General features: G+C 31.6%; 48 protein-coding genes, 7 tRNA genes and 2 riboswitches (1 of these 57 running past the window's edge). Of the genes, 53 read left to right on the top strand and 2 right to left on the bottom strand.

Annotation, left to right across the window (positions count from 1 at the left end; genetic code table 11):
* The first annotated feature begins 64 nt into the window (after positions 1–64).
* The 20 genes from UF10_RS00005 (at position 65) to metK (ending at position 18,093) form a co-directional block, all read left to right on the top strand.
* Positions 65–140, top strand: a tRNA-Met gene (locus tag UF10_RS00005).
* A gap of 21 nt (positions 141–161) precedes the next feature.
* A tRNA-Glu gene (locus tag UF10_RS00010) sits at positions 162–233 on the top strand.
* A 14-nt stretch (positions 234–247) separates the two neighbouring features.
* Positions 248–321, top strand: a tRNA-Gly gene (locus UF10_RS00015).
* 12 nt (positions 322–333) lie between these two features.
* Positions 334–409 (top strand) — tRNA-Val (locus UF10_RS00020).
* A 7-nt stretch (positions 410–416) separates the two neighbouring features.
* Positions 417–493 (top strand) — tRNA-Asp (locus UF10_RS00025).
* Between the two features lie 18 nt (positions 494–511).
* Positions 512–586: transfer RNA gene (locus UF10_RS00030), tRNA-Gly, on the top strand.
* 18 nt (positions 587–604) lie between these two features.
* A tRNA-Arg gene (locus tag UF10_RS00035) sits at positions 605–678 on the top strand.
* 730 nt (positions 679–1,408) lie between these two features.
* The gene (gene cdaA / locus UF10_RS00040; protein WP_106775829.1) at positions 1,409–2,266 is read left to right on the top strand and encodes a diadenylate cyclase CdaA; all 858 of its coding nucleotides are present in this window, start codon (positions 1,409–1,411) and stop codon (positions 2,264–2,266) included.
* Positions 2,267–2,278: 12 nt separating this feature from the next.
* A complete protein-coding gene (locus UF10_RS00045) occupies positions 2,279–3,193 on the top strand; it encodes a CdaR family protein (protein ID WP_106775830.1) in 915 nt (304 codons plus the stop codon).
* A gap of 1,274 nt (positions 3,194–4,467) precedes the next feature.
* Positions 4,468–5,550, top strand: coding sequence for a butyrate kinase (gene buk, locus UF10_RS00050; protein ID WP_106775831.1), 1,083 nt, complete (start codon positions 4,468–4,470; stop codon positions 5,548–5,550).
* A 63-nt stretch (positions 5,551–5,613) separates the two neighbouring features.
* Positions 5,614–6,291: an ATP-binding protein gene (locus tag UF10_RS00055; RefSeq protein ID WP_106775976.1), complete on the top strand. Its 678-nt coding sequence runs from the start codon at positions 5,614–5,616 to the stop codon at positions 6,289–6,291.
* Between the two features lie 50 nt (positions 6,292–6,341).
* Positions 6,342–6,557 (top strand): 4Fe-4S dicluster domain-containing protein, encoded by a 216-nt coding sequence (locus UF10_RS00060; protein ID WP_106775832.1) that lies wholly within the window; start codon positions 6,342–6,344, stop codon positions 6,555–6,557.
* A gap of 19 nt (positions 6,558–6,576) precedes the next feature.
* Positions 6,577–7,638 (top strand): 3-methyl-2-oxobutanoate dehydrogenase subunit VorB, encoded by a 1,062-nt coding sequence (locus tag UF10_RS00065; RefSeq protein ID WP_106775833.1) that lies wholly within the window; start codon positions 6,577–6,579, stop codon positions 7,636–7,638.
* Positions 7,638–8,402 carry a thiamine pyrophosphate-dependent enzyme gene (locus tag UF10_RS00070; RefSeq protein ID WP_106775834.1) on the top strand — a complete coding sequence of 255 codons (765 nt, stop codon included), beginning with the start codon at positions 7,638–7,640 and terminating at the stop codon, positions 8,400–8,402. Before UF10_RS00065 ends, UF10_RS00070 begins: the two co-directional genes overlap by 1 nt.
* A complete protein-coding gene (locus UF10_RS00075) occupies positions 8,403–8,957 on the top strand; it encodes a 2-oxoacid:acceptor oxidoreductase family protein (RefSeq protein WP_106775835.1) in 555 nt (184 codons plus the stop codon).
* Positions 8,958–9,635: 678 nt separating this feature from the next.
* Positions 9,636–10,988: a phosphoglucosamine mutase gene (gene glmM, locus UF10_RS00080; RefSeq protein WP_106775836.1), complete on the top strand. Its 1,353-nt coding sequence runs from the start codon at positions 9,636–9,638 to the stop codon at positions 10,986–10,988.
* A gap of 806 nt (positions 10,989–11,794) precedes the next feature.
* A complete protein-coding gene (glmS, locus tag UF10_RS00085) occupies positions 11,795–13,621 on the top strand; it encodes a glutamine--fructose-6-phosphate transaminase (isomerizing) (RefSeq protein ID WP_106775837.1) in 1,827 nt (608 codons plus the stop codon).
* 563 nt (positions 13,622–14,184) lie between these two features.
* A complete protein-coding gene (murA, locus tag UF10_RS00090) occupies positions 14,185–15,444 on the top strand; it encodes a UDP-N-acetylglucosamine 1-carboxyvinyltransferase (RefSeq protein ID WP_106775838.1) in 1,260 nt (419 codons plus the stop codon).
* Positions 15,445–15,588: 144 nt separating this feature from the next.
* Positions 15,589–16,599 carry a rod shape-determining protein gene (gene mreB, locus UF10_RS00095; RefSeq protein ID WP_106775839.1) on the top strand — a complete coding sequence of 337 codons (1,011 nt, stop codon included), beginning with the start codon at positions 15,589–15,591 and terminating at the stop codon, positions 16,597–16,599.
* A gap of 114 nt (positions 16,600–16,713) precedes the next feature.
* Positions 16,714–16,811, top strand: a riboswitch (SAM riboswitch).
* A gap of 97 nt (positions 16,812–16,908) precedes the next feature.
* Positions 16,909–18,093: a methionine adenosyltransferase gene (gene metK / locus UF10_RS00100; protein ID WP_106775840.1), complete on the top strand. Its 1,185-nt coding sequence runs from the start codon at positions 16,909–16,911 to the stop codon at positions 18,091–18,093.
* Between the two features lie 34 nt (positions 18,094–18,127).
* On the opposite strand, the gene UF10_RS00105 is transcribed toward metK, so the two are convergent.
* Positions 18,128–19,315 (bottom strand): YkvI family membrane protein, encoded by a 1,188-nt coding sequence (locus tag UF10_RS00105; RefSeq protein WP_106775841.1) that lies wholly within the window; start codon positions 19,313–19,315, stop codon positions 18,128–18,130.
* Between the two features lie 478 nt (positions 19,316–19,793).
* Here UF10_RS00105 and UF10_RS00110 point away from each other — a divergent pair, with 478 nt between their 5' ends.
* The 4 genes from UF10_RS00110 (at position 19,794) to UF10_RS00125 (ending at position 25,193) form a co-directional block, all read left to right on the top strand.
* Positions 19,794–20,855 (top strand): NAD(P)-dependent alcohol dehydrogenase, encoded by a 1,062-nt coding sequence (locus UF10_RS00110; RefSeq protein WP_106775842.1) that lies wholly within the window; start codon positions 19,794–19,796, stop codon positions 20,853–20,855.
* A gap of 199 nt (positions 20,856–21,054) precedes the next feature.
* Complete coding sequence (locus UF10_RS00115) at positions 21,055–21,948, top strand: CobW family GTP-binding protein (RefSeq protein ID WP_106775843.1); 894 nt, start codon at positions 21,055–21,057, stop codon at positions 21,946–21,948.
* Between the two features lie 184 nt (positions 21,949–22,132).
* Entirely contained in the window at positions 22,133–24,355 is a 2,223-nt protein-coding gene (gene recD2 / locus UF10_RS00120; RefSeq protein WP_106775844.1) for an SF1B family DNA helicase RecD2, read from the top strand.
* A gap of 37 nt (positions 24,356–24,392) precedes the next feature.
* Positions 24,393–25,193 (top strand): ComF family protein, encoded by an 801-nt coding sequence (locus UF10_RS00125; RefSeq protein ID WP_106775845.1) that lies wholly within the window; start codon positions 24,393–24,395, stop codon positions 25,191–25,193.
* 554 nt (positions 25,194–25,747) lie between these two features.
* Here the strand turns inward: UF10_RS00125 and UF10_RS00130 are convergent.
* Positions 25,748–26,272, bottom strand: coding sequence for a folate family ECF transporter S component (locus UF10_RS00130; RefSeq protein WP_106775846.1), 525 nt, complete (start codon positions 26,270–26,272; stop codon positions 25,748–25,750).
* Between the two features lie 523 nt (positions 26,273–26,795).
* On the opposite strand from UF10_RS00130, the gene UF10_RS00135 reads away from it, so the two are divergent.
* From UF10_RS00135 to cls, 29 genes are all read left to right on the top strand, one after another.
* Positions 26,796–27,311 (top strand): hypothetical protein, encoded by a 516-nt coding sequence (locus UF10_RS00135; RefSeq protein ID WP_106775847.1) that lies wholly within the window; start codon positions 26,796–26,798, stop codon positions 27,309–27,311.
* Positions 27,312–28,060: 749 nt separating this feature from the next.
* Positions 28,061–30,754 (top strand): preprotein translocase subunit SecA, encoded by a 2,694-nt coding sequence (gene secA / locus UF10_RS00140; protein ID WP_106775848.1) that lies wholly within the window; start codon positions 28,061–28,063, stop codon positions 30,752–30,754.
* Positions 30,755–31,111: 357 nt separating this feature from the next.
* Positions 31,112–32,231, top strand: a protein-coding gene (gene prfB / locus UF10_RS00145) for a peptide chain release factor 2 (RefSeq protein ID WP_106775849.1) whose coding sequence is annotated in 2 segments (ribosomal slippage) — positions 31,112–31,177 and positions 31,179–32,231 — 1,119 coding nt in all. Because the reading frame shifts where the segments join, the coding sequence is not laid out codon by codon here.
* A gap of 23 nt (positions 32,232–32,254) precedes the next feature.
* Positions 32,255–34,411: a Tex family protein gene (locus UF10_RS00150; RefSeq protein WP_106775850.1), complete on the top strand. Its 2,157-nt coding sequence runs from the start codon at positions 32,255–32,257 to the stop codon at positions 34,409–34,411.
* Positions 34,412–34,470: 59 nt separating this feature from the next.
* Positions 34,471–34,590: riboswitch (FMN riboswitch) on the top strand.
* Positions 34,591–34,676: 86 nt separating this feature from the next.
* A complete protein-coding gene (locus UF10_RS00155; protein ID WP_106775851.1) occupies positions 34,677–35,294 on the top strand; it encodes an ECF transporter S component in 618 nt (205 codons plus the stop codon).
* Positions 35,295–35,505: 211 nt separating this feature from the next.
* A complete protein-coding gene (locus UF10_RS00160) occupies positions 35,506–36,414 on the top strand; it encodes a bifunctional enoyl-CoA hydratase/phosphate acetyltransferase (protein WP_106775852.1) in 909 nt (302 codons plus the stop codon).
* Between the two features lie 250 nt (positions 36,415–36,664).
* A complete protein-coding gene (gene tsaE / locus UF10_RS00165) occupies positions 36,665–37,120 on the top strand; it encodes a tRNA (adenosine(37)-N6)-threonylcarbamoyltransferase complex ATPase subunit type 1 TsaE (RefSeq protein ID WP_106775853.1) in 456 nt (151 codons plus the stop codon).
* Complete coding sequence (gene tsaB, locus UF10_RS00170; RefSeq protein WP_106775854.1) at positions 37,120–37,842, top strand: tRNA (adenosine(37)-N6)-threonylcarbamoyltransferase complex dimerization subunit type 1 TsaB; 723 nt, start codon at positions 37,120–37,122, stop codon at positions 37,840–37,842. The genes tsaE and tsaB overlap by 1 nt, the downstream gene beginning before the upstream one ends.
* A 162-nt stretch (positions 37,843–38,004) precedes the next feature.
* Entirely contained in the window at positions 38,005–38,451 is a 447-nt protein-coding gene (gene rimI, locus UF10_RS00175; RefSeq protein ID WP_106775855.1) for a ribosomal protein S18-alanine N-acetyltransferase, read from the top strand.
* Between the two features lie 5 nt (positions 38,452–38,456).
* Positions 38,457–39,503 carry a tRNA (adenosine(37)-N6)-threonylcarbamoyltransferase complex transferase subunit TsaD gene (gene tsaD / locus UF10_RS00180; protein ID WP_106775856.1) on the top strand — a complete coding sequence of 349 codons (1,047 nt, stop codon included), beginning with the start codon at positions 38,457–38,459 and terminating at the stop codon, positions 39,501–39,503.
* 16 nt (positions 39,504–39,519) lie between these two features.
* Positions 39,520–41,451: a ribosomal protection-like ABC-F family protein gene (abc-f, locus tag UF10_RS00185; protein WP_106775857.1), complete on the top strand. Its 1,932-nt coding sequence runs from the start codon at positions 39,520–39,522 to the stop codon at positions 41,449–41,451.
* Between the two features lie 145 nt (positions 41,452–41,596).
* The gene (locus UF10_RS00190; protein ID WP_106775858.1) at positions 41,597–42,238 is read left to right on the top strand and encodes a redox-sensing transcriptional repressor Rex; all 642 of its coding nucleotides are present in this window, start codon (positions 41,597–41,599) and stop codon (positions 42,236–42,238) included.
* 329 nt (positions 42,239–42,567) lie between these two features.
* Positions 42,568–42,738: a DUF362 domain-containing protein gene (locus UF10_RS00195; RefSeq protein ID WP_106775859.1), complete on the top strand. Its 171-nt coding sequence runs from the start codon at positions 42,568–42,570 to the stop codon at positions 42,736–42,738.
* A 938-nt stretch (positions 42,739–43,676) separates the two neighbouring features.
* Entirely contained in the window at positions 43,677–44,930 is a 1,254-nt protein-coding gene (gene gluD / locus UF10_RS00200) for an NAD-specific glutamate dehydrogenase (protein ID WP_106775860.1), read from the top strand.
* Between the two features lie 357 nt (positions 44,931–45,287).
* Positions 45,288–45,947 carry a hypothetical protein gene (locus UF10_RS00205; protein ID WP_106775861.1) on the top strand — a complete coding sequence of 220 codons (660 nt, stop codon included), beginning with the start codon at positions 45,288–45,290 and terminating at the stop codon, positions 45,945–45,947.
* 619 nt (positions 45,948–46,566) lie between these two features.
* Positions 46,567–46,788, top strand: coding sequence for a FeoA family protein (locus UF10_RS00210; RefSeq protein WP_106775862.1), 222 nt, complete (start codon positions 46,567–46,569; stop codon positions 46,786–46,788).
* 109 nt (positions 46,789–46,897) lie between these two features.
* Positions 46,898–47,131 (top strand): FeoA family protein, encoded by a 234-nt coding sequence (locus UF10_RS00215; RefSeq protein ID WP_106775863.1) that lies wholly within the window; start codon positions 46,898–46,900, stop codon positions 47,129–47,131.
* Between the two features lie 149 nt (positions 47,132–47,280).
* Complete coding sequence (gene feoB / locus UF10_RS00220; protein ID WP_106775864.1) at positions 47,281–49,428, top strand: ferrous iron transport protein B; 2,148 nt, start codon at positions 47,281–47,283, stop codon at positions 49,426–49,428.
* A 130-nt stretch (positions 49,429–49,558) separates the two neighbouring features.
* Entirely contained in the window at positions 49,559–49,738 is a 180-nt protein-coding gene (locus UF10_RS00225) for a FeoB-associated Cys-rich membrane protein (protein WP_106775865.1), read from the top strand.
* Positions 49,739–49,892: 154 nt separating this feature from the next.
* Positions 49,893–50,804 carry an aspartate carbamoyltransferase gene (gene pyrB, locus UF10_RS00230; RefSeq protein ID WP_106775866.1) on the top strand — a complete coding sequence of 304 codons (912 nt, stop codon included), beginning with the start codon at positions 49,893–49,895 and terminating at the stop codon, positions 50,802–50,804.
* A gap of 11 nt (positions 50,805–50,815) precedes the next feature.
* Complete coding sequence (locus UF10_RS00235; protein ID WP_106775867.1) at positions 50,816–51,505, top strand: dihydroorotate dehydrogenase electron transfer subunit; 690 nt, start codon at positions 50,816–50,818, stop codon at positions 51,503–51,505.
* On the top strand, positions 51,505–52,407 hold the full coding sequence (locus UF10_RS00240) for a dihydroorotate dehydrogenase (protein ID WP_106775868.1): 903 nt from the start codon (positions 51,505–51,507) through the stop codon (positions 52,405–52,407). Before UF10_RS00235 ends, UF10_RS00240 begins: the two co-directional genes overlap by 1 nt.
* Positions 52,408–52,698: 291 nt before the next feature.
* Entirely contained in the window at positions 52,699–53,271 is a 573-nt protein-coding gene (gene pyrE / locus UF10_RS00245; protein WP_106775869.1) for an orotate phosphoribosyltransferase, read from the top strand.
* Between the two features lie 334 nt (positions 53,272–53,605).
* Positions 53,606–54,619, top strand: coding sequence for an alkaline shock response membrane anchor protein AmaP (gene amaP / locus UF10_RS00250; protein WP_106775870.1), 1,014 nt, complete (start codon positions 53,606–53,608; stop codon positions 54,617–54,619).
* 14 nt (positions 54,620–54,633) lie between these two features.
* The gene (locus UF10_RS00255) at positions 54,634–55,224 is read left to right on the top strand and encodes a DUF2273 domain-containing protein (protein ID WP_106775871.1); all 591 of its coding nucleotides are present in this window, start codon (positions 54,634–54,636) and stop codon (positions 55,222–55,224) included.
* A gap of 28 nt (positions 55,225–55,252) precedes the next feature.
* Positions 55,253–55,648, top strand: a complete 396-nt coding sequence (locus tag UF10_RS09265) for an Asp23/Gls24 family envelope stress response protein (protein ID WP_207654536.1) — start codon at positions 55,253–55,255, stop codon at positions 55,646–55,648.
* 41 nt (positions 55,649–55,689) lie between these two features.
* Positions 55,690–56,070, top strand: a complete 381-nt coding sequence (locus UF10_RS09270; protein WP_242968994.1) for a cation:proton antiporter — start codon at positions 55,690–55,692, stop codon at positions 56,068–56,070.
* Between the two features lie 337 nt (positions 56,071–56,407).
* A complete protein-coding gene (locus UF10_RS00265; protein ID WP_106775872.1) occupies positions 56,408–57,283 on the top strand; it encodes a DNA-3-methyladenine glycosylase family protein in 876 nt (291 codons plus the stop codon).
* A gap of 116 nt (positions 57,284–57,399) precedes the next feature.
* Positions 57,400–57,671: the start of a cardiolipin synthase gene (gene cls, locus UF10_RS00270; RefSeq protein WP_106775873.1), read on the top strand. 1,222 nt of this gene lie beyond the right edge of the window; only the first 272 of its 1,494 coding nucleotides appear in the window; it begins with the start codon at positions 57,400–57,402; the stop codon falls past the right edge of the window.

Raw genomic sequence — 57,671 nt, forward strand, 5'->3', positions numbered from 1 at the left:
AGTTTTGAAGGTACAAAAATTATAATTGAAAAAGCTTTCAATAGGTATAGTAACAATATAATATCGCGGAGTGGAGCAGTTGGTAGCTCGTCGGGCTCATAACCCGAAGGTCAGAGGTTCGAGTCCTTTCTCCGCAACCAATTAAAATTTTTATTTTTTTTGGCTCCTTGGTCAAGCGGTTAAGACACCGCCCTTTCACGGCGGTAACAGGGGTTCAATTCCCCTAGGAGTCATTTTTTTTATTTTCGCGGGTGTAGCTCAATGGTAGAGTTCTGGCCTTCCAAGCCAGCTGTGAGGGTTCGATCCCCTTCACCCGCTCCAATATAGATTCGTGGGAGTATAGCTCAGCTGGGAGAGCATCTGCCTTACAAGCAGGGGGTCACAGGTTCGAGCCCTGTTACTCCCACCAATTTCGCGGCCTGGTAGTTCAGTTGGTTAGAATGCCAGCCTGTCACGCTGGAGGTCGAGGGTTCGAACCCCTTCCAGGTCGCCATTTTTCAAACTATTCAATGCGGGAATAGTTCAGTGGTAGAGCGCGACCTTGCCAAGGTCGATGTCGCGAGTTCGAATCTCGTTTCCCGCTCCAAATAGATTTTAATAACTTGGGTGCATAGCTCAGTTGGATAGAGCAACGCCCTTCTAAGGCGTGTGTCCGGGGTTCGAATCCCTGTGCGCTCATTACAACTCTACTAAAGATAGTAGGGTTTTTTTATATGTTCAAATATTTAAATTTAAATACTTAAGTAAGGCACATATTAATATGTAGATTTTATATCATATTTCAAAAGAAAAAATATAGAAAATTAGGTATCTGATAAAGTTAACTCTAAGGGAAAAGTATTTATATTATAGATATAAGTAAATTATAAAATAAAATTAGAATTAGATATATATAAAATATATTAATTATATAAAAAATGATTTATATAATTAGATAAGATATTACTTTAAAATATATACTCTATATAAAAATCTATAAATAAAAGAGATAATTAAAATAAACAGATAATGTAAAGATTTATTTTTAATTTGATTAGCAGGGGGTCATCAATTATTTGATAGATTATAAAGCACTTTTTAAAAAAGATGATAAAAAATGAAAAGGCTTTTTAGTGAAAATTATGTAAAAATTATGTTTTATCATATATAATTATCTTGTATATGTGTTAATATTAATAATAGAGAGACGATTATAGATTATCTATAAAAGGTAAGTATCTATAAAAGATAAGTATCTATAAAAGATAAGTATCTATAAAAGGTAAGTGTCTATAAAAGATAAGTATCTATAAATAATAAGCATATAAAAAGCTATATATACTTTGAAAAAGTTAGATAGATTTTAATAATTATTAGAGGAATTCTGGTAATTTATATATAAGAAAATATACAGCCAGGGGGAAAATAAATGTGGTCAGTTAGTTTAGTTTTGAATAAGTTCTTCCAAATTATTTCTAGAATAAGTATTAACGACGTCATAGATATCTTAATTGTTGCTTATATCTTTTACAAAATTTTGATTTTTATAAAAGATACCAGAGCAGAACAGTTATTTAAAGGTGTGATCATACTTTTAGTTGCAACTCAATTAAGTGGTGTTTTTAAATTACATACTTTATATTGGATTTTGGTAAAAATTCTAGAAATTGGATTTATTTTACCGTTTATAATTTTCCAACCAGAGCTTAGAGCAGGGCTTGAACATATCGGAAGAAATACTAGTATCAAGAAACTGGGTTCTCAATCTAAAGTTGGAGAAGAAGATAATACAGTCAAAATAATAAATGAAATGTTGGATGCCATATATGACCTATCCAGTAGGAAGGTTGGTGCATTGGTGATATTAGAAGGCGAAACGAAATTAAATGAAATCTTGGAGACAGGGACTAGAATAGACGGTGATATTACAATGCAGTTGCTTTGTAATATATTTGTTCCAAATACACCTCTTCATGATGGTGCGGTGATTATAAGGGATAGTAAGATTAAATCGGCAGCTTGTTTTCTTCCATTAACTCAAAGGAAGGATTTGAGCAAGGATTTGGGTACTAGACATAGAGCGGGTATTGGTGTAAGTGAAATATCAGACTGTCTTACTCTTATAGTATCTGAAGAAACAGGTGCAGTCTCTATTGCAAGATTAGGTAAAATATATAGAAATGTTTCGAGGGAAAGGTTATTTAATATTTTGAAAAACTTTTATAAGAAAAAATCAGAAAATGAATATGGTTTTTTCAGTGATTTTTTCAAAAAAAATGAAGATTAGGAGCGTTGAAAAGTGGCAATGAAGAATAGTACTAGAAAGAACAATATTAGAATAAAAATCATTTCTCTAGTTACTGCTTTAGCGCTATGGTTATACGTTATAGCTATAGTAGATCCTGATGAAAAAAAGGTTATAGAAAATATACCTATCACTATTACAAATGCTAGCGAAGTAAGAAATGATGATTTTGTAATTTATCCGAAAGAAGAATTTAAGACAGATATCACGGTTCAAGGAAAGTTGTCTGAAATACAAAAGTTAAATAAAAACAATGTCCATATATATGGTGAATTAATAAATCCAGTAGAAGGACAGAATATAGTAAATTTGAAAACAAATATTTCTAACAGAGTATCTAGGGAGTTAAAAGATAATACTTATGTTGTTAATTTGGAGAAAAAAGTAAGTAAGAAAGTAAAGGTAAAAATTGAGATTCCAGACTCTATTAAACCAAGCGTAGAAGAGGCAGTCCCTGAGCTTTCTGAGCTAGAAGTTAGTGGTCCAAGAACTTTGGTATCAAAGGTGGACTATGTTGGAGCACTACTTAAATTTGATGAAAAAACTGATAAGCCATATGAAAAAATTAACTTGAGTTTGGAAGCATATGACAAAGATGATAATCCGGTTGATGTTGAAATCAGTGAGAAAATGATCAATGTTGACCTTGCATTTACTGTAGAAAAATCAGTTCCTGTAAAAATAAATTATGAGGGCGAAGAGCATGATAGAGAAAGCCTTCAGCTATCTCCGGATAAGCTAACAATAGAAGGTAAAGAGGACTTTATTAAATCTATAGAATCTTTAGAAACAGTAAAACTAGGAGATAAAGACCTAGAAAACTTAGAAAATAAAAAGGTTAAGATATCTATTCCTGAGAGTGTAAGAATCAAGGGGGATATATCAGAACTTTCTATATCCAAGAAATAAAAAAGAGGAGTTGTTCGCTTGAACAGCTCCTTTTTTATAAAAAAAGATATAGTAATAATAAATATAGATATCAGATATCTGATATATAAGTAAAAAGTTAGTAAATAAATATGATAATAAAAAAGAGTTAATAAATAGATAAGAAATAAAGAATCGGTACATAATATAGTAAACAATTAGCTATTAAATAAATAAGTAAAGGATTAATAAGCAACTAGCAAACAATTAACCCTCAAATAAAAAGTCTAGTAAAAACTCATTAAGTAAAGATGTAAGAAATAAAAAATTAATAGACAACTAGAAAATAAAGTAGTAAAAAGAAGCCATAAATAAAAAAATATATAGCTAAAAAGGAAAAAGAATAAAGTTTAATAATTTAAAAAGAAAAAATAATCTTGAAATTTATGAAAATATAGAATGATAAAAAATAAAAAAATTTAAATATAAAAATAAGAAGTAAAAATAAAAGTAGAAAAAACATATTTTTGAAAAAAATTTTTTATCTAAAGATCAAAAAAACATGAATTTTATTGTCTGTTTTTACAGGGTAATGATTATATAAATATTTTAGACACTATAAAAATACACTAATTGACAAAAAAAAATAAAGTTTAAAAAAATTGTTGAAATTGATGTGCTAATTAAAAAAAAGGTAATTATATCTAGTAAAAATTGAGATATAAAGCGAATAAATTAAATGAAAACTGAATTTAATTGTAGAAAGTTAAATAGCGTTTCTTTGTTAATTTAATATTTTTATTGCAAGTTCTATATTTTAGATATAAAATAGAAGTATAAAGAGAGAATATAACACAATAAACAGCTCAAAAAACTTATAAATTCAAGAGAATATATAGAAAATTTAGTAATATCATTAAGAGTTTTTATTATGTGATTATTTTTAACAATCTTGAAAACGTTTTTAACAATCATTTAAATAGGAATTAAGAAAAATAACTTTTATTTAATAGGTATTTTAAAAAATATTTTCATTATACGTTTTTTATTCAATTAAGTTGTTTTGCACTGCAAATAGCTATTGAGCATTTTATGAAAACGTTATATCTCAAGGCAAAGTAGGCTTGGTTTTATTGTTGGCTATGGACTTTTACTAGAATCGTTTTTGTGTTTCTAAGGTTCATTGACTTAACATGTGATTTTAAATTACTCTAAATACATAATATTAGATTACATTGTTTATGTTGGCAAAGCAAATAATACTAGCCTGAAAGTTCCAAGCATAAAAAGAGGGTTTTATTACTTAGGAGGTAAAAATGAAGGATATCTACAAAATTCTTACAATTAATCCTGGATCTACATCTACTAAAATAGCGGTATTTGATAACGATCAGGAAGTATTTGAAAAGACTTTAAGACATTCATCTGATGAGATTGGACAGTTTAAAAATATTTCTGATCAATTTAATTTTAGAAAAGATGTAATAGAAAGTGAACTTACTCTAGCTAATATAGATTTAAAGAGTCTAGATTGTATAGTTGGTAGAGGAGGTTTGCTAAAACCAATAAAGGGCGGTACATATAGTGTTACTGAATCTATGTTGGAAGATCTAAGAGTAGGAGTGTCAGGACAGCATGCTTCAAATTTAGGTGGGATAATTGCTAATGAATTTTCAAAAGAATTAAATATTCCTGCTTTCATAGTTGACCCAGTAGTGGTTGATGAAATGATGCCTGTAGCAAGAGTGTCTGGACTTGCAGATATAGAAAGAAGAAGTATATTCCATGCGTTAAATCAAAAGGCAATAGCTAGAAGATACGCTGATGAAATAGGAAAGAAGTATAGTGATTTAAATCTTATAGTAGCTCATATGGGTGGTGGAGTTTCTATAGGTGCTCATGAAAAGGGTTGTGTAGTAGATGTTGCAAATGCTTTGGATGGTGAAGGACCATTCTCTCCAGAGAGAAGTGGTAGTATACCAATTGGAAGCTTAGTTGATATGTGCTACAGTGGTAAGTACACTATATATGATATGAAAAAGAAGATTACTGGAAAGGGTGGATTAGTTTCATACCTTGACACAAATGATGTAAGAGATGTTGAAGCTATGGTAGAAAATGGTGATGAAAAAGCAATCACTGTTTACAAGGCTATGGCGTATCAGATTGCCAAGGATATTGGTGCAGGAGCAACAGTATTGGCAGGAAAAGTAGATGCAATACTTCTTACAGGAGGAATAGCATATTCTAAGAAGTTTACAGATTTGATAACTGAAAGAGTAAACTTTATAGCAAATGTAAAAGTTTATCCTGGTGAAGATGAAATGATTGCACTTGCACTTGGTGGCTTAAGAGTCATGAGAGGGGAAGAAGTTGCTCAAAATTATGATGAGCAATAATCATTACGATTTATAATTTGCCAAAATTAGGAGATTGAGATTTTGGATAAGGAGAAAGTATTGATGGATAATACAAAGAGAATAAGAATAATTACGGGACATTACGGTAGCGGTAAGAGTGAGTTTTCAGTTAACTATGCCTTGAAATTAAGAGGTCAAATTGAAGGAAAACTAGCACTTTCTGACTTGGATGTTGTAAATGTTTACTTCAGAACAAGAGAGAGGACTAAGTTTCTAGAAGATAAGGGTATCCATGTGATATCAAGCTCTGTAGATGCTCCAACGTTAGATGTACCAGCACTTTCTGCTGAAATTCATACTCCTTTACTCAACAAAGACTACAATAATATAGTAGATTTAGGTGGAGACAAGGCAGGCGCTAAGGTAATAGCTAGATACAGAAATATGATAGATGATGACGACTATGATTTTTTATTTGTCGTGAATGCAAACAGGGAAAAAACACAAAATGCCAAAGAGATAATAGAGTATATAGATGAGATAGAAAAAGCATCTAAGCTAAAGGTCACAGGCCTTATAAATAATACTCACATGCTCAAGGCAACTACAATAGAGGATGTCAAAAAGGGTCAAGAAGTATGTAGAGAAGTTTCAAAGATTAGAAATATTCCAATCAAGTTTATTTCTTGCCTTGAAGAGATAGCCAAAGATATTCCATCTGATTTTGAGGGAGAGGTTATTCCAATTCACCTTTACCTAAGAGATGACTGGATGATGTAGTGTGTTTTTATATATTAATAAGATAAATTTTAATTAAGGAGGCAATACAAATGGCTAAAGGTAGAGTGTCTTTTGATCAGAAGTACTGTAAAGGTTGCGGTCTTTGCATATCAGTATGTCCTAAAAAGATAATAGAACTAGATATGTCTAAGGTCAATTCTAAGGGTTACAACCCTGCTCATGTAGTTAAAATGGAAGAATGCATAGGATGTGCAAGTTGTTCAATGATGTGTCCAGATGCAGTAATTACAGTAGAAAGAGATTAATAATTAGGAGGGATTTTTAATGGCTAAGATACTAATGAAAGGTAACGAAGCATTTGGTAAGGCTGCAATAGTTGCAGGCTGTAGACATTTCTTCGGATACCCAATAACTCCACAGAGTGAGTTGCCTGAATACTTATCAAGAGAGTTACCAGCAATAGGCGGAACTTTTGTTCAAGCAGAATCTGAAGTTGCTGCTATAAATATGGTTTACGGTGCAGGAGGAAGTGGTGCTAGAGTACTTACTTCATCATCTTCACCAGGTATAGCACTAAAGCAAGAAGGAATAACTTATTGCGCAGGTGCAGAAGTACCATGTGTTATATTAGACGTTGTAAGAGGTGGTCCAGGACTAGGTTCAATACAGCCTTCACAGTCTGACTACTTCATGGTTACAAGAGGTGGCGGTAATGGTGACTATAGAACTCCAGTATACGCTCCAGCAAGCGTTCAGGAAGCTTGTGACATGATAATAGACGCATTTGATGTTGCTGATATATATAGAACACCAGTAATGGTTCTACTAGACGGTATGATCGGTCAGATGATGGAACCAGTTGACTTTGAAAAGGAAAGACCAAAGAGAGAGCTACCTGAAAAGGATTGGGCTACAACAGGAACTAAGGGTAAGAGAAAACCAAACATTATAAACTCTCTATACCTTTCACCAGAAATACTAGAAGAACATAACTATCACTTACAGAGAAAGTATGATCTTATAGAAGAAAAGGAACTTCAGTATGAAATGGATAGAACAGAAGATGCTGAATTAGTATTTGTTGCATACGGAACAATGTCTAGAGTAGTTAAAAACTGTATCAATGACTTACGTGAAGAAGGTTACAAGGTAGGTATGATAAGACCTAAGACTGTATGGCCTTTCCCATTTGAAGCATTTGATAAGATTCCTAACTGTAAGAACCTACTAGTTGTAGAAATGAGTATGGGACAGATGACAGACGATGTTAAGATTGGTACTGCAGGAAGATGCCCAGTTCACTTCTACGGTAGACCAGGTGGTATGGTTCCAGAACCAAAGGTAATTAAAGAAAAAGCAAGAGAAATTATGGGAGGTGTTAAGTAATGGCTGTAATTTTCGAAAAGACAAAAGGTTTAACAGATGCGCAGACACATTACTGTCCAGGATGTACTCATGGTATAATTCATAGACTAGTAGCTGAAACATTAGATGAATTAGATGTGCTAGGGGATGCAGTAGGTGTAGCTCCAGTTGGATGTTCAGTTTTAGCATACAACTACTACAATTGTGATATGCATGAAGCAGCTCATGGTAGAGCTCCAGCAGTTGCAACAGGTATTAAGAGATCATTACCAAATCACACAGTATTTACTTACCAGGGTGATGGTGACCTTGCATCAATTGGTACTGCTGAAATAGTTCATGCAGCTAATAGAGGTGAAAATATAACAGTAATATTTGTAAATAATACTACTTACGGTATGACTGGTGGACAGATGGCACCTACAACTTTGATAGGTGAAAAGGCTACTACATGTCAAGATGGTAGAGATCCATCAATTCATGGTTACCCAATTAGAATTTCTGAAATGTTATCAACTTTAACTGGTGCTACTTACATCGAAAGAGTAAGAGTAGACACTCCAGGTGAAGTAAGAAAGGCTAAAAAGGCAATAAAGAAAGCATTTGAAGTACAGCAGGCTGGTTTAGGATTCTCACTAGTAGAAGTACTATCTACTTGCCCAACTAACTGGGGATTAACTCCTGTAGATGCATTACAGTGGTTAAGAGATAATATGGTACCATATTATCCAGTTCAGAACTTCAAGGATATAGATTTAGAAGCTGCGAAAAAGGAGGAGAAGTAAATGAGTACATCTAGAGTTATTTGTGCAGGATTCGGTGGACAGGGAGTAATGTCTATGGGTCAGTTAATGACTTATGCCGGAATGCTAGAAAACAAGGAAGTTTCTTGGTTACCTTCTTACGGACCTGAAATGCGTGGTGGTACAGCTAACTGTGCTGTTACAATTTCAGATGAGCCAGTAGGATCTCCAATCATCACTGATGATGCTACAGCTGCTGTTATTATGAATTCACCTTCACTACAGAAGTTTGAAGATGACGTAGTAAAAGATGGTGTAATACTAATTAACAGCTCATTGATTCATGAAAAGGTAGAAAGAGACGATGTTAAGTCTTATTATATAGACGCTGTAGGTATGTCAAATGAATTAGGTGGACCTAAGTTTGCCAATATGGTAATGCTTGGTGCTTTCCTAGCAGTAGATGACAGTGTTACTATAGATTCAGTTCTTGAAGCATTCAAGAAAGTATTTGGTGCTAGAAAAGAAAAGTTTATACCTGTTAATAGACAAGCTCTTGAAATGGGATACAATGCTGTTAAGGCTCAGCAAAACTAATTTAAGTTAATATCAAAAGAGTGTGGAAATTTCCACACTCTTTTTTTATGTTATAGACAAAACTTATATAAATAATAAAACTATAAATTCGACTTACCAAAAGTTGTCCAACTTAGAAAGTAGAAATAAGTACCTTACTATTAATTTTTATATTGAAGGATAAAAGTAAATAGTAAAGCATTTATTAGAAAATATAAAATAAGAACGATTATAGGGAAAATTTTATCCATTTAGTAATAAAATATCAAGTTAATTATAAATAGGAAAAAGACCTGCTTTTATGATTAAAGAAAAATGCTATATAATAAAAAAATAATAGCTTAAAAAAGAGTAAGATAGATAATAAAAATCATACTACTTACATTTGAAAACTATTAAATATAGTAAAATCAAGATTTAAAAAAATAATAAAAAAATAGTATAACACTTATAAAGAAAAAAATAATATTATTTAAAAAAAGAATTGCATAATTAAAGATGATATATATAAAAAATTAGGTTAAAGTAAAGGTTTTGTGATAAAATGTAAATAGTTATGCAAATTATAGGTGATACTTTTTTAATTGAAAATAAATTTAAAATATTGCATAATAGATATCTTTTTACTTAGTTTATTGAGTGAAAAGATATACCTTAGAATTGAATATTATAAAGATGGAAATTAAGGAGAATATATAAATGAGAAAATATTTTGGTACTGATGGAGTTAGAGGGCTAGCAAATACTGAATTAAATTGTGAATTAGCATATAAGCTAGGACGTGCAGGTGGCTACGTACTTACTAAGGGCAAGGAAAAGCATATAAAGGTAGTAGTAGGTAGAGATACAAGGGTCTCTGGTGATATGCTAGAGTCAGCATTGATATCTGGGCTAATGTCTGTAGGTTGTGATGTTATAACTGTAGGAATAATACCTACACCTGCAGTAGCATACTTGACTAGAAAATATGAAGCGGATTGTGGAGTAGTTATTTCAGCTTCTCATAATCCAGTAGAATATAATGGTATAAAGTTCTTCAACTGCGAAGGTTTTAAGTTGGCTGATTGTATAGAACAGGAAATAGAAAAATATATAGATGATATTAATTTAATAGATAAAAATCCAACTGGAGCAGATGTTGGTAAAAAAATATTTAATCATAATGCATCAAGAGACTATGTAGATTATTTAAAGTCTCATATAAATACTAACTTTGAAGGACTAAAGGTAGTGCTAGACTGTGCAAATGGTGCAGCCTATAGAGTTGCCCCTGCAGTTTTTGAGGAATTGGGAGCAGATGTTGTAAAGATAAATTGTGAGCCAGATGGAAATAATATAAATGATAATTGTGGTTCAACTCATCCAGAAGGACTTCAAAAGAAAGTAGTAGAGGTCTCTGCAGACCTTGGCCTTGCATATGACGGTGATGCGGATAGACTGATAGCTGTTGATGAAAAGGGTAATATAGTAGATGGCGACAAGATAATGATTCTAAGTGCTATAAATATGAAGAATAAAGGACTTTTAAAGAAAGAAACTTTGGTAGTTACAGTTATGAGTAACCTAGGATTGATTATAGCAGCCAAGGAAAATGGAATAAATTTATCAACAACTAAGGTAGGAGATAGATATGTTCTTGAAGAAATGTTAAAAGAAGGATACTGTCTAGGTGGAGAGCAGTCAGGCCACTTGGTATTTTTGGACTTTAATACTACAGGTGATGGTACTATGTCTTCTTTAGTGCTAGCCAATATATTAAAGGAAAGTGGAAAAACTTTATCACAGGAGGCAAGTGTGATGGATCAGTACCCACAGGTTCTTGTCAATGTAAAGGTTAAAAATGAGATGAAAAATTCTTATATGGAAATAGAAGAAATAGCATCTGAAATAAAGGCTATAGAAGAGGAAATGGACGGAATGGGAAGAGTTTTAATAAGACCATCTGGAACAGAGTCTCTAGTAAGAGTAATGCTTGAGGGTAAGGATGAAGATCATATATTATCTTTGGCTAATGGTCTTGCAGATATTATCAAAGAAAAAATAGGTTGTTAGGGAATTTTTGTTTATAAAAGCCCCTGATAGATTTTATCTGGGGCTTTTAATATATAGATTAATTATTTAATAAAGATTTTTGATATACTTTAATAGAGAATATGGATATGGATTATCATTTAAAAGTAGTTTTTTATATTATAGATTGCTTATTTAAAAATGTAGCCTTTGATGTATAGATTAATTATTTTAGAATATAAGTTTATAATTGTTGGATTTTAATAAATTAAAAGATAGTATCAATAACTCAATGGCTTAAAAATCAATTGTATAAAATAGTTATAGAAATTAAATAAGTTAGTTTTTTTTAGTGAAAACTATATAAATAGTATTAATTATATAGAAATCCATATAAAAAAATACATATAAAAATCCATTTTAAATATAAAAATAAAATAATATTTGCGTTTTTGTAGTATTATTTGGTATAATAAGTTATTGGACAGAAATATTTTTTGATACACATTTATAGATGTATCACATGTGAGTCTATTGCCACAAAACATTGCCTTGAGTATGACTGGCATTTGTCTGTGTCGAGATCTAAGTTGTGTGTCTAAGTCCAAGTAATAGAATTGGTCAGATAGTAAGTAAAAGGGGAAATACCTCTAGCGCCAGAACTTTTTATGAGTAAAGAAAGTATATATAAAAAGTTGACGAGGACGAAGTTTATCGAGTATTCGGCGGGTGCTTCGCGGGATGCCTGTTTCCGTAAAGTCTCTACAAAACTTGGGAGAGATCCCATCGACAAAAGAGACCTAACAGGTGACCATTTCTTAAAATTAAATATTTTAGGAGGTAACTATATGTGTGGTATAGTTGGTTATTTAGGAAAAAGAGAGGCTAGCGATGTAATAATCGATGGTCTAAGTAAGTTGGAATACAGAGGGTATGACTCTGCTGGTATAGCGATTAATACTGGAGATAGTCTTGAAATAAGAAAGTTTAAGGGAAGACTAGCAGTATTAGCCGATGATTTAGAAAAAAATCCAGTAGAAGGACATTTGGGAATTGGTCACACTAGGTGGGCAACACATGGTGAGCCATCAGATGAAAATTCACATCCTCATTTTAATTCAGATAAATCTATTGCTGTTGTTCATAACGGTATAATAGAAAATTATTCTGATATTAGAGAAGAGTTTATTAGTGAAGGAATTGAATTTCTTTCAAAGACTGATACAGAAGTTATAGCTCATTTAATATCAAGATATTATAAGGGAAATCTTTTGGATTCAGTTTTTGAAGCGACAAATAAGCTAAGAGGTGCTTATGCTATAGGTGTTGTGTCTCAAGAACATTCAGATGAATTAGTAGCTGTAAGAAAGGATTCTCCGCTAGTTGTTGGAGTGGGAGATGATGAATTTTTTATAGCATCAGATATACCAGCTCTTTTGAAGTATACTAGAGACGTTTACTTTTTAGAAAATGGCGAAACAGTACATATAAAAGGAAATAAAATAACAATATATAATGAAAATAGAGAAGTAGTAAAAAAAGAATTATTCCATGTTACTTGGGATATAGAAGCCGCATCAAAAGGTGGATATGACTGCTTTATGAATAAGGAAATACATGAACAACCACAGGGAATCAGAGATACTGTAGAAAGAAGACTTGATGAAGATGGAAAGATTGTATTAGACAGTATAAAAATAACTAAGGAAGAACTAAATAAAATAAATAGAATATATATAGTAGCTTGTGGTACTGCTTATCATGCTGGAATGCTTGGTAAGGTAGCAATTGAAAAGTTTATGAAAGTACCAGTAGTAGCTGATATAGCTTCAGAGTTTAGATATAATGAAAACTTTGTGGATGAAAATTCATTGGTAATTTTAGTCAGTCAGTCTGGCGAGACTGCAGATACTCTTGCAGTTCTTAGAGATTCAAAGAAAAAGGGAGCTAGAATACTTGCAGTAACAAATGTGGTAGGTTCTTCAATAGCTAGAGAAGCAGATGATGTATTCTATACTTGGGCAGGACCTGAGATAGCAGTAGCATCAACAAAGGCTTACACAACTCAAGTAGTGTCACTTTATATGATAGCACTTAACTTTGCTTTAGAAATGAACACTATAGATATAGAAGAGTATAAAAAAGTAATTAAAGAAATGCTAGATCTTCCAGAAGAAATAGAGAAAGTTTTACAGAGCAATGATTTAGTAAAAGAAATTGCTGAAGAAATAAAGGAAAAACAACATATATTCTATTTAGGTAGAGCGATAGATTATTGTTTAGCTTTAGAGGGTTCTTTAAAATTAAAAGAAATTTCATATATTCATGCAGAAGCCTTTGCAGCTGGTGAACTAAAACACGGAACAATAGCTTTGATAGAGGAAGGGACACCAGTAATTGCCATTGCAACACAAGATAGACTATTTGAAAAAATGGTATCTAATATGGAAGAAGTAAAGGCAAGAGGGGCAAATGTAATTGCAATTGCCAAAGAACATAATAAGGCAGTAGAAAATGTTACAGATAGAGTTATATATATACCTAATGCATCTGATTTGTTGGTATCAATACTGGCTGTAGTTCCAATGCAGCTTTTGGCCTATCATGTATCCTCACTTAAGGGATTAGATGTAGATAAGCCAAGAAACCTAGCAAAGTCAGTTACTGTTGAGTAGTATTTGTAGTCTGTAGCAAGCTATAAATAAGTATCAGGGAAGATTAAGTATAAAATCTATAAGAATTAATTAAAAATTCCCCTAGATGATGAATTATTTAGTAAAATTAGGTGGGGGTGTAATCATCCCCACCTTTAATTTAGTGTATAGAAGCAGCTTTAAAAATCTTTTCTTGTTTTTTTGAGATTTATGTTGACATATTGCTCAAATAAGTATATAAAAGTATAGTAGGAGTTTGTACTTTTTTATAGCTTTAGCATAAGAAATGGGATTATAGGCTATTTATAGAAATTATCCTACTTTTAAAATATTTAATATAAAGGTGTATCGTAAATAAATAATATTTATTTATGATAATAGATAAATCCTCCAAATATAATTTTTAAATATATTAAAAATTGCTGGATATTTATACTCATTTATGATTTTTACATAAGAAATAATTTATTTGTATGTATGAATTATAAATGCGGATAAATTTTGGATAGCTCTAGAGAGTTATCATGTGAGTAGTTTTATATGGGTGAAATGTAATTTGTTTTGAATGAAAAGGGAGAATAATTATGCCAAGAATAAGAGTAAGAAAAAGTGGACCTTTGAGAGGTACGATAAATATAGATGGAGCAAAAAATGCAGTACTACCAATAATAGCAGCGACTTTATTGGCAAATGATATATGTGTGTTAAAGAGTGTTCCTAATTTAAGAGATGTACATGTAATTTCAGATCTTTTAAGACACTTAGGTGCAAAGGTAGAATATAAGGATAATATATTGACAGTAGATTCAACAGGAATCAGTACATATGAAGCACCATATGATTTGGTTAAGAAAATGAGAGCCTCTTTTTTAGTAATGGGTCCTCTTCTAGCTAGATTTAATCATACAAAGATTTCAATGCCAGGTGGATGTGCTATAGGTACAAGACCAATAGACCTGCATTTAAAAGGCTTTAAAGCACTTGGTGCAAAGGTAAATATAGATCATGGATTTGTAGAAGCAAAGACTGAAAAATTGTTGGGCGATAAGTTATATCTAGACTTCCCATCTGTTGGAGCGACGCAAAATATTATGATGGCCGCAGTGCTTGCTGATGGTGTAACAACTATAGAAAATGCAGCTGAAGAGCCTGAAATAGTGGATTTAGCGAACTTCTTAAATGAAATGGGTGGATCTGTCAGAGGGGCAGGAACTAATACTATCAAAATTAAGGGTGTAAAAAAGCTTCATGGAGCGACTCACACTATTATTCCAGATAGAATAGAAGCCTCTACTTATATGGTAGCAGCAGCTATGACAAAGGGAGACGTGACTCTTAATAATGTTATATTGGATCATTTAAAGCCAGTAATAGCAAAGCTTACAGAAGCAGGCGCAACTATATATGAAAGTGATGAAGAAAATTCAATCAGGGTTGTAGGTCCAGAAAAAATAAGACCTATAGATGTAAAAACTTTACCACATCCAGGATTCCCTACAGATGTACAGGCACAGTTTATGGCTATGCTAACTGTAGCTGATGGTACTGGAGTAGTGATAGAGACAGTATTTGAAAATAGATTTATGCACGTAACTGAGTTTAATAGAATGGGTGCAAATATAAAGATAGATGGAAGAAGCGCCGTAGTAAATGGTGTGGATTCTCTTGTAGGAGCGGATGTTACTGCTACTGACTTAAGAGCTGGTGCTGCATTAATTTTATGTGGTCTAATTGCTGAAGGAACTACTAATATCAATGAAATATACCATATACAGAGAGGTTATGTTGATATAGACAAGAAGCTTAGAGCATTGGGTGGAGAAGTGGAGATAGTAGAAGACTAATCGCTTATTTGTAAGATTTGGATATTAATATTAGGCTATGTATCTATGTCTGTGTATTTTTGAGATACATGGACATAGATTTGTTTGATTAAGGGTAGAATATAGCTTAAGTAATTATACGGATTATTTTATGGGGGTTTTATAATGGCTGGAATGGATATTGGAATAGATTTGGGCACTGCTAATGTCTTGATAGTAGTAGATGATAAGGGAGTAGTACTTAGCGAACCTTCAGTGGTAGCTGTTGATAATAGAATTAATGAAGTTATAGCAGTTGGTAATGAAGCATATAAAATGATAGGTAGAACACCTAAAGAAATAGAAACTATAAAACCTATGATGAACGGTGTGATATCTGATTATGATAATGCCGAAAAAATGCTTCGTGGATTTATAGATATGTTGGGTGAGAAGAAGGGTATGGGCAAGATTGTAATGCCTAGAATTATGGTATCAGTACCATCAAATATCACAGATATAGAAAAAAAAGCAGTAGAAGATGCAACTAAGCAGGCTGGTGCTAGAGAGGTATTACTTATAGAAGAACCTGTAGCAGCTGCAATAGGGGCTGGAATTGATATTACAAGACCAGGTGGACATTTGGTAGTAGATATAGGTGATGGGACTACAGACGTTGCTGTTATATCACTAGGTGGTACTGTGGTTAGTGATTCGATCAAAGTTGGAGGAAGTAGATTCAATAATGATATTATAAGATATATAAAGAGAAACTATAATGTTATTATAGGTGAAAGAACGTCAGAGACAATTAAAAAAGATATTGGATCAGCATATAGAAGACAAGAAGAAAGATTTATAAAAATAACTGGTAGAGATTTGACTACGGGACTTCCAAAGTCTATCACTGTAAGTTCTTTTGAAATAATGGATGCTATGAGTGAAAGTGTTATTCAGATTATAAATCTTGTAATAAAGGTTCTTCAAGACACTCCACCAGAACTAGCATCGGATATAGCTGCGTCAGGTATTATTTTAACTGGTGGTGGATCTCTTTTATATGGTATGGATAAAAAGATTGCTGAAATGACTGGTTTGAGGGTTATTATGGCAGAAGATCCAATAAGTTGTGTTGCTATAGGCACAGGAATAGCTTTAGGTTCAGTAGATATCCTTCAAGTATCAGGAACAATATAAAGTATTTTTCAGCTGAAATGTAGATTATAGCTGAATTAGTTAGAAAAAATACTATTGACAATTATATTTAATAGTGTTAATATAGCTTTATGAAAAATTAATAAATCTTGATTTACCTTATCAAGAGTGGCAGAGGGACAGGCCCTGTGAAGCCCGGCAACCGTGTAGATGCGGTGCTAATTCCTACAAGAAAATTTCTTGAGAGATGAGGTTAGCTTACATTTTTATGTGAATTAATTAGCCTCTTCAATTTGAAGGGGCTAATATTTTTTTGAGATAAGATAATAATATTTTGAAAGGGAGATTAAAATGGCTAGACATTTATTTACATCAGAGTCAGTAACAGAAGGGCATCCAGATAAGCTTTGTGATCAGGTATCAGATGCGATACTAGATGCATTGCTTGAAAAGGATCCAAATTCTAGAGTGGCTTGTGAGACAACAGCTACCACTGGAATAATATTGGTAGCAGGGGAAATATCAACAAATGCTTATGTTGATATTCCTAAAATAGTAAGGGAAACAGTAGAAGAAATTGGATATATAAGAGGTAAATTTGGTTTTGATGCAGCAAATTGTGGTGTTATGACTGCCATAGATGAGCAGTCAAATGATATAGCAATAGGTGTTGATGAGGGATTAGAATCAAAATCAGGTGAAAGTGTAGAAGATGAAATAGAAAAAGTAGGTGCTGGTGATCAGGGAATTATGTTTGGTTTTGCTTGCAATGAAACTCCAGAACTAATGCCACTTCCAATATCTTTGGCACATAAGCTTTCTAGAAAGCTTACAGAGATTAGAAAATCAGGTGAGTTAAATTACCTGAGACCAGATGGTAAAACTCAGGTAACAGTAGAATATGAAGACGATAAGCCAGTAAGAGTTCATACAGTACTAATTTCAGCTCAGCATGACTCTGAAACAGAAAGTGAACAAATCAGAGAAGATATCATAGAAAAGGTAATAAAAGCTACAATACCAGCAGAATTAATAGATGATGATACCTTATACTATGTAAACCCAACAGGTAGATTTGTTGTTGGTGGACCACATGGTGATACAGGACTTACTGGAAGAAAAATAATAATAGATACATACGGCGGATACTCAAGACATGGTGGAGGGGCTTTCTCAGGAAAGGATCCAACAAAGGTTGATAGATCAGCTTGTTATGCTGCAAGACATGTAGCAAAGAATATTGTAGCAGCTGGCCTTGCAGATAAGTGTGAAATAGAACTTTCATATGCGATAGGTGTTGCTAGACCTTTATCTATATTTGTTGATACTTTTGGAACAGGAAAGTTATCAAATGAAAGATTAGTTGAGATAGTAAGAGAAAACTTTGACTTAAGACCAGGAGCCATTATAAGAAACCTTGATTTAAGAAGACCTATATATAAGCAGACTGCTGCATATGGTCACTTTGGTAGAACTGATATAGATTTACCTTGGGAAGAATTAAATATGGTAGACAAGCTAAAAAGCTATTTATAATAAAATAAAAAAGGAGACATATGTCTCCTTTTTTTTATTGAGCAAGTTTTTCCTTGTCTCTTCTCTTAATATTTTTAAATCCTATAAACCAAAGTGGGAATATAATAAAAAACCAGTTAAATATTCCAAGGTATTTGTAAGCTACATTTACGACCCACATAAGTCCTAGAGTAGATACAGCATAACAAGCAAGTAGTGTAATTATACTAATAATAGCCTTCTTTAGAATTATATTATCCATTTTCTTAAGTACGTGTGGTTGAACTCTTTCAACTAGACCAAATACAAATCCAACAGCTGTTGTAATAAGAGCTAAGAATAATAATATAGGGTAAAGTACTTCAAGAATTGGGATATTAAGTTGATTTACTATAAATATTGTAGGAAGTTTTCTAGATGCTTCGTTTAGGTATATATCTGGCATACCTGAGAATATTAATAAGCAAATTCCAACTAGCATCAGTAAGTTGATTATACAACCAATGATCATAGCACCCTTAGCTTCTTCTTTATATTGACCACCCTTGAATGAAGATGTGATACCACCAATTGCACTAATCTGGAAACCTGCATAAGTAAGTGCCCATAAAAGAGCATTTCCTATATTTCCAGGAACAGTTTCAGTACTTCCTGAAACACTCCACTTAGACGAATTTGGATTTACATATCCTTCAGACATAAGCTTTACTATTTGTGGTGAAAATTTAATTAGACCTGCAACTAATACTATAGATACTATAATTAAGATTGCTGCTGTCATTATCATTGCATTCTTTCTAACTATTTTTTCTCCAAAAATACATATTAAAGTGACGATTGCTACCATAGCGATAGAACCCACAAGTACTGGTAGACCTAAATACTGATTGGCAAGTAGACCACCTGTTGCAATTGTAGCGGCTGTAGCTGCAATTGTAGTAATAATAATACTGATGTCCATAGCTGGTGTAAAAAATTTAGATAATTTACCAAAAGCTTCTTTGGACCAAGCGTCATAGCTCCACTTATCAGTCTGCCTAGCAGTTTCAAGACCTACATAGTAAGTAAGTGCTATAATGATGAATGTTAATATTGGCATAAATACACCAAACCATCCGTGATTAGCGAAGTATTGAAGTTCCTGAGTACCAGAAGCAAATCCAGCTCCGCAGTGTGTTGAGAACCAAACTGTCGCAACACCGATACTTATGGAAGTTAAATACTTGTTCTTTTTCTTTTCCATTATAAATCCCCCTTATTAAATTGTGAAAAAATGTGAACATATGCTAGAAAACTATTTCCTAATATAGAGATTATTATAACACATATTATATAATTTTTTAACAAAAAAATAAAAAATGTTTATCTTATTTTTTATTGGGTACAATTCTATTAAAATAATATTTTAACGATGAATAGCTTTTTTATGATGAATAGCTTTTTTATTAGGATATTTCTTGAATTATATAAAAGATACGTTAAAAGTATAGTAAGTGAATGGGTAAAAAAGATATATTAAAGTAAGAATATATATAAAAAAAAATTTATACTATATTAAAATTAAGTTTATGCTTACTTAAAGTAATATTTTTTAAATCGTGCTTGTATGATAAAATTGTCTACTGAGAAAACGTTTTAATTAGAATTCGAAATAGTTAGATAACATACTTTTTCACTATTTTATTAAATATTATGAATATTTTTAAATGGAGGTTTTCAATATGAAGGGTTTTGCAATGCTAGAAATAGGTAAAGTTGGCTGGATTGAAAAAGAAGAACCAAAATGTGGTCCAATGGACGCTATAGTTAAACCGATTGCTTTGGCTCCTTGTACATCTGACGTACATACTGTATGGGAAGGTGCTGTAGGAGAAAGAAGTGATATGATTCTAGGCCATGAATGTTGTGGTGAAATTGTAGAGGTTGGAGAACTAGTTAAGGATTTTAAGGCTGGTGATAGAGTACTTGTTCCAGCTATTACACCTGATTGGAACTCTCTAGAAGCTCAGGGTGGCTATAGTATGCACTCTGGTGGTATGTTGGCTGGCTGGAAATTTTCAAACTTTAAGGATGGTGTTTTTGGAGAACTTTTCCATGTAAATGATGCTGATGGAAACCTAGCTCTTCTTCCAGATAATATAGAGCCAGAAGAAGCTTGTATGTTATCAGATATGGTTCCTACTGGTTTTCATGGTGTTGAGCTTGCAGATGTTCAGTTCGGTGATGAAGTATTAGTTATTGGTATTGGACCAGTTGGTCTAATGGCAGTTGCTGGAGCTAATTTAAGAGGAGCTTCTAGAATTTTAGCAGTTGGTACTAGACAAGTATGTATAGATGCAGCAAAGTTCTATGGTGCGACAGACTTTATTAGCTATAAGGATGGTCCTATAGCTAAGCAGGTACTAGATATGACAGATGGCAAGGGTGTAGATAGAGTAATTATAGCTGGTGGTACTGTGGATACATTTGCTGAAGCTGTAGAATGCTTAAAGCCAGGTGGTAAGATTGGTAATGTAAACTACTTAGGTTCAGGTGATTATGTAAAGATTCCTAGAGTTGAATGGGGAGTAGGTATGGGTCACAAGGAAATCAAGGGTGGCTTGATGCCAGGTGGAAGACTTAGAATGGAAAAGTTAGCAAAGTTGGTGTCTGTAGGAAAGCTTGATTTGTCTAAGTTGATTACACACAGATTTGAAGGTTTTGATCATGTAGAAGAAGCCTTGATACTTATGAAAGACAAGCCAAGGGATCTTATAAAACCAGTTGTAAGAGTAGAAAAATAGACATAAAATTGAATTTATTATATAATGTACCTGTTAGAAGAGTTGAGATATACAGGTCCTTATAGAGATTATAAATGGCCCGTTTTTACGGGTCATTTTTATTAATATTATTTAAAATAGCAATATGAATAATAAAAATTAGTAAGTTATTTTCGACTTGAAGGGAGGAGAAGGGTAGATTTACCTTTCGAATAAATATATGAAGATTTTACTTGTATCAGGATTTTTGGGAGCGGGAAAGACTACTTTTATTGAGGAGATGACAAGGAAAGTAAAAAAAGATTTTGTTGTTTTAGAAAATGAATATGGAGAAGTAGGCATAGATGGAGATTTATTGAAGAAAGATTATGATAAGGTCTGGGAAATGACAGAAGGTTGTATATGTTGTTCTATGAAGTCGAACTTTGCAAACTCTGTTATGACAATCGCAAATTCTATGGATCCAGAAATACTAATTGTGGAGCCAACTGGAGTGGGTATGTTAAGTTCAGTTATGAATAATATTAAGAAAGTTGAATATGACAGAATACAGATACTAGAGCCTGTTACTATAGTGGATCCTATGTGTATAGATCTTTACAAGGAAGAGTTTCAAGATATATTTATAGACCAGATAAAAAGTTCAAGAATGATAATAATATCTAAAACAGAGGGGCTAGAACTTGACTTGATTGAAAATGCGAAAAAGTTTATAAAAGATATTAATCCAGAAGCAGATATTTTTGATGGGGGCTACTCTAGGTATGATACTTCTTGGTGGGAAGGAATTTTAGAAAAACCATGGATATCAAGAGATGACTCTAAAAAGGGAGTGGCTTTGGAGAGTGAGATTGACAATATAGGCTTTACAGGTGTATCATTTGACAGTCTGCTAACTTTTCAAAGTTATATGTCGGCAATAATGAGAGCTAGGTTTGGAAATATTATAAGGGCAAAGGGATTTTTAAAAATCAATGATGTTTGGACAAAGCTTGATATAGTTGGAGAAAACTATACATTGAAAGAAATAGAGCCGATGGACACTTCAAAAATAATATTGATAGGAACTGATCTACATAAAGAAGAATTAACGATATTATTTAAACAAGATTAAGTTAAAATAAAAGAAATAATATAAAAGTTTGACGAGAATTATCTTAAGTAAAGAAAGTTTGTGATGTTATTTGAACAAAGAAACGTTATCATGTAAAAAATAACTTTTTATATACTTAAATAAAATATTAGCAAATAGCTATGATAAAAATAATAAATTGACTAAATTACATCAGGAGGCATTTATGGAAAAGTTTGAAGGTACAGTTTCAGATATTGTTTTTTACAATGAAGACAATGGCTACACTGTAGCAAAAATAAAAACTGAAGATTTTACAGAAGTAATCACGGGGATTATGCCTGGAATTGCCACTGGTGAAAATATAGAAATAGAAGGAACTTGGAATATTCACGATACATATGGAAGACAGTTTAATGTATCTTCTTATCAGGTTGTCGTTCCATCGACAATTAGTGGTATACTTTCTTTTCTCTCATCAGGGGTAATTAAGGGTGTTGGAGAAAAAATGGCAAAAAAAATAGTTGATATGTTTGGAATACAAACTTTAGAAGTTATACAAAAACACCCAGAAGAATTATTGAAAATTGAAGGTATAGGACAAAAAAAGTTAGCTCCGATAATAGAAAGTTATAATGAAAATATGGGAGTTAAAAATGTTATAGTTGCACTTTCACCATATGGAATAAGTCCCAAGTTGAGTATGAAGATATTTAAAAAATATGGATCTGCCTCCTTAGATGTTGTGAGAAGCAATCCATACCAATTAATAGATGATATAGTCGGTATAGGATTTAAGGTTGCGGATGATATAGCAAAAAGCTCTGGGATAGAGGCAGATTCAAGATATAGGATTGAGCAGGGGATTATACATGTTTTAAAGTCATCGATAAACAATGGTCACACTTTTTTACCAGAAGAAATAGTGACAAAAGAAGCCTTGGAACTTTTGACTGTTGATAAGGAAAAAGTAGAAGAATCTATATTTGAACTTGCACTGGCTCGTAAGATCGTGCTTGAAAGTTATGGTGGATACAACATAATATATCTTTCAAGATATTATAGGGCAGAATTGGATGTTTGTGTGAATCTTGTTAAACTATCAAATGCTAGTCACAAAGACCTTAAAATTGATATAGAGTCTGAACTAGAGGAATTTCAAGAAAATGAAGGAATTTATCTTGCTGCGGCACAGAAACAAGCAGTAAGAGCAGCATTTGAAAATGGGGTAATGGTTTTGACAGGTGGTCCTGGTACAGGTAAGACTACAACAATCAATACTATTATCAATCTATTTAAAATAAATAACAATAAGGTAGTTCTTGCAGCTCCAACGGGAAGAGCGGCTAAGAGGATGACTGAAACAACTGGTGTAGAAGCTAAAACAATACATAGACTACTTGAAATGGCATTTGATTCTGATGATAGAGTAATATTTACAAAAAACCAAGAAGAACCAATAGAGGCGGACGTTATAATAGTTGATGAAGCATCTATGATAGATATATTTTTGATGGACAATCTTTTAAAAGCTATGAGCTTAAAAACAAGATTGATAATTGTAGGTGATGCAGATCAGCTTCCTTCAGTAGGGGCAGGAAATGTACTTGGAGATATTATATCATCAGAAGTAATAACTACAATTAGATTGACTGAGATTTTCAGACAGGCACAGGAGAGCGATATAATAGTAAATGCTCATAAAATAAACAATGGACAAGATATTGTAGCCAATAAAAAAAATAGTGATTTCTTCTTTATTAATAAGGAAAGTGATGAGGAAATTCTTCGTGAAATAGAAAGTTTATTGAGTGGAAGACTCGGGAAATTTTATAAGATTGATTCATTAAAAGATATACAGGTTCTCTCTCCTATGAGAAAAGGAACTGCAGGCGTAAATAATATAAATATAGAGCTTCAAAAGGTACTAAACCCTCATTTTAAATCTAGGCAAGAAGTTGAACTTATGAAGAGAATATTTAGAGTAGGCGATAAAGTAATGCAGATAAAAAATAATTATTCAAGAAATTGGAATAATGAAAAGGGAACAGAGCATGGTGAAGGTATCTACAATGGAGATATAGGTTATATATACCATATAGATAAGGCGGCAAAAACAATATATATTATTTTTGATGAATATAAAATTTTTAAATATAAATTTGATGAACTAGATGAACTAGAACACTGTTTTTGTACAACTGTTCATAAAAGTCAGGGTAGTGAGTTTCCCGTAGTGATAATGCCTATGACTTGGGGACCTCCGATGCTTTTGAGTAGAAATCTTTTATATACTGCAGTTACAAGGGCTAAGAAACTCGTGGTAATTGTAGGTAGAAAAAAATATATGGACTATATGATTTCCAATAACAGGAATAATGACAGATATTCTAATCTAGCCTACAAGCTATCCTCATTTAAAAGAAATGATATACTGGAATTAGATTAAAGCCTAAAATATCTATGTCTCCTAAAAAGGAGAAGAGATGTCTTTTTATATAAAACTATTTGAAAAAAGCGTTAAAGTAGCGGAAAAAATAATAGAAACAATATATCCGAAAAATTTAAACTGCATAATATGTTCAATGCCTATAAGTAGGGAAAATAAGTATTCTATGTGTAAAACTTGCTTTGACGAGATAATATTTATTAAAGACTCATGTGAAAAATGTGGAAAAGCAGTTATAAACACAAATTTAGATGAGGAAGTATATTTAAAGGATTGTCCTTATTGTAGGAATAAAAACTTTTTATTTGATAGGAATATTTCTATCTTAGAATACGGAGAGGTATCTAAAAAGTTAGTGTTTTTTCTAAAGTATGGCAAAAAAACATATTTATCTAAAATAATAGCAGAAATGATATTTGATTCTCTTTCTAATTCAAATAAATTAGAGGAGCTTATTGGAGTAGATTATATAACATACGTGCCCTTGAGCAAGAAGAGGCTTAAAAAAAGAGGATTTAATCAATCCCAAAAATTGGCTATATACTTTTCTAATAAGATGGGGATAGAATGTGTGGATATGTTGATAAGAAATAAAGATACAAAGAAATTACATCAATTAAATTATAAAGAACGCAAAAAAGAATTAAAAAATGTCTTTTCTGTGGATAAAAAATTCAAAGGTGAAATAGAGAGCAAGAATATACTTTTGATAGATGATATATTTACCACAGCCAGTACGGTGGATGAGATAAGCAAAGTTTTAAAGTTAAATGGTGCAGATAAAGTCATATCATTAACATTTTTAACAGGAAAATATGTAAAAGATATTGACATTTAAGTCATAAGCATTTAAACTAAGAAAGTATTTAGGTCTGTGGTTGAAAGTCCAAGCCAGTCGCGGGCAAAGGGATCCACGTAAGCATTACAAAAAATTATAAAGATGTGAGCATGGCGCGGCTTAGAAGTAAGACCTGCCGATAATAAAATCGAGAGAGTTAGTAGTGCGGCAAACCCAAAGCGAAAGTTCCAGCAGGCGAGTGTGGGGTCAAAGATCAGGTCAGCTAAATATGAAGCTTCCTTTAAGTTTTTAAGGGGAGCTTTTTCTTATGGAAATTTTTTATTATTTTTGCATAAAGATTATTGTTTTTGCATAAAAATAGTAAGTAAATTGTATCGCTAAGTGTAAAAGTAGGGAAAGAAGCATCGTGGAAAATCTTATTAGTAAAATACTTATTATTTTGAACTATACATTTATTATTAGATATTATATACTGAAAGAAATTATGAAAAATATTTGTTCTAGATAGCTTTATAGCTAGAATATTTTTAGCTATAGGATAGAAAAAGCAGCGCCTAAGCGCCGCTTTTCAAACTATTAAAATATATTTTATTTTAACGTACTAGCTTTTGTTTTTCTATCAGTTTTCCACAAGCATATATAAGTGTAACTTTGATAGGGAAAATTGCTATGAATTTAATAACTCTAGGTATGGCAAATATTTTTGCACCATACATAATGCTTAACCAAATAGGTGTAAGCAATAGTGTTATTACAATTCCTTCAAATAATACGCAAAGTGAAATTCTTTTAATAGATAATTCCTTTTTGTATAAAAATAGTCCGTAAATTATACCGCTAAGTATAGCATTAAGTGTAAAACCAGGGAAAAATGGTCCTGTTGGTCTAATTATATATTGTATTATATCAGAGACTCCAGCGATAAGACCTGCAATAAGGGGACCATACATCATAGCAGCCATTACAATTGCTAAAAAGCCGAATGAAATTTCCATTATGTTGCTAAGTACAATTCTGAAGAAATCAACTATGACTGCAATTGCTATTAGTAATGCTGATCCCGTTAAAGTACGAACATCTTTAAGACTTGCTCCTTTTAAATTGAATTTTTCCTTCATTTGTTCACCTCCTAACGAACGCAAATTTTATAGTATATAATATTATTTATATAATATACTATAATTTTATAAAAATCAATCATTGTATTTATATTTTTAAATAAATAGATTTTACAGAACAGATTATAACATAATAGTGCTTGAGTTCAAAAGATATTTTAATAAGCAAATCATACAGATTATATTTATTAAGTAAATATGATTTTTTAGACATAAGATAGATACTTGATAGCCTTAGATGAAGTTATTAGATCTAGATTTTTGATGGGAAAGAGTACATTTACTAAAAAATGATATATAGTAAAAAATATAAAAAAGAGTTTATAATATCAAAAATAAAATACATATTATTTAGAAATAATAAAAAAATAATAATTAAAATAAAAAGAAAGCAATATTCAAAATAAATATCAAAAAGATAGTTAGGCAAAATAAAAGCAATAAAATAAAAAAATCAATATATAAAAATAGCAAGGGTCAAAGTAATTATCAAAAGAGCAATTAAAAAAAAGAGGAGGTTTATATGAATTCTAGTTCTAAGAAAAAGTTATACAATATATTTTTTCCAATTTGGATACTGTGGTTAATACCTACAACTTGGCTGATTGTAATACCCTTAAATTTCATTTTAGATTTTTTAGTACTCTTTATATCAATGAAATTAATTAAGATTGAAAATCCATTTGTAAACTCTAAAAAGAGTATATTTAGAGTATTTATTTCAGGTTTTTTGGCAGACTTTGTGTCCTCTGCCCTACTGATCTGTCTAACAATATTATTTAGTGAAGTAAATTCAAGTAGTCTTGTTTTAGAAAACTTATTCAGAAATCCATTTTTATCTGTGAAATCTTTTTTAATAATGATGGTTTTTGTTGTTCTGGCAGCTATTCTCATATATATCTTTAATTATTATGTTAGTTTTAGAAAATTAAATATTGAGAGTTTAGAAAAAAAGAAATTAGCCCTATCATTAGCTATTTTCACAGCACCATATTTTTTCTTGTTGCCAACTGAGATGTTGTATAATATTTTGTCATAAAGATCTTTTATAAAGAGAGATATTTATAAATTAAGAGAGTTAGATTTATAAAAGGATATTATATTGATGAAATAGAATTATACTTATGAAAGATGCCCATATTGGAAAATAAATAAATAATAAATTAAGAAATAAGATATATGGCTAAATCAAAAAGTTACGTCAAAAAAAAGAACTGTTGAGTAAAGAAAGTTACACCAATAAAAAGAAATCTTGAATCAAAAAGCCATATCAATAAAGAATTGTTGAGTTAAGAAAGTTAAAATAATAAAAAATGCTGAATTAAGGGTTTTAATGGACGATTAGAAGAATGTAGTATTAAATAATAAAAATATATTGTTGAATATGAGAAAATTAATGGATATTTAGATAGATTTTATGATTTTTAAAGCTAATTTAAAGGTGAATATTGTAGAATATATTATATAGTTATAAAATATATTAAAATAAGAGTCATATGAGTAATATAATAAAATAAGACTAGAATTATTAAATATACTTTTTAGTCTAGGGAAATATCTAATTAATTATAGAAGTTGATTTAAAAATAGAAAACTAAATTTAAAAACGATAATAATATATTGTAGAGAAAAAATTATTATTAGAGAGGGTAAACAGTTAGAAATTTTATTGTATATAGGCTTTGATTTACAATAGATAGATTCCATTGTGGGTATTAATATATCAATATTTATGATAAAATAAACTATGTATATGAATTAAGGAATTTTAACTAAGGAGATGTGCGAATGAGTTTTTTAGATAGCCTTTTTAATATGGCGGATAAGAAAGATTTGAAGCGATTTAATAAAATCGCTGATCAGATAGATAATGTTGGGGAAAAGTATGCAGCTATGACTGATGAGCAGTTGCAGGCTATGACTCCAGAGTTTCAAAAAAGATTAAAAAATGGAGAAACAGTAGATGATATATTGGTAGATGCTTTTGCAGTTGTAAGAGAGGCTTCTACTAGAATTTTAGGGATGAGACACTTTAGAGTTCAGTTGATAGGTGGTATGGTTCTTCATCAGGGTCGTATAGCAGAGATGAAAACTGGTGAAGGTAAGACACTTGTGGCTACTTGTCCAGTATATCTAAATGCACTTGAAGGCAAGGGAGTTCATGTTATAACAGTAAATGACTACCTTGCAAAGCGTGACCGTGATCAAATGGCAAAAGTATATGAATTTTTAGGACTTTCAGTAGGGGTAATTGTCCATGGACAAAATCCTCAGGAAAGAAAAAAACAATATATGTGCGATATAACTTACGGTACAAATAATGAGTATGGATTTGACTACCTAAAGGATAATATGGTAATTCATGAAGAGCAGATGGTTCAAAGAGGATTAAATTTTGCTATTGTCGATGAGGTCGATTCAATACTTGTCGATGAAGCTAGAACACCTCTTATTATTTCTGGACCTGGAGATAAGTCTACTCATCTATATTCAGATGCAAATGTATTTATATTGACATTAGATGAAGAAGATTATGAAAAAGAAGAAAAGGATAAAGCAGTTTCTCTTACTGAATCAGGTATTAGAAAGGCAGAAATATATTTCAATGTGGAAAATATTACTACCTTGGAACACACTGAGCTTTATCATCATATAAATCAAGCTTTGAAGGCACATACAATTATGAAAAAAGATGTTGATTATGTTGCTAAGGAAGGCGAAATAGTAATAGTTGATGAGTTTACTGGTAGATTGATGTTTGGTAGAAGATATTCTGATGGTCTACATCAGGCTATTGAGGCCAAAGAAGGTCTAACTATTCAAAGAGAATCAAAGACTTTGGCTACTATTACATTCCAGAATTACTTTAGAATGTACACAAAGTTATCAGGTATGACAGGTACAGCTAAGACTGAAGAAGAAGAGTTTAAATCAATATATAAGATGGACGTTTTTCAGGTACCAACAAATAAACCTATACTTAGAAAAGATAGCCCAGATGTAGTATATGCAAATCAATTAGCTAAGTTTAATGCTGTTGCTGATGATATTGCAGAAAGACATGAAAGAAAGCAGCCAGTACTAGTAGGTACTGTATCAATAGAAAAATCAGAGCTTTTATCAAGTATACTTACTCAGCACGGAATTAAGCATGAAGTATTGAACGCAAAATTCCATGAAAAAGAGGCAGAAATAATCGCTCAGGCTGGTAGACTAGGAGCCGTAACAATAGCAACAAATATGGCTGGTAGAGGTACAGATATTGTTCTTGGAGGTAATCCATCTTTCATGGCTCTAAGAGAAATGAAGAGATTAAACTTTACAGATGAAATGATCAATAGAGTAAACTCAGCAAATGAAACAGCAGGTGTTGAAGATAATGAAGAATATGATGCTGCTAGAAAAACATATAAAAAATTATATGATGAGTTTAAAAAGCAGACAGAAGAAGAACAGCAGCAAGTTATAGAAGCGGGTGGACTTTGTATATTAGGCACTGAAAGACATGAGTCTCGTAGAATAGATAATCAGTTGAGAGGTCGTGCGGGTCGTCAGGGAGATCCAGGTGAATCTAGATTTTATATAGCTCTTGATGATGATCTTATGAGATTGTTTGGTAGTGAAAAGGTTCAAAAGCTTCTTGGTAGACTTGGTATGGACGACGATACTCCAATAGAACATGGAATGCTTACAAAGTCTATAGAAAATGCCCAGAAGAAGGTCGAAGGTAAGAACTTCAGTATAAGAAAGCATGTTCTTGAATATGACGATGTAATGAATAAGCAAAGAGAAATAATCTATGGAGAAAGAAGAAGAGTTTTATCAGGAGAAAATCTTCAGGAACAGATCCAAATGATGATGAGAGACGTAATCACAGATGCTGTAAATATATTTACAGATGAAAAAGATGTCTTAGATCATGAGGCTTTCAGAGCTCACCTATATCGTAAGTTTGTTCCAGGTGGTGTAATTGACGATATAAAATTATCAGAAATGACTCCATCACAAGCACTAGAAGCAATATATGAAAGAATGTTAGAATTATATGCTGAAAAGGAAGAATTTATAGGCTCAGAAAGAATGAGAGAAGTAGAAAGAATTATACTTCTTCAGTCTGTAGATAATCACTGGATAGATCATATAGATGCTATGGATCAGCTTCGTCAAGGTATTGGTCTAAGAGCAATAGGTCAGATTGACCCAGTCATAGCTTACAAGATGGAAGGTTTCGAAATGTTTGATGATATGAATGCACTTATAAGAGAAGACACAGTGGCATATCTATTCAATATACAGGTAGAAGTTCCAGTTGAAAGAAAGGCTGTAGTAGATGTTGATTCACTTGAGTCTCCAGATACAGAGGAAGACTTTGAAGAAAGAGCAAAGCAGAATCAACAGGCAGTAGCAGAGCCAAAGGTTGGAAGAAATGATCCATGCCCATGTGGTAGTGGTAAAAAGTATAAAAACTGCTGCGGTAGATAATATATAGAATTATCAAGACAGTATGTATATGTTTTACATACTGTCTTTTTTGACAAAAAATATATTCTTATATTGTAAAGATGATGCTTACTTTGAGTGAATTATTAATATTTTAAGCAGAGTAATATTGAATACTTATAAGAGTTTAAATATGGTATAAGAGTTTAAATATGATATAAGAGTTTAAATATGGTATAAGAGTTTAAGTATGAAAATTATACCTTTTAAGTATTTTGAAATTATATTAAAAAATAAAATTATTCAATTATAGCAAAGGGTAAGTATTTCTAATAGTAATGAAAAAACATACAAAAAATTATAAAATAGAGAGTTAGTAATAAAAAGGAGATGGTAGATATGATTAATATTCAAGATTATAAGGCGGAGTGTGAAGAACTTTCGTCTAAAGTGAGAGAGCTGGGTGTTTCACTTTGACTTGGATAGTCTAAAAGCAAGACAGGCAGATATAAATACAATGATGGAAGAACAAAGTTTCTGGGAAAATAGCGAAAAATCGAATCAAATTTTACAAGAAAACAAGCATATTTCTAAAATGTTGGAAGAATTTAATAGCCTAGTGAAATCACTTGAAGATATAGAAGTATTGATTGAATTAAGCGAAGATATGACAAGTGAAGAAGAGGATATGGAGATTCATGACTCTATGGAAGAACAGATTAAGCAAATTAAAGATAAGTTAGAAGAGATGACTCTTCAAATGCTTTTTTCTGGAGAGTATGATGCAAATAATGCCATACTTTCAATAAACTCAGGTACAGGAGGATTGGATGCACAGGATTGGTCACAAATGTTACTAAGAATGTATATCAGATGGGCTGAGGATAGAGATTATAAGGTAAAGTTGATAGATCTGATATCTGATCCAGAAGCGGGTATTAAGACTGCGACAATATTGGTTCAAGGTAATAATGCTTACGGTCATCTAAAGAGTGAAAAGGGAGTACATAGACTTGTTAGAATGTCACCTTTTGATTCATCAGGAAAAAGGCATACATCTTTTGCATCAATAGACGTAACACCAGAGTTGGATGATAATATTGACATAGAACTTAATCCATCAGATTTAAAGATTGATACTTATAGAGCTTCAGGTGCAGGTGGTCAGCATGTCAATACTACGGATTCGGCAGTTAGAATTACTCATCTACCTACAGGCTTGGTGGTATCTTGTCAGAATGAGAGAAGTCAGCATACCAATAAAGAGGTTGCGATGAAACTTTTGATTGCCAGATTAATTCAGATAAAAGAAGAAGAGAACAAAGAAAAGATAGATGATATTCATGGCAAATACAATCAGATAACTTGGGGAAGTCAGATTAGGTCATATGTATTTCAGCCTTATAAACTGGTTAAAGACCATAGGACTAATACTGAAAATGCAAATGTAGATGCAGTAATGGATGGAGAAATAGACTCTTTTATCTATGCTTACCTTAGAGAACATATTAATAAGTAAAAATATAAATAAGAGGTGAAAAAATGGATATAGAAAAAATTTTGTGTGAGGACTTAAAACTTAAAAAATTTCAAGTAGATAACACTATAAAATTGATAGATGAAGGAAATACAATTCCTTTTATTGCAAGATATAGAAAAGAAATGACTGGAGAAATGAGCGATATTCAACTAAGAGATTTTGGGGAAAGACTAGCTTATCTTAGAAATTTAGAAGCCAGAAAAGAAGACATCAAAAGATTGATAGATGAGCAAGAAAAATTGACGGATGAAATAGTAAAAAATCTTGAAAAAGCTATGACTCTTCAGGAAGCGGAAGATATATATGCTCCTTATAAGAAAAAGAAGAGAACTAGAGCAGCAATAGCCAAGGAAAGAGGTCTGGAGTCTTTGGCAGCTATGATACTTCTTTCAAACAATGTAGATTTAACTAAGGAAGCTGAGAAGTTTATAGACGAGGATAAGGGCGTAGAAAATATCGATATAGCTATACAAGGGGCAAAAGATATAGTAGCTGAGCAAATGAGTGATAATGCAGATATCAGAAAATACCTTAGAAAAAACGCTCTAGAAAGAGGAATATTAGTATCCAAGGCAAAAGATGAAGAGATCGATTCAGTTTATAAGATGTATTATGATTTTTCAGAAAGCATCAAAACAATTCCTCCTCATAGGGTACTGGCAATTAATAGAGGAGAAAAAGAAGAACTTTTAACTGTAAAGATAAGTATGGATGATTCAAGAATGATAGAACATATCCTTTCAGAGTATGTGGGAAATCAAAATATGGGTAATATAGAAGTTTTAAGGGAAATAGCAGAAGATTCATATAAGAGATTGATCTTTCCATCTATAGAAAGAGAAATGAGAAATCATTTAACGGAAATAGCACAGGAAAGAGCTATAGAAGTCTTTGGAAAAAATCTAAATGGATTATTGCTTCAACCACCTGTAAAAGATATCACAGTTATGGGATTTGACCCTGCATTTAGAACGGGCTGTAAAATAGCGGTTGTAGATAAAAATGGGAAGCTATTAGATTATACTACTGTCTATCCAACTGCACCACAGAATAAAGTTGATGCGGCAAAAAAAGAATTGAAAAAACTTATAGATAAATATGATATAGATATTATATCTATAGGAAATGGTACTGCTTCACGTGAGTCTGAAAAGTTTGTGGCAGAAATGATAGCAGAGATAGATAAAAATGTTAGTTATGTAATAGTAAATGAAGCAGGTGCATCAGTATATTCTGCATCAAAACTAGCCAATGAAGAACATCCCGATATCAATGTATCTATTCGTGGAGCAATATCTATTGCAAGAAGACTGCAAGATCCAATGGCAGAACTTGTGAAAATAGAGCCTAGAAGTATAGGTGTAGGTCAGTATCAGCACGATGTAAATGAAAAAAGACTTACAGAAGTGTTGGATGGAGTAGTAGAAGACTCTGTAAATAAGATAGGTGTAGATGTAAATACGGCATCTTATTCACTGCTAGAGCATGTGGCTGGAATAAGTCCTTCTGTGGCAAAAAATATTGTAGCATATAGAGATGAAAATGGAGAGTTTACTGATATAAAACAAATTAAAAAAGTTAAAAGGTTAGGACCTGCTGCATTTGAACAGTCTGCAGGTTTTATGAGGATAACAAATCCAAAGAATCCATTAGATAATACAGGTATACATCCTGAGAGTTATTCTGCTTGCAAAAAAGCCCTTGATTTGCTTGGATATGATATGGAAGATGTAAAAAATGAAAATTTATCTGATATAGATTCTAGAGTTAAAGATTATGGACTGAATAAGTTATCTGTTGATGCAGATCTAGGAGAAGTGACTTTAAAGGATATTCTTGAAGAAATAAAAAAACCTGGTAGAGATATAAGAGATAGCGGGATAAAGCCAATTCTTAGAACTGATGTTATGAAGATTGATGACTTAGAAGAAGGTATGGAACTAACAGGAACAGTCAGAAACGTAGTAGACTTTGGTGCATTTGTGGATATTGGTATTAAAAATGATGGCTTGGTTCATATTTCTAAGATTTCAAAGAAAAGAATTAAGACACCTGCAGATATTTTAACAGTTGGTGATATTGTTAGGGTTAAAGTAATTGGAATAGATATGGACAAAGGGAAGGTATCTCTGTCTATGAAAGATGTAAAGCAAGATTAGTTGATTGTTTTGCTATTGACAATCATATATATAAGTTATATAATTAAATCAAATATAATATATGTCTTCGGGGGTGGGTGAGATTCCCTACCGGCGGTTATAGCCCGCGAGCTAGATAGTCTAGCTGATTTGGTGTAAGTCCAAAGCCGACAGTAAAGTCTGGATGAGAGAAGAATTTATTACAATTTGTTTATGTTGTAATCAAATCCTGAGGAATAATTTTCTTCAGGATTTTCTTATTTTCCCTCGAAAATAGGAGGATAAAATGGAAAAGGTAAATGTAATTAGGGTTAGAAAAAAAAGGTTATCCACACAATCAGTTGTAAAGGTGGGCTTGTTATCAGCAGTGGCATTTTTGCTTATGTTTATTGAGATGCCTATACCAGGATTGTTCCCAGATTTCTTAAAAATTGATATCTCGGACATACCAGCACTTATAGCAGGTTTGGCACTGGGTCCAGTAGCAGGTATATGCGTAGAAGTAGTAAAGAACTTCCTTCATACAATAGTAGCAACTACTACTGGTGGAGTAGGAGAGCTAGCCAATATAATAGTTGGAAGTGCTTTCGTAGTATCAACATCTTTCGTTTATAGAAGAAAGATGAATATGAAAAATTTAGTAATTGGCTTTGTATGCGGAACTATTTCTATAGTAGTTGTAGGTTCTATAGTAAATTACTTTATAATGCTACCATTTTATGGGCAGTTAATGGGAATGGATGCAATCATAGGATTAGGAAAGGCTGTTAATCCAAAGGTTCACGACTTATTTACATTTGTAATATGGTTTATTGCACCATTTAACTTTATCAAGGGAATAATGATATCTTTATTATCAATTCCTCTATACAAAAAACTAGAAAAGATAATAAAAAATCAGTAAAAATAATTAGAATTAATAAATACAAAAGGCTGTCTTTGATATGAGATAGCCTTTTTATAATATAAAAATAGATGGCTTTAATAAATACATTTAATTATTAGAAAAAATGTTTTGAAAAAACGTTACCATATAGCTATACTTATGATAATATATTATGTAAGGGTGCAATCGGAAAATTTATTTAAAGAGATTTTAGATAGGAGAGAAAAGGATGATAAACCAAGATTATTTTATTGATTTAGCAAAAGAAAAAACAGGTGATGCAATTCAGACAGTAGCAGTGGCAGCTCCACATGATTTGGCAACTCTTGAATCATTAAGAAATGCAGTGGATTTAGGATTTGTAAAGGTAATTCTTGTAGGTGATGAAAAGATTATTACGAGTGTGGCAAAAGAAGCTGATCTAAATATATCAGATATGAAACTTGTTCATGCAGAAGACCTAGCTGATGCAGCACAGAAGGCTGTAGATCAGGTAAGAGAAGGTCATGCAAGTCTTATAATGAAGGGTCTTTTGGATACTTCAGTAATATTAAAGGCTGTTGTTAAGAGAGAAAATGAACTAAGAACAGGAAAGACTCTAAGTTATGTAGGTATATTATTTAATGAAGATAAAGATAGATACTATTTAACTTCAGATGGTGCTATGTTGATAGCTCCTACTTTAGAACAGAAAAAGGGAATAGTAGAAAACTCAGTTGAAGTTGCACACGCACTTGGAGTAGAGTGTCCAAATGTGGCTATGATTTGTGCAAAGGAAAAATATTATGAAAAGATGCCTGCAACAGTAGATGCAACAGCTCTTCAGAAGATGAATCAAGACGGTGAGATAAAGGACTGTGTAGTAAGTGGACCACTTCAGCTTGATAATGCTGTAGATAAGCACGCTGTAGAAGTAAAGGGAGTTAAAGACCCAGTTGCTGGTAAGGCTGATATACTAGTAGTATCTGCTATAGAAGTAGGAAATGTTTTACTAAAGACTGCTAAGTACCTAGGTGGATGGACATTTGGTGGAGTAGTAGTTGGTGCTAAGATTCCTATTGTTGTATGCTCAAGATCTGATAGTGAAGCTGCAAAGTTGGTATCTATAGCTGTTGCTTGTATGATGGCGGCAAAATAGTAAATTTTATGTAAAAAGGGATAAAATATACAATTTTTTAGAAATATTGAACACTCTTTATCTAGAGTGTTCTTTTTCTGTACACTAAAAAATCTTGTAAAGACTTGTATATAAATGATATAATAAAAGGTGGTAATTTTTTATAGTAAATAAAATTTAAGTAATATATTGTTTTTTATGAAGAAAATTTGTAAATAAAAAAATAAATGCTTTATATATTTTATGAATGGATATGAAAATGGGAGAAAATATGAAAGAATTTTTTTTGGAAAATGAGGAGTTTACAAAGAAGCTTGCTAGTGAGATAGCTTCTAAACTATTTCCTGGAGCAATAGTTTGTTTAAACGGTGATCTAGGTGCAGGTAAGACGACTATGACAAAAAGCATTGCCCATACTTTAGGAATTTTGGAAGACATCACGAGTCCTACATTTACCATTGTAAATGAATATACAGAAGGAGATCTTGCCCTATATCACTTTGATGTATATAGAATAGGCTCTAGTGAAGAGATGTATGATATAGGATTTGAAGAATATATAGATTCAGAGGGTATATGTATTATTGAGTGGTCAAATATAATTGAAGATATATTACCAGAAGAAAGATTGGAACTGCTTATAACATATGAAAATGATGGAAGAATGGCAAAACTAACTCCTTATGGAGAAAGGTATGAAAAAATAGTCGAGGAGGTGGAAATGTAATGAATATATTGGGATTTGATACTTCGACTAAGGCTGCCAGTGTGGCATTATTAAAAGATGATGTACTTGTAGGAGAGATATTGATCAATGACAAGAGAACTCACTCTCAAAAGCTTATGCCAATGCTTGAAAGCTTATTTAAGCTTGCCAATGTAACAGCAGATGATATAGACTTATTAGCAGTGTGTATCGGTCCAGGGTCATTTACTGGGCTTAGAATAGCTATGGCTAGTGTAAAGGCTATGGCACATGCAAAAGATCTTAAAGTAGTAGCAGTGGACTCTCTAGAAAGCCTTGCATTCAATATGCTGGGGGTAGATAAGAAAATAATAGCTATACTAGATGCTCAGGGGAGCAAGGTATATACTGCTAGCTATAAAACACAAGAGAATGAGTTGAAAAATCTAGAAGAAATAGAAGTAATGGATATAGATGAACTTCTGGAAAGAATAGATAAAGATGGCGAAGAAGTAATTTTATTGGGAGAAGGAGTACACAAGTATAGGGATAAGATATCTAAGCAAGCCCTAATTGAGATACCCTCAGCAGATAAAAACATATCAAAAGCATCAAGCGTTTGTACTATAGCATCAGAAAAATATAGAAAAAATGTTGATATTCATACTCATTATGATATACTTCCTATGTATATTAGAAAGTCTCAGGCAGAGACACAATATGAAGAAAAACAAAAGAAAATAAAAGAAGCAAGTACTAAGTAAAAGATACTTAAAGAAACTAAATATTGATTTTTTATACTTAAAGAATGGAAAAAATCAAATTTATTTTATTAAATTTGATTTTATTATTGTGATTTATCGAAAAAAGTTATATTATTTAGTATATTAGATAAAAGTTTTATATATAGAAATAGAGGAAGTACTATGATATGTAGAAGTATGAATGCGAATGATATTGAAGGCGTATATGAAGTTGAAAAATCGGCCTTTGATGATCCTTGGTCCTTATCAGCAATAAAAAATGAATTAAAAAATGCATTGGCTAGATATATTGTAGCCGTAGAAGATGAAAAAATAGTAGGATATATCGGCTCTTGGTATATTATAGATGAGGCTCATATTATTAATGTTGCCGTTCATAAGGAGCACAGAGGAAAGCACATAGGGGATAAACTTATGAGTTGTTTTATAGAAAAGTGTGAAAAAGATGATATAGATTCAATTACTCTTGAAGTAAGAAAGAGCAATGAGATTGCAAAAAATCTATATAAGAAATATGGATTTAAACCAGGTGGAATAAGAAAAGAATATTATAAAGATAATAAAGAAGATGCTATAATCATGTGGAAGCAAGTAAGGGAGGTGATTTAAGCATTATGAATACTGAAAATAAAAATAAAGAAAATAAAGATATAATTACTCTAGCAATAGAGAGCAGTTGCGATGAAACAGCATGTTCAATTTTAAGAAATGGAAGAGAAGTGCTATCAAACATTATATCTACTCAAATAGAAACACATAAGAAGTTCGGTGGAGTAGTTCCAGAAGTAGCTTCAAGAAAGCATATAGAAAATATAGATATAGTAGTTCAAGAAGCCTTGGATGAAAGCAATATGACTTTTGATGATATAACACATATAGCAGTTACTTACGGACCAGGTCTAGTAGGTGCCTTGCTAGTAGGTTTATCATATGCAAAGTCTTTGGCATTTACACTTAACAAGCCTTTGGTAGGAGTAAATCATATAGAAGGACACTTGAGTGCAAACTATATAGAGCACAAGGATTTAAAACCTCCTTTTATTACCTTGATTGTATCAGGTGGACATACTCACCTTGTAGAGGTAAAAGATTATGGAGAATATGAAATACTAGGTAAGACAAAAGACGACGCCTCAGGTGAAGCATTTGATAAAATAGCTAGAGCTATGGGACTTGGATATCCAGGAGGTCCGATAGTAGATAGATTGGCAAAAGAAGGTAATCCACATGCAGTAGAATTTCCTAGAGCCTGTCTTCATGAAAAGGGATATGACTTCAGCTTTAGTGGAATAAAGTCATCTGTATTAAACTATTTAAATTCAATGAAGATGAAAGATATTGAAATAGTTCCTGAAGATGTTTGTGCATCTTTTCAGGCTGCAGTGGTTGATGTATTGACACAAAAAACTATAAAGGCCTGCAAAGAAAAGGGATATAAGACAGTTACCCTATCTGGTGGTGTAGCGTCAAACTCTGGCTTAAGGGAAAAAATGAGTGAACTATGTGCACAAGAGGGAATTGAATTAAAGTATCCTCCTTTGATACTTTGTACAGACAATGCAGCTATGATAGGATGTGCAGGTTACTATAGATATATAAATGGAAGGAGAGATGGGATGGAATTAAATGCCATTCCAAATCTAAAAATAAATCAAGGATAGCGGAGGTAGTATAGATATGATAATGTTGTCTTGCAACAACGTAACTAAGAGCTTCGGTGTAGAAACTATTCTTGAAGATATATCGTTTTCTATTAGTGAAGGTGATAAAGTAGGTATAGTAGGAGTCAATGGTACTGGAAAAACTACTTTATTTAAAATAATTACTGGAATATATGGATACGATAGTGGAGAAATATATACTTCAAAAGATTGTAGAATGGGATATTTAGAACAGAATACAAATTTCCATTCTGACAAGACTATTTATGAAGAAGTTTTAAAAGTTTTTAGCGACTTGATTGCGTCTGAAATAGAACTTCGAGATATGGAACATAAGATAGCAGAGCTATCTAAATTAGAGGGTTCTCCAACTTCAGAACTAAAGAAATTGATGGATGATTATGGTAAAAAATACGAAAGATTTGAAGAAAATCATGGCTATAGCTATAAAAGTGAGGTAATAGGAACGCTTAGGGGGCTAGGATTTTCGAAAGATGATCTTGAAAAGCAAATTGATGTATTATCTGGTGGGGAAAAGACAAGAGTTTTACTTGCAAAATTACTTCTTGGCAAACCATCTCTTTTACTACTAGATGAGCCAACCAACCATCTAGATGCAGAGGCAGTAGAGTGGCTTGAAGGATTTTTGAGAGCCTATGAAGGTACAGTGATGATTATATCTCATGATAGATATTTTCTGGATCAATCTGTCAATAGAATATTTGAAATGTCAAATAAACATCTTACTGCATTTAACGGTAACTACACAGAATATCAAAAACAAGCAAAGATTCAAAAAGAAATTGAGTTAAAAAGATATGAGAATCAACAACATGAAATCAAGAAACAAGAAGAATCTATTGAAAGGCTAAAGTCTTACGGTAGAGAAAAACACATTAAGAGGGCAAGAAGCAAGGAAAAGATGCTCAACAAGGTGGAAAAATTAGAAAAACCACAAGAATATAGAAAAAAGGCTAAGTTTAAGTTTCACAGTGCGCCACAGAGTGGTAATGATGTATTAAGAGTAGAAAATTTAGAGAAGTCCTTTGATGAAAGAGTTTTATTTAAGGGTGTCAACTTCGATATATATAGAGGTGAAAAAGTAGCTTTGATAGGACCGAATGGAATAGGAAAGTCTACTCTATTTAAGATTTTGATGAGTGAAGAAACACAAAATGATGGCAATTTTAAGATAGGTCAAAATGTAATACCTGCATATTTTCATCAGGAGCAAAAGACTTTAAATCTTAAAAATACAATAATAGATGAAATATGGGACTCAAATCCAAGTCTAACTCAGACTGAGATAAGAAGTCTTTTGGGTGCATTTTTATTTAGCGATGAAGATGTATTCAAGGAAATTAATTTATTGAGTGGTGGTGAAAGGGCAAGAATAGCAATATTGAAGCTGATTTTATCTAAATCAAACTTACTGCTATTAGATGAGCCAACCAACCATCTTGATATAGATTCTAAGGAAGTTTTGGAAGAAGCTTTGTTAGAATATGATGGAACTATTTTTACAATATCACATGATAGATATTTTCTTAACACAGTAATTGATAAGATTTTACTACTTTCACCAGAAGGTGTGACTGAATATCTAGGAAATTATGATTACTATATGGAGAAAAAAACTCAGCAAAAAGAAATGGAAACACTTGCTGATGATTTGGATATTGAGCAAAAAACAAAGACACAAATTAAAGAAGAGAAAAAACGCGAAAAAGAGCAAAAACAGAAGGAAAATCAAGTAAGAAACCGCGTTAGGAAGATTGAAGATGAAATTGAGTTACTTGAAAAAGAAATAGAGGGATTAGAATATATGCTTTGCCAAGAGGAAATATATTCATCTCCAGAAAAATCTAAAGAAGTAAATCAAGAAAAAGCCGAACATGAAAAGAAATTAAAGCACTTATATACGAAATGGGAAGAAATAATGGCATAAATATGTTTTAAATTTATCGAAAATATTGTATAATTAAGTGTATAGTAGTGTTTTTGTCTTAGTATGACAAAATATAGTTTATCGGTGTTTTAAAAAAAAGAAATTCAATCGAAATAATTAAGAAAAACAAAGGAGGCTAAAGCATATGGGAAATAAGAACATTTCTATGGCTGTAATAAGAAGATTACCCAAGTACTATAGATATTTGGCAGATTTATTGGCGAGAGATATTCAAAGAATATCTTCAAAGGAATTAAGTGAAATAATAGGTTTTACCGCTTCACAGATAAGACAGGACCTAAATAACTTTGGTGGTTTTGGACAACAGGGATATGGATACAATGTAGAAGCATTGCACAGAGAAATAGGAAAAATATTAGGTTTGGATAAGAGATATAGAGCTGTAATAGTAGGTGCCGGGAATTTGGGACAGGCTTTAATTAATTATGCAGGCTTTAAAAATGCAGGATTTGATATAAGTGCTGTATTTGATGCCAATCCAAAGATGATAGGTCTTAAGCTTAGAGACTATGAAATTTTAGACTCTGATGATATTGAAGATTATGTATTAAACAACAAGGTAGATATTGCCATATTGTGTATACCAAAGAATGGAGCTCAAGATGTAGCTGATAAGTTGGTAGGAGTAGGTATAAAGGGAATATGGAACTTTGCACCTATAGATCTTGAAGTGCCATCAGATGTTATAGTTGAAAGTGTAAACTTAACTGAAAGTTTATTTACTTTATCTTATTTGATGAAGGAAAGAGATGAAGAACAGCTATAGAAAATAAAAATAGTTGTAGATTAATATATATATTAAAAAACAATTGTTTTTATATAAAAAATTTATAGAAAAAAATTTGAATGTAAAGTTAGAGCCGGCTTATATATGTTATATTAAGTTATATAGGCCTTTTCTAATAGAAAACAATTCTCATTTAGAAACTTTGATTGTATTTTTTTATTTATAAATGAAACTAAAAACAGCTTGAAAACAAGGCTTTTAGCTTGTTTTAAAAAAAATATAAAAAAATTTAAAAATCAATTGCAAATATAACAACACTCTGCTATAATGAAATTGTCGATAAAATAATATTAAATAGGAGGTACAAAATGGCTTACGTAATTAAAGATAACTGTATCAGTTGTGGTGCATGTGCTGCTGAATGTCCAGTATCATGTATATCTGAAGGAGACGGAATCTATGTAATAGATGGATCTTCTTGTATAGATTGTGGATCTTGTGCTGGAGTTTGTCCAGTAGACGCTCCTCAGCCAGAATAATACAGGCTAAATAAGATGAATATCCCAATGTGTTGAATTTCAATGCATTGGGTTTTTTCGTTTTTCATCTAAAAACAGAATGAAAGAGATTGTAAAATACTATATGAAAGCAGCTTGTAAAAAATACTGTAAAGCATCCTATGAAAGTAGCTTATAAAATATCCTGTAAATCATCCTATGAAAGTAGCTTATAAAAAATATCGTAAAATATATTGTAGAGTACAATATAAAGCAGGTTATAAAAAATGTTGTAAAAAAATATTATAAAGACACCATAGATAGAATTTATTCTAAGGAGATAGTATTTTATATAAATTTGAAAAAAAGTTTTTTACTTAGAAAAATATATATTTAATAATTTTTAAAAAATAGTTTTCTAAATCTTAAAAGTCTGCAATAATATAAAAAATCTAAGAAAATACTATAAACAAACAATGTATCACATAGATATAAAAAAATAGATATAGATTTTTAAAAATAAAATCAGAAAAAAGAGAGTTAATTTTCGTTATAAAATAGTCTTTTTAAATAATTTTAAAAAAGTTGTGAAATTAGCTAATAACAATAGAAATATAATGTTAAAAGTAAACTTTACAATCGAAGTTGTCTCTATTAACTGAGTTTTTTGTAAAATAAAAAACTTTTTATAATGCAGTTTTGATACTTGTAAGTAGTATACAAGCTTTAATAAAGATGGTAAAAAATGAAAAATAACAATTATTTTGAGTGTGTAAACTCTAAAAGCAGGTAGAAAATACGAAAAAAAATCGTTAAAATCTAAACTATTATACACTATTTTAACTATATGTGTTATAATTTGTTTGTAGTTAGGAAAATGTTTCTACACTTTTATGAAAAGGTTTTTATAAAGGTGAATTTTTCTAGCAAATAATAAAATAATAATTAAAAGAGTATCTTAATTTTAAGGAGGCTTACAAATGGCAAATGTATTTGAAATGGCACAGGCTCAGGTTAAAAATGCTTGTGATAAATTAGGAATGGAAGCTAATGTTTACGAACTATTAAAGGAACCAAGAAGAGTTATCGAAGTTAACATCCCAGTTAAAATGGATGACGGTTCAATAAAGGTATTTAAGGGATTCAGATCTCAGCATAATGATGCTATAGGACCAACAAAGGGCGGAGTTAGATTCCATCCAAACGTTTCTCTTGAAGAAGTAAAGGCGCTTTCAATATGGATGACATTTAAGTGCTGTACAACTGGTATTCCTTACGGTGGTGGTAAGGGTGGTATCATAGTTGATCCACAGGAATTATCACAGGGAGAACTAGAAAGACTAGCTAGAGGATATATAGATGGTATACACAAGTTAATTGGTGAAAAGGTTGACGTTCCAGCTCCAGATGTTGGTACAAACGGACAGGTTATGTCTTGGATGGTTGACGAATATAACAGACTTGCAGGAGTTTCTTCTATAGGTGTTATAACAGGTAAGCCAGTTGAATTCGGTGGATCATTAGGTAGAAATGAAGCTACTGGATTTGGTGTTGCAGTTACAGTTAGAGAAGCTGCTAAGAAGTTAGGTATAGATATGCATAAGGCTAAGGTTGCTGTTCAGGGATTCGGTAACGTTGGTGCATTCACAGTAAAGAATATTCAGGGACAGGGTGCTTCAATAGTAGCTATGGCTGAATGGTGTAAGGAAGCTGGCCCATATGCAATATACAAGGAAGACGGATTAGACTTCCAGGAAATGTGGGACTACAGAGCTGAAAAGGGTAACCTTTTAGACTTCCCAGGATCTAAGGCTATATCTATGGACGAATTCTGGGCATGCCAGGTTGACATAGTTGTTCCAGCTGCTCTTGAAAATGCAATAGATGAAAACGTAGCTGAAAAGATTCAGGCTAAGTTAGTTTGCGAAGCTGCTAACGGACCTACAACTCCAGAAGGTGATGAAGTTCTTAACAGAAGAGGAATAGTTCTTACTCCAGACATACTTACAAATGCTGGTGGTGTTACTGTTTCTTACTTCGAATGGGTACAGAACCTATACGGATACTACTGGACAGAAGAAGAAGTTGCTGAAAAGGAAGAAATAGCTATGGTTCAGGCTTTCGAAGCTCTTTGGGCTATAAAGGAAGAATTCAACGTAACTCTAAGAGAATCTGCTTACATGAACTCAGTTAAGAAGGTTGCTAAGGCAATGAAGCTTAGAGGTTGGTACTAAGATATAATTAGTTACAATTAACTATTTCAAAATACAAAGATAAAAGGGCGTTTTGTAATAAGCCATTGCAACATATATAATACAACTTAATATGAAAGGACCGCATTTGCGGTCCTTTTTCGTTTTTATAAAAGTTTTTACTCAAAGGTTATAAAAGTTTTTGTCCAAATATTATAAAAGCTCTCCTTGTTTAAATAATTAAGGAATTTTTCAGATAAAAGTAGTAATATATCTATTAAAGTATATAATAGAAGTAAGGATACTAGATAAAGATAGTTTTGTTTTTCAGTATTTCTAATAAAAAGTTGATATATATAATATTAGCTTTCATATATTTGTTAGAATAGGAGAATTAATATGAGAAAAATTTATAAAATTATAATTGCTTTAATAGTAGTTGCAGTTTTACTTATAGTCGCCATAGGATATGCTCTAAAGCCCGCAGATCCAATTGTAAATGAAGATAGAGTCTCAAACATAGATGAGAGCCTGGATCTTATTCAAGTCAATAAAGATATATTAAAGACTGTAAGATTAGAGGATAGAAAATTGAACGCCAGCTTGGAAATGAATGATGATTTATTTAAAAAAATATTAAAAAATACATTAGTAAATGCCAATAATCAAAAACTTCAAGAAGCATCGATAAATCTTGATCAGGACGAAATTTTGATGAAGTATCCTAGAAAGTTAGGTCCTTGGGATACCCAAGTAGATGTTAGAATGAAGGCAGAGGATAAAGATGGAAGGCTAGTTTTAACTGTAAATGATGTAAAGTTGGGTAAAATAAAAGTAAAAAATTCAGTATTTATGAAAAAATTTGAAAAGATGATAGAAGGCAAAAATAATATTGTAAGCACAGAGGGTGATAGAATATATGTAAACCTAAAATCATCAAATGTCAGTATAGATAAGATTAGATTGAAGGATAGCATACTAAAAATCGACTTTAGCTTTACCAAGGAAAATCTAATAAATATAGGTGGAGATATAATCGGTAGTCTGCTTACTTTTTAAAAAAACAATTAAATAAATCTAAAAAATTTATAGTTATATAAATTATTAGAGAAGTCTATCACTGTAAAAAAATAAGGAAGCTTTGAAAGAGATAATTAAATATGAGTTAAAAAATCTAAAAGCTTATAGTTTAAAATAGTTAAAAAATTCAAAATTCAGACAAAATTAAAATAGCAAGCAGTCTAAAAATATATATTTTCAAATTAGGAAAAAGTATGAAGGACTATAGTTTTAAAATATTTAAGTAGTCTAAAAATATATAATTAAAAATAAATAATAAAAATAAGTAGTGAAAATATGAAAGAAGTGAGCTTTAAGCTGAACTTCTTTCTTTTTTTATATTCCAAAAAATATTTAAAGATAAATTAAAAAAACAGATATAAAAGTTAATTAGGCTTTAAAAACATACTTATATAACTTGAAAAGCATTAAAAGAAAACTATCTTAAGTCAGAAAAAAGAAAATTATTAAATAAAAATCAAATAGGTATTAATAATTAAAATCAAAAGAAAAATACTATCATAATTCATTGACAATTGATAGGAATTATTCTATAATTTACTTATATCAATAATGTTTAATAACTAAGGAATTATTTGGATTCCAAAGGAGGAGTCTTATGAATTTGTCACTAGCACCATTGGGTGTTCCAATGAAAATAAATAAAGTAAGATTAAAAGGCGAGCAGAAAACTCAGCTTGCTAATATGGGATTTGTAGAGGATTCTGAGCTGATGGCAGTATCAGAAAATGCTGGAAATATCATAGTAAATATAAAGGGTAGCCGTGTTGGAATAGGTAAAGAACTGGCTATGAGAATAATGATTGCACCTTCAGAATAGTGAGGTGTGTGTCGTATTTTTTAAGGGAATTTTTAATAATGTGATGATAATTACTATCATTATCAAATGCTAGTATATTAATAATAAAATATGAATGGGGGAGCTTGTAATGAAAACATTAAAAGAAGCAGAAGTAGGTAAATACTACCTAGTCAAGAAAATACACGGTGAAGGACCTTTGAGAAGAAGAATAATGGATATGGGAATAACAAAGAGAGCTGAGTTATATGTAAGAAAAGTTGCACCTTTGGGAGATCCAGTGCAAATAGCAGTAAGAGGTTATGAATTAAGTCTTAGAAAAGAAGATTCTTCTTGTGTTGAAATAGAAGAAATAGCAAAGTAGATAGTTTGTAGTTTGGGGAAAATAGCTACATTTTTTATAAAAACTCATTGATAATGAGTTGCAATATTATTTTTTGATTATTTAATTAAACTTAAATTTTAATTTTGAACTTATAAGATAAACAATTTGAATTTTGAAAGGGGAATAAAATGAGTATTACAATTGCGTTGGCGGGAAATCCCAACTCTGGGAAATCCACATTATTTAACGCACTGACAGGATCAAATCAGTACGTTGGTAACTGGCCAGGAGTTACAGTAGAGAAAAAAAGTGGATTATATAAAAAGGATAAGGAAGTAAGCATTACTGACTTACCTGGTATATATTCTTTATCTCCATACACATTAGAGGAGGTAGTTAGTAGAGAGTATCTAATAAATGAAAAACCTGATGTTATTGTCAATGTTATCGATGCATCTAACATAGAAAGAAATTTATATCTGACTACTCAATTATCTGAGATAGGAATACCTATGATATTGGCTCTTAATATGATGGATTTAGTAGAGAAAAATGGAGATAAAATTGATACTAAAATTTTGAGCAAAAAGCTGGGATATCCAGTAATAGAAATATCGGCTCTTAAAAATAAGAACATAGACGGTGTAATAGATTTAGCAAAGAAGGTCTCTGCTAAAGAACACAAGCATATTACTTCTTTTGACCCTGAAGTTGAAAAAGTAATTAGTGATATTGAAAGTTGTATTGAGCATACTTGTGAGAAACAGTATAAAAGATGGTATGCAGTAAAGCTTTTTGAAGAAGATGAAAAGGCAACAAAAAATTTAGACCTATCTATAGCGGATAAAAATAAATTAAAGAATATCATAGAAAAAGCAGAAGAGCATTTTGATGATGATGGAGAAGGTATTATAACAGATTCTAGGTATGATTATATTTCCGAAATTGTTAAAAGTGCAGTTAAAAAGGGAAGAGTTGGACTCACAACTAGTGATAAGATAGATAGAGTGGTAACTAATAGATGGCTTGCCCTTCCTGTGTTTGCAGCAGTAATATTTTTAATATATTATGTATCTGTAAGTATAGTTGGAGGTGGAGTAACTGACTGGGTAAATGATATATTCTTTGGAGAAATAGTAAGTGGAAACATAGAAAACTTCTTAGTTGGAGCCAATGTTGCACCGTGGCTAACTAGCTTGATAGTAGACGGTATTATTGGTGGTGTTGGTGGAGTATTAGGATTTGTTCCTATTATAGCAACACTGTATTTATTCTTAGCAATTTTGGAAGATATTGGCTATATGTCGAGAATAGCTTTCATTCTTGATAGAGTTTTTCGTAAGTTTGGTCTTTCAGGGAAATCTTTCATACCAATTCTTATAGGTACTGGTTGCTCAGTTCCAGGAATTATGGCAACTAGAACAATAGAAAATGAAAATGATAGAAAAATGACTATAATGGTAGCTTCATTTATGCCATGTGGGGCAAAAACTGAAATAATAGCACTATTTGCAGCTTCAATATTTGCAGGTGCAAAGGGATGGTGGTTTGCTCCAGTTTGTTACTTTGTAGGTATATTGGCAGTAGTAGTATCAGGAATGATGCTAAAGAAGACAAAGAGATTTGCAGGAGAACCAGCACCATTTGTAATGGAGCTTCCAGAATATCATATGCCAACAGCAGCAAATGTATTAAAAACTACTTGGGATAGAATAAAGGCATTTGTTATAAAGGCGGGTACAGTAATACTATTGGCAACAGTAGTTATATGGTTCTTACAAAATATTTCTACTAGCTTTGAATTTGTTGAATTCTCAGGAAAGAGCCATTCAATATTGGAGGCTATAGGTAGAACTTTGGCACCGGTATTTGCACCTTTAGGATTTGGACATTGGGCAGCAACAGTAGCGACTATATGTGGTCTAGTAGCAAAGGAAGTAGTAGTATCTACTTTTGGTGTTGTAGCAGGACTTGGCGAAGTAGCTGGTGATGATCCAGGAATGATTAATTATGCAGCGACAGTATTTACATCTGTATCAGCTCTTAGCTTTATGATATTCAATCAGCTGTGTGTACCTTGTTTTGCAGCAATAGGAGCCATCAGAGGAGAAATGAGAGATGCAAAATGGACTTGGTTTGCAGTTATTTACCAACTTGTATTTGCATATGCAGTAGCACTTATGGTATTCCAGTTTGGAAATGTCTTAGTATTAAAAAATCCTGTAACAGGATGGACATATGTAGCATTAGCAGTCTTGGCAATTATTCTTTATATGATGTTTAGAAAGCCAAGCGTCGGTAACACCCATTCAGAAAGAGCTGTAACAGAAAGTTAGAGAAAGCTTTAAATTAAAAAAATATTGGGTATATAATAATAGTATAGGGTTATACTTATATAGATACTCAAGAAAAATTTCACATATAAATATTGTGAGAGTAGATATTTAGTTGAAAGGGGTTGAAGTTATGAATGCATCAACTATTGCAGTACTTCTAGTTGTTACGGGAGTTGTAGCATTTGCAGTTAGAAGAGTTAGAAAAAATGGAGGTTGTAACTGTGGTTCAGATTGCAGCTCTTGCCATTCTTGCCCTTCAAGTAAAATTGATTTAAATAAAGACTTAAAAAAGATAGATTTAAACAGATAAAAGAAAAGGACAGGACCTAATTTTAGGGCTTGTCCTTTTTAATTTACTATTGACATAAAGTATCAAAGGTGATAATCTCTTTAGGAAAGACATTTATATATTTAAGATTTATTTACACTTTAATTGGGTCCTGTGAGGCCAAAAAGGAGGAAATATGTTAAAAGGCAGACATCTAGTAAAGCCAGATGACTTTACTGTAGAAGAAATAAGTTCAATTTTAAAATTGGGCATGCAGATAAAATCTAATCCAGAAAGATACATCAATGTATGTGAGGGGAAATTACTTGCAACATTGTTCTATGAACCGTCTACAAGAACTAGACTGAGTTTTGAGTCAGCTATGAATAGACTCGGAGGAAGAATTATAGGATTTTCTGATCCAACAGCTTCTTCAACATCTAAGGGAGAATCCTTGGAAGATACTATTACAACAGTATCTCAGTATGTAGACATAATCGCAATGAGACATCCATTATCAGGAGTAGCAAATCATGCATCAGCAATTTGTAAAAAACCATTTATAAATGCAGGTGACGGAAACAATCAACATCCAACACAGACTCTTACAGACTTACTTACAATAAAGGCTAATAGGGGCTCTTTAGATAACCTAAAAATAGGTATGTGTGGTGATTTAAAGTATGGCAGAACTGTACATTCATTAGCAAAGGCAATGTCAAGATATAAAAATATTGAATTTGTATTTATATCACCGGAAGAATTAAATATGCCAGAATTTGTAAAAGAAGAAATTAAAGATACAAAATATTCAGAAACAACTTGTCTAGAAGATGCTATTGTTGATTTGGATATACTATATATGACTAGAGTTCAAAAGGAAAGATTTGATGATCCTGATGAATATGAAAGATTAAAAGATGTATATAGACTTGATACTGAAAAAATGTCCTTAGCAAGAGAAGATATGTTGGTACTTCATCCACTACCAAGAGTAAATGAAATATCTGTAGAGGTGGATAAGGATCCTAGAGCAAAGTATTTTGAACAGGCTCAGTATGGAATGTATGTAAGAATGGCTTTGATAATGAAATTATTGGGATTATAAGGTGGTGCAAAATGGATTATAAAGTAATAGAAAATAGATATGTAGGCGAAGATATGTATTACATCAAGATTGCAGGAGATTTTGATGCTAAGATGGGGCAGTTTTTTATGCTAAGAGCTTGGGATAACTACCCTTTGCTGTCTAGACCTATCAGTATATATAATATAGAAGAAGATGGAATAAGCTTTCTTTACAAAGTAGTAGGAGAAGGTACTAAAATTCTGTCAAAATTAGATAAAGATGATGATATAAACTTACAGGGACCATATGGAAACGGATATGAAAAGGTAAAAGGAAGAGTAGCCCTAGTAGGTGGTGGAGTAGGAATAGCACCTCTTTATATGGTCGCTCAAAACATAGAAAACTGTGACTGTTACCTAGGTTTTAGAGAAGAAGAGATTATGATAGAGGACTTTGAGAAAGTATGTAAAAATGTATACACAACAGTAGGAGATAAATTTATTACAGATATAATCAATCCAAAAGATTATGATTATATACTTACTTGTGGACCGACTCCTATGATGAAAAAGATAGTAGATATGACCAAGGGCACTGATACAAAGATTCAAGTATCTTTGGAAAATCGTATGGCTTGTGGGCTAGGAGCTTGCCTTGTGTGTACTTGCAAGACAAAGTCAGGAAATAAAAAAACTTGTAAAGATGGGCCAGTATTTTGGGGAGAGGATGTGATATTATAATGGCAGATTTAAGAGTGAATTTATGTGGAATGAATCTAAAAAATCCTATTATAATGGCATCTGGAACATTTGGATTTGGAAAAGAATATGGAGAAATATATGATATAAGTGTCTTGGGTGGAATAAGCTCAAAGGGGCTAACATATGTTCCAAAGGCTGGAAATGATGGACTAAGAGTATATGAAACAGCATCAGGTATGATGAATAGTGTAGGACTAGAAAATCCAGGCGTTCAAGGCTTTATTGATCAGGAACTTCCAAGTTTTTCAAAACTCGACCTTTGCAGAATAGTAAATTTAGGTGGATCTTGTGAAGATGATTATGTAGAGGGTGCAAAGTTACTTGATGACAAGGATTTTGATATTATAGAATTAAATATATCTTGTCCGAATGTAAAACATGGCGGTATGGCTTTTGGAATAAAATCAGAAGTAGCTAGAGATGTTGTTAGATCAGTTAGAAAGGCTACGAAAAAACCTTTGATAGTAAAGTTATCACCAAATGCAGAAGATATAGTGGAAATGGCAAAAGTATGTGAAGAAGAGGGTGCTGATGGAATATCTCTTGTAAATACTTTCAAGGCAATGGCTATAGATATAAAAAATAAAAAACCAGTGTTTGACAATGTTACAGCTGGTCTTTCAGGCCCTGCAATCAAGCCTATAGCACTTAGAATGGTATATGAAGTATGTAAGGCTGTAAGTATACCTGTAGTAGGTATGGGAGGCATTATGAATGCAGGAGATGTTATAGAATTTATAATGGCAGGTGCGACTTGCGTACAGATAGGAACTGCAAACTTTACAGATCCTAAGATAGGTGAAAAGATAATAGCAGATTTAAATAAATATATGGAAGAAAATAATATTAAAAGTTTAGATGAAATACGAGGAATAATATAAAATATTGAGATTTTAAGGTAAATTTCAAAGTTGAGTATAGATTAAAGAGATAAATGTAAGAATAAGATTAAAATTGAAGACTCGATACTATAATATCAAGTAGAGAATATATCGAGAAAATTATAGAAAAGTTACTCAAATCATTAACAAAGAGTATATGAGCGAATTATAGAAAGCTTCTTAAAGCTATTAAACAAAGATACTAAGAAATAATCTATAAAAGAGTAAATAAAAATCGAAGTAAAAAATAAAGAAAATTTTAGAAAACACATAAAAACGGAGGATGGAAATATGAATAATATAAATGTAGTTGAAATATTAAAGGAATGTGATGCACTATTAGAAGGACACTTTTTATTATCTTCAGGAATGCATTCAAATAGATATATACAGTGTGCAAAAGTTTTAAGGTTTCCAGATCAAGCAGAAAAGGTATTGAGTGTTGTTGTAGATAAAATAAAAAATCTGGATATAGATTTAGTAGTTGGGCCTGCAATGGGCGGGGTGGTAGTATCTTATGAACTAGGTAGACAACTTGGAAAAGAGGCAATATTTACCGAGAGAAAAGACAATGAAATGCAGCTGAGAAGAGGATTTGAAGTAAAGCCTGGAGATAAAATAATAATAGCAGAAGATGTTGTAACTACAGGCAAATCAACTAAGGAAACAAAGAGAGTTCTAGAAGCTATGGGCGGAGTTGTAGTAGGTGTAGCTTGCATAGCAAACAGAACAAAAGACGATATAGGTATGCCGATATATAGTGCAATTGACTTAGATATACAGGTATATGATCCAAAAGATTGCCCTTTATGCAAAGAAGGAAAGATTGATGTAATAAAGCCTGGAAGTAGAGAATTTAAGTAGTTAAAAGTAAAGTGATTATCTAAAGTTGAAAATAATTAAATCATATAGAATAATTAAATCAAATAGAAAAATAAATCATAAAAAGAATTAAAGCAGATAGAAAAATAAATCATAAGAGATTTGAAGCAGATAGAAAAAATAAGTCACAAAAAAGATTTAAAGCATATAAAGTGTATGAAAAAGACCAACTAAATAGTTTGGTCTTTTTCTAATTATAGAGATTAATAAGTTTTTAAATTATAGTTTTGTTTATGAATTGACTGATTATTTATAGAATTAATGGCACTAATATGATAAACTATAAGTGATATATTGTTTTGATGGGGGGATTTGTATGTCTCGATTTAAGAAATTGCTTAACATAGTATATTACTTGATAGTAGTGATTTTTGTAATAACGTTTTTGCTATCTGTAAACAAGGTTAGTTGGTTTGTAGATATGGATTTGCAAAGTTATTTGTTGGACGATAGAGTAAAGCTAGGAATTACTGTTATAGGGTCAATTATTTTAGTGATTTTATCAGTGAAAATAATTGTAACTATATTCAAAAAAAATGATGATAGATATCTTATATTATTTGAAAAAGGTGGAAATATAAGCATATCAGATACAGTTATAGAAAAAACAGTAATAAATACACTGAAAGAGTTCGAAGAAGTGATAGAGTGTACTGCTAAGGTTAAAATAAAAAATAAAAATAGTGGAGATTCAAAAGTAAAACTCAACATAAAGTGTGGTCTTGATGAAGCAGTTTGTAGGGCCAAGGGTTATTATGACTTTGATGAAAAGTCAGAGAACTCTAATGAAAATATCTCTAAAAGCACTAAAAAAAGCAAAAAAAGTATTTCAAAAGAAGTTGGAAAAGATAATAATACAGAACTAGCAAGTGAAGTAAAAAAAGTTGAAAAAGAAGGTAATACAGAACTAGCAAGTGAAGTAAAAGAAATTGGAAAAGACGATAATACAGAACTAGCAAGTGAAGTAAAAGAAGTTGAAAAAGAAGATAAGACAGAGCTAGCAAGTGAAATAAAAGAAGCTAGAGAGGTTATTTCAGAAGATAAAAAAGACAGTGAAATCTTGGGCTTAGAAAATAAGAAAGTTGAGCTATCAGAAAGTAATAAAAAAAGAATATCAAGTATGGGAATTGATGATCTTTGCAATACCATACAGGTAAGGATACATAATTCTTTAGAAGACTTTTTGGCACAAAAGGTGGATAAAGTTAATATAAAGTTTTATGATGTTGAAGTAAAGGAAAAAAAGATTGATTTGGAAAATTCCAAGCAAAATAATAAAGTTGGCCTAGCTAAAGATAATAAAAAGAATAAAAATAAGAGGGTAAATTAGGGGGTGCGCTAGTGATGGATGAAAATTACCATATTGCAGATGTGGATGATATAGAGGAAGAAACATCTTCAATAGGTGAAATAAAAAGAAAAGAAAAACCTGTAATAAAAACAAAAATCATCTATGAAAACAGCGACAGCTCTGATGAAAAAAATGAAAGAAAAGATATGAATTCGGCTAGTATAAGCTATGAAGCGAGAGAGAAAGCTGGATATAAAGATTCATTTGATAAAAACAGATTTTATGAAGAGGACCACTCAAATTCAACAGAGGATGAAGATAGAAGATTTAATAACGGATTTGAATCTAGTGGACATATAAAATATGATTTTGGTGAAGATGATTATAGGGAAGAAAAAAATTGTGGATCTAGTGAAAAGATATTTGACGAAAAAGCAATAGTGAATTTATACAGAAAAAGACCAAATACTTTTAAGGGAACTATAATAGGAATAATATTAGCTTTATTAATTTTATGGATAGGTTTTTTGAAAACACTACTGATATTTATTGTAGTATCACTTGCAAATATCATAGGTCAGTTTTTGGATGGAAACCCAAGGCTCTTATCTGTATTTGATTCTATATCAAGGAAGTTTAGATAAGTAGAACTTTTAAAAGGAGGCATATATTATGGAAAATAAGGATAAGAAAAGTTTGACAGATGGAAGTGCTGAAAATCAACACAATAGTAAGTTGACTTTTGACGAACAGGTAATATCTAAGATTGTTTTAATGTCTATTAAGGAAATAGATGGTATTACTACAGCAAAGGGAAGTGGAGGAGCTTTCTTTGGAAGAAGTGGAAGCGCTGGAATTAATGTAGAAGTTGGAGAAATAGAAGTAGCAGTGGATCTTAGATTAATTCTTGAGTTCGGAAAAAATGCAAAGGAAATATATGAAGAATTGAAGTCATCTATAGAAGAACAAATCAATAGTATGACTGGATTAAAGGTAGTTGAAGTAAATGTTAAGGTAGAAGATGTTCTAAATAGCGAAGATTTTAAAGAATTAATAGAAAAAAATTAAATGAGATACTAACTGATTTTAGTCCGATATTGAGCTTTTCTATGATAGCAGTGATATTAAATCTAGGAGCACCACTAGACTTTCATCTAATATTTGGAGCAGGAATATTTACACTAGTTTATATAGTATCTAGAGGATTGGGAAAGTACTTTTCTGCTCGTTTTGGTGCAAAAATAACAAAATCGCCAAAAACAGTTCAAAAGTATCTTGGACTTACACTTTTACCACATTCAGGTGTATCTCTTGTATTTACAGGTATAGCAGTAACAACACTTAGCAAGTCAGCCCCTGAAAGTGCTCAGATAATACAGGGTACAATAGCTGCGGCTGCAGTAATAAATGAGATAATAGCAGTAATAATGGCCAAAAAAGGATTCGAATGGGCAGGAGAATTTAACAAAATTGCAAGTTGGGAAGAATAGTTCAGCTTGTTTTTACGCCTCTAAAATATAATTCTTTGATAAGCTCTTAGAATAAATTTATATAAGGAATTAATTAGGTTTTATAAGTCTAGTTAATTCCTTATTTTTTATAAAAAATAAAAGAAAATAAGAGTTTTATAATATAAGTCTAGCTACAATTGAGATAATTTTATGGTATACTAAAATTATTAATCAAATTGTCTTAATTAAAATTATGCAAATATTGAAAAAGATACAGTAAAGTTTTAAAGGTAAGATAAATTAGGAAAAAGAAAGCTTTATTATGATTTTTAGAAATTATATATAGTAAAATATGAAAGAATTTAAGGAGGAAGATATGATAGTAGAAGAAAGAGAAAATAAGATAATATTAAAAGATATCATAGATTTTGATCCAGTACATATACTTGATTGTGGTCAATGTTTTAGATGGACAAAGGAAGAAGATGGCTCTTATACGGGCGTTGCTAAGGGAAAGATATTAAATGTAAGAAAAAATGATAATGAGATTATTCTAGATAATACTAATATATCTGATTTTGAAAATATTTGGTATGACTATTTTGATTTAGCTAGAGATTATTCATCTATAAAGAAAGAACTAGCATCTCATGATGAGAACTTAAGGGCTGCAGTTGATTTTGGTTGGGGGATAAGGATACTTCAACAAGATGCTTGGGAAATGTTGATATCTTTTATTATCTCATCAAACAATAGAATACCTATGATACAAAGGGCAATAAATAATATATCAGAAAGATATGGAGATAAGCTTGGAGAATATAAAGGTAAAACTTATTATTCATTTCCAACTCCAGAGCAGTTATCAAAGGCATCTATAGAAGAGTTAAGAGACTGTAAGACTGGATTTAGAGACAAATATATCTTTAGCACAACAAGAGATGTAATAGATAATAAGCTCGATATGCAGGATTTTATAGATATGAACTCAGCTACTTGCCACAAGGAATTGATGAAGTTTAAGGGGGTAGGAGCAAAGGTTTCTGATTGTATTGCTTTGTTTGGAATGGGAAAATATGACTCTTTCCCAGTAGATGTTTGGGTAAAAAGAGTGATGCAGGAATTTTACAATGCAGAGGATATGAGTCTTTTAAAGATGAGAAAATATGGTATGGATTTATTTGGAGAAAAAGCAGGCTTTGCTCAACAATATTTATTTTACTATGTTAGAGAAATGGAAATAGGTAAATAGTTATATGAATAGCTAAAAAACTCTTAAAAAATAGTAAGATAATAGAAGTAATCTAGCGGCTCTTCAAGACTATATATTTATTTGATTTGTTAATTGTAGAAAAGTGAGGAAATAAGATGTCTCAAGGAATTACGTTAAGTCTGGGAGTAGTGCTGACAATGTTATCCTACTTAATAGCTATAATAATAAGTATGAGTATACTTTTAGAAAATAGAGATCCTTCTAAGACTTTATCTTGGATGATGATGTTTATTTTACTTCCAGGTGTGGGTATTATTATATACATTCTTTCAGGGAGAAACATTAGAAAACATAAAATATTTAAAGCAAAAGAAAAGACAAAAAAACTTAATGAAAAAATGCTGTTTGAAAATCTAGAAGCGCTAAA

The organism is Peptostreptococcus russellii (genome assembly GCF_003012055.1).
GTDB lineage: Bacteria > Bacillota > Clostridia > Peptostreptococcales > Peptostreptococcaceae > Peptostreptococcus > Peptostreptococcus russellii.

Excerpts from the sequence above, each read along its gene's own strand:
- cdaA (WP_106775829.1), top strand. The coding sequence starts at position 1,409 with ATGTGGTCAGTTAGTTTAGTTTTGAATAAGTTCTTCCAAATTATTTCT.
- buk (WP_106775831.1), top strand. The coding sequence starts at position 4,468 with ATGAAGGATATCTACAAAATTCTTACAATTAATCCTGGATCTACATCT.
- UF10_RS00055 (WP_106775976.1), top strand. The coding sequence starts at position 5,614 with ATGGATAATACAAAGAGAATAAGAATAATTACGGGACATTACGGTAGC.
- UF10_RS00060 (WP_106775832.1), top strand. The coding sequence starts at position 6,342 with ATGGCTAAAGGTAGAGTGTCTTTTGATCAGAAGTACTGTAAAGGTTGC.
- UF10_RS00065 (WP_106775833.1), top strand. The coding sequence starts at position 6,577 with ATGGCTAAGATACTAATGAAAGGTAACGAAGCATTTGGTAAGGCTGCA.
- UF10_RS00070 (WP_106775834.1), top strand. The coding sequence starts at position 7,638 with ATGGCTGTAATTTTCGAAAAGACAAAAGGTTTAACAGATGCGCAGACA.
- UF10_RS00075 (WP_106775835.1), top strand. The coding sequence starts at position 8,403 with ATGAGTACATCTAGAGTTATTTGTGCAGGATTCGGTGGACAGGGAGTA.
- glmM (WP_106775836.1), top strand. The coding sequence starts at position 9,636 with ATGAGAAAATATTTTGGTACTGATGGAGTTAGAGGGCTAGCAAATACT.
- glmS (WP_106775837.1), top strand. The coding sequence starts at position 11,795 with ATGTGTGGTATAGTTGGTTATTTAGGAAAAAGAGAGGCTAGCGATGTA.
- murA (WP_106775838.1), top strand. The coding sequence starts at position 14,185 with ATGCCAAGAATAAGAGTAAGAAAAAGTGGACCTTTGAGAGGTACGATA.
- mreB (WP_106775839.1), top strand. The coding sequence starts at position 15,589 with ATGGCTGGAATGGATATTGGAATAGATTTGGGCACTGCTAATGTCTTG.
- metK (WP_106775840.1), top strand. The coding sequence starts at position 16,909 with ATGGCTAGACATTTATTTACATCAGAGTCAGTAACAGAAGGGCATCCA.
- UF10_RS00105 (WP_106775841.1), bottom strand. The coding sequence starts at position 19,315 with ATGGAAAAGAAAAAGAACAAGTATTTAACTTCCATAAGTATCGGTGTT.
- UF10_RS00110 (WP_106775842.1), top strand. The coding sequence starts at position 19,794 with ATGAAGGGTTTTGCAATGCTAGAAATAGGTAAAGTTGGCTGGATTGAA.
- UF10_RS00115 (WP_106775843.1), top strand. The coding sequence starts at position 21,055 with ATGAAGATTTTACTTGTATCAGGATTTTTGGGAGCGGGAAAGACTACT.
- recD2 (WP_106775844.1), top strand. The coding sequence starts at position 22,133 with ATGGAAAAGTTTGAAGGTACAGTTTCAGATATTGTTTTTTACAATGAA.
- UF10_RS00125 (WP_106775845.1), top strand. The coding sequence starts at position 24,393 with ATGTCTTTTTATATAAAACTATTTGAAAAAAGCGTTAAAGTAGCGGAA.
- UF10_RS00130 (WP_106775846.1), bottom strand. The coding sequence starts at position 26,272 with ATGAAGGAAAAATTCAATTTAAAAGGAGCAAGTCTTAAAGATGTTCGT.
- UF10_RS00135 (WP_106775847.1), top strand. The coding sequence starts at position 26,796 with ATGAATTCTAGTTCTAAGAAAAAGTTATACAATATATTTTTTCCAATT.
- secA (WP_106775848.1), top strand. The coding sequence starts at position 28,061 with ATGAGTTTTTTAGATAGCCTTTTTAATATGGCGGATAAGAAAGATTTG.
- UF10_RS00150 (WP_106775850.1), top strand. The coding sequence starts at position 32,255 with ATGGATATAGAAAAAATTTTGTGTGAGGACTTAAAACTTAAAAAATTT.
- UF10_RS00155 (WP_106775851.1), top strand. The coding sequence starts at position 34,677 with ATGGAAAAGGTAAATGTAATTAGGGTTAGAAAAAAAAGGTTATCCACA.
- UF10_RS00160 (WP_106775852.1), top strand. The coding sequence starts at position 35,506 with ATGATAAACCAAGATTATTTTATTGATTTAGCAAAAGAAAAAACAGGT.
- tsaE (WP_106775853.1), top strand. The coding sequence starts at position 36,665 with ATGAAAGAATTTTTTTTGGAAAATGAGGAGTTTACAAAGAAGCTTGCT.
- tsaB (WP_106775854.1), top strand. The coding sequence starts at position 37,120 with ATGAATATATTGGGATTTGATACTTCGACTAAGGCTGCCAGTGTGGCA.
- rimI (WP_106775855.1), top strand. The coding sequence starts at position 38,005 with ATGATATGTAGAAGTATGAATGCGAATGATATTGAAGGCGTATATGAA.
- tsaD (WP_106775856.1), top strand. The coding sequence starts at position 38,457 with ATGAATACTGAAAATAAAAATAAAGAAAATAAAGATATAATTACTCTA.
- abc-f (WP_106775857.1), top strand. The coding sequence starts at position 39,520 with ATGATAATGTTGTCTTGCAACAACGTAACTAAGAGCTTCGGTGTAGAA.
- UF10_RS00190 (WP_106775858.1), top strand. The coding sequence starts at position 41,597 with ATGGGAAATAAGAACATTTCTATGGCTGTAATAAGAAGATTACCCAAG.
- UF10_RS00195 (WP_106775859.1), top strand. The coding sequence starts at position 42,568 with ATGGCTTACGTAATTAAAGATAACTGTATCAGTTGTGGTGCATGTGCT.
- gluD (WP_106775860.1), top strand. The coding sequence starts at position 43,677 with ATGGCAAATGTATTTGAAATGGCACAGGCTCAGGTTAAAAATGCTTGT.
- UF10_RS00205 (WP_106775861.1), top strand. The coding sequence starts at position 45,288 with ATGAGAAAAATTTATAAAATTATAATTGCTTTAATAGTAGTTGCAGTT.
- UF10_RS00210 (WP_106775862.1), top strand. The coding sequence starts at position 46,567 with ATGAATTTGTCACTAGCACCATTGGGTGTTCCAATGAAAATAAATAAA.
- UF10_RS00215 (WP_106775863.1), top strand. The coding sequence starts at position 46,898 with ATGAAAACATTAAAAGAAGCAGAAGTAGGTAAATACTACCTAGTCAAG.
- feoB (WP_106775864.1), top strand. The coding sequence starts at position 47,281 with ATGAGTATTACAATTGCGTTGGCGGGAAATCCCAACTCTGGGAAATCC.
- UF10_RS00225 (WP_106775865.1), top strand. The coding sequence starts at position 49,559 with ATGAATGCATCAACTATTGCAGTACTTCTAGTTGTTACGGGAGTTGTA.
- pyrB (WP_106775866.1), top strand. The coding sequence starts at position 49,893 with ATGTTAAAAGGCAGACATCTAGTAAAGCCAGATGACTTTACTGTAGAA.
- UF10_RS00235 (WP_106775867.1), top strand. The coding sequence starts at position 50,816 with ATGGATTATAAAGTAATAGAAAATAGATATGTAGGCGAAGATATGTAT.
- UF10_RS00240 (WP_106775868.1), top strand. The coding sequence starts at position 51,505 with ATGGCAGATTTAAGAGTGAATTTATGTGGAATGAATCTAAAAAATCCT.
- pyrE (WP_106775869.1), top strand. The coding sequence starts at position 52,699 with ATGAATAATATAAATGTAGTTGAAATATTAAAGGAATGTGATGCACTA.
- amaP (WP_106775870.1), top strand. The coding sequence starts at position 53,606 with ATGTCTCGATTTAAGAAATTGCTTAACATAGTATATTACTTGATAGTA.
- UF10_RS00255 (WP_106775871.1), top strand. The coding sequence starts at position 54,634 with ATGGATGAAAATTACCATATTGCAGATGTGGATGATATAGAGGAAGAA.
- UF10_RS09265 (WP_207654536.1), top strand. The coding sequence starts at position 55,253 with ATGGAAAATAAGGATAAGAAAAGTTTGACAGATGGAAGTGCTGAAAAT.
- UF10_RS09270 (WP_242968994.1), top strand. The coding sequence starts at position 55,690 with ATGATAGCAGTGATATTAAATCTAGGAGCACCACTAGACTTTCATCTA.
- UF10_RS00265 (WP_106775872.1), top strand. The coding sequence starts at position 56,408 with ATGATAGTAGAAGAAAGAGAAAATAAGATAATATTAAAAGATATCATA.